Origin of the sequence: Micromonospora sp. NBRC 101691, assembly GCF_030269285.1 — a bacterium.
Taxonomy (GTDB): Bacteria; Actinomycetota; Actinomycetes; order Mycobacteriales; family Micromonosporaceae; genus Micromonospora; species Micromonospora echinospora.
Genome location: NZ_BSTB01000002.1, coordinates 115,005 through 171,961, shown reverse-complemented (window position 1 = coordinate 171,961; position 56,957 = coordinate 115,005). Strand labels below are relative to the sequence as shown.

At 73.2% G+C, this 56,957-nt stretch carries 50 protein-coding genes and 1 pseudogene (2 of these 51 cut by a window edge); 17 read left to right on the top strand and 34 right to left on the bottom strand.

Going from position 1 to position 56,957, the window contains the following annotated elements; all coding sequences use genetic code 11:
- Window positions 1–10, top strand: partial view of a DMT family transporter gene (locus tag QSK20_RS04795; RefSeq protein ID WP_285787329.1) — the final stretch only. 305 nt of this gene lie to the left of the window's left edge; 10 of the gene's 315 nt are visible here — the last part of the coding sequence; the start codon falls outside the window, past its left edge; the stop codon is at window positions 8–10.
- A 117-nt stretch (window positions 11–127) separates the two neighbouring features.
- Window positions 128–370, top strand: a complete 243-nt coding sequence (locus tag QSK20_RS04790; protein ID WP_285787328.1) for a hypothetical protein — start codon at window positions 128–130, stop codon at window positions 368–370.
- Between the two features lie 249 nt (window positions 371–619).
- Here the strand turns inward: QSK20_RS04790 and QSK20_RS32230 are convergent.
- A pseudogene (locus tag QSK20_RS32230) lies at window positions 620–4,567 on the bottom strand (DNA translocase FtsK 4TM domain-containing protein); the annotation flags it as partial.
- Between the two features lie 122 nt (window positions 4,568–4,689).
- Between QSK20_RS32230 and QSK20_RS04780 the strand changes: the two are divergent.
- The 3 genes from QSK20_RS04780 to QSK20_RS04770 all read left to right on the top strand — a co-directional run bounded on the left by QSK20_RS04780 (window position 4,690) and on the right by QSK20_RS04770 (window position 7,788).
- Window positions 4,690–5,160 carry a type III secretion system chaperone family protein gene (locus QSK20_RS04780; protein ID WP_285787326.1) on the top strand — a complete coding sequence of 157 codons (471 nt, stop codon included), beginning with the start codon at window positions 4,690–4,692 and terminating at the stop codon, window positions 5,158–5,160.
- Window positions 5,157–6,878: a type III secretion system chaperone family protein gene (locus tag QSK20_RS04775; RefSeq protein ID WP_352232274.1), complete on the top strand. Its 1,722-nt coding sequence runs from the start codon at window positions 5,157–5,159 to the stop codon at window positions 6,876–6,878. The genes QSK20_RS04780 and QSK20_RS04775 overlap by 4 nt, the downstream gene beginning before the upstream one ends.
- A 76-nt stretch (window positions 6,879–6,954) precedes the next feature.
- Window positions 6,955–7,788 carry an isocitrate lyase/PEP mutase family protein gene (locus QSK20_RS04770; protein ID WP_285787325.1) on the top strand — a complete coding sequence of 278 codons (834 nt, stop codon included), beginning with the start codon at window positions 6,955–6,957 and terminating at the stop codon, window positions 7,786–7,788.
- 47 nt (window positions 7,789–7,835) lie between these two features.
- Here the strand turns inward: QSK20_RS04770 and QSK20_RS04765 are convergent, their stop codons facing one another.
- The 5 genes from QSK20_RS04765 to QSK20_RS04745 all read right to left on the bottom strand — a co-directional run bounded on the left by QSK20_RS04765 (window position 7,836) and on the right by QSK20_RS04745 (window position 13,327).
- On the bottom strand, window positions 7,836–9,524 hold the full coding sequence (locus QSK20_RS04765; RefSeq protein ID WP_285787324.1) for a ribonuclease J: 1,689 nt from the start codon (window positions 9,522–9,524) through the stop codon (window positions 7,836–7,838).
- Window positions 9,525–9,579: 55 nt separating this feature from the next.
- On the bottom strand, window positions 9,580–10,503 hold the full coding sequence (gene dapA / locus QSK20_RS04760; protein ID WP_285787323.1) for a 4-hydroxy-tetrahydrodipicolinate synthase: 924 nt from the start codon (window positions 10,501–10,503) through the stop codon (window positions 9,580–9,582).
- Window positions 10,504–10,549: 46 nt separating this feature from the next.
- A complete protein-coding gene (thyX, locus tag QSK20_RS04755; RefSeq protein ID WP_285787660.1) occupies window positions 10,550–11,293 on the bottom strand; it encodes an FAD-dependent thymidylate synthase in 744 nt (247 codons plus the stop codon).
- A 209-nt stretch (window positions 11,294–11,502) separates the two neighbouring features.
- On the bottom strand, window positions 11,503–12,108 hold the full coding sequence (locus QSK20_RS04750) for a DUF2752 domain-containing protein (RefSeq protein ID WP_502888845.1): 606 nt from the start codon (window positions 12,106–12,108) through the stop codon (window positions 11,503–11,505).
- Window positions 12,098–13,327: a winged helix-turn-helix domain-containing protein gene (locus QSK20_RS04745; RefSeq protein WP_285787321.1), complete on the bottom strand. Its 1,230-nt coding sequence runs from the start codon at window positions 13,325–13,327 to the stop codon at window positions 12,098–12,100. Before QSK20_RS04745 ends, QSK20_RS04750 begins: the two co-directional genes overlap by 11 nt.
- A 116-nt stretch (window positions 13,328–13,443) precedes the next feature.
- Here QSK20_RS04745 and QSK20_RS04740 point away from each other — a divergent pair, with 116 nt between their 5' ends.
- Window positions 13,444–13,998, top strand: coding sequence for a GNAT family N-acetyltransferase (locus tag QSK20_RS04740; RefSeq protein WP_285787320.1), 555 nt, complete (start codon window positions 13,444–13,446; stop codon window positions 13,996–13,998).
- Here QSK20_RS04740 and QSK20_RS04735 read toward each other — a convergent pair.
- Window positions 13,894–15,189 carry a glycosyltransferase 87 family protein gene (locus QSK20_RS04735; protein ID WP_285787319.1) on the bottom strand — a complete coding sequence of 432 codons (1,296 nt, stop codon included), beginning with the start codon at window positions 15,187–15,189 and terminating at the stop codon, window positions 13,894–13,896. The two genes, QSK20_RS04740 and QSK20_RS04735, sit on opposite strands and share 105 nt — an antisense overlap.
- A gap of 35 nt (window positions 15,190–15,224) precedes the next feature.
- Here QSK20_RS04735 and QSK20_RS04730 point away from each other — a divergent pair, with 35 nt between their 5' ends.
- Both QSK20_RS04730 and QSK20_RS04725 read left to right on the top strand, forming a co-directional pair.
- Window positions 15,225–15,821, top strand: coding sequence for a GNAT family N-acetyltransferase (locus QSK20_RS04730; RefSeq protein WP_285787318.1), 597 nt, complete (start codon window positions 15,225–15,227; stop codon window positions 15,819–15,821).
- A gap of 117 nt (window positions 15,822–15,938) precedes the next feature.
- On the top strand, window positions 15,939–16,316 hold the full coding sequence (locus QSK20_RS04725; RefSeq protein WP_285787317.1) for a VOC family protein: 378 nt from the start codon (window positions 15,939–15,941) through the stop codon (window positions 16,314–16,316).
- Window positions 16,317–16,367: 51 nt separating this feature from the next.
- On the opposite strand, the gene QSK20_RS04720 is transcribed toward QSK20_RS04725, so the two are convergent.
- The 4 genes from QSK20_RS04720 to QSK20_RS04705 all read right to left on the bottom strand — a co-directional run bounded on the left by QSK20_RS04720 (window position 16,368) and on the right by QSK20_RS04705 (window position 20,818).
- Window positions 16,368–17,267: a carbohydrate ABC transporter permease gene (locus QSK20_RS04720; RefSeq protein WP_285787316.1), complete on the bottom strand. Its 900-nt coding sequence runs from the start codon at window positions 17,265–17,267 to the stop codon at window positions 16,368–16,370.
- Between the two features lies 1 nt (window position 17,268).
- Window positions 17,269–18,390 carry a carbohydrate ABC transporter permease gene (locus QSK20_RS04715; RefSeq protein ID WP_285787315.1) on the bottom strand — a complete coding sequence of 374 codons (1,122 nt, stop codon included), beginning with the start codon at window positions 18,388–18,390 and terminating at the stop codon, window positions 17,269–17,271.
- 170 nt (window positions 18,391–18,560) lie between these two features.
- Window positions 18,561–19,808, bottom strand: a complete 1,248-nt coding sequence (locus QSK20_RS04710) for a sugar ABC transporter substrate-binding protein (RefSeq protein ID WP_285787314.1) — start codon at window positions 19,806–19,808, stop codon at window positions 18,561–18,563.
- Window positions 19,809–19,834: 26 nt separating this feature from the next.
- Window positions 19,835–20,818 carry a LacI family DNA-binding transcriptional regulator gene (locus tag QSK20_RS04705; protein WP_285787313.1) on the bottom strand — a complete coding sequence of 328 codons (984 nt, stop codon included), beginning with the start codon at window positions 20,816–20,818 and terminating at the stop codon, window positions 19,835–19,837.
- 158 nt (window positions 20,819–20,976) lie between these two features.
- Between QSK20_RS04705 and QSK20_RS04700 the strand changes: the two genes are divergently transcribed.
- Window positions 20,977–23,091, top strand: coding sequence for an amylo-alpha-1,6-glucosidase (locus tag QSK20_RS04700; RefSeq protein ID WP_285787312.1), 2,115 nt, complete (start codon window positions 20,977–20,979; stop codon window positions 23,089–23,091).
- Window positions 23,092–23,215: 124 nt separating this feature from the next.
- On the opposite strand, the gene dapB is transcribed toward QSK20_RS04700, so the two are convergent.
- The 6 genes from dapB to truB form a co-directional block, all read right to left on the bottom strand.
- Window positions 23,216–23,980 carry a 4-hydroxy-tetrahydrodipicolinate reductase gene (gene dapB / locus QSK20_RS04695; protein WP_285787311.1) on the bottom strand — a complete coding sequence of 255 codons (765 nt, stop codon included), beginning with the start codon at window positions 23,978–23,980 and terminating at the stop codon, window positions 23,216–23,218.
- 84 nt (window positions 23,981–24,064) lie between these two features.
- Window positions 24,065–25,474, bottom strand: coding sequence for a M16 family metallopeptidase (locus QSK20_RS04690; protein ID WP_502888844.1), 1,410 nt, complete (start codon window positions 25,472–25,474; stop codon window positions 24,065–24,067).
- A 126-nt stretch (window positions 25,475–25,600) separates the two neighbouring features.
- A complete protein-coding gene (locus QSK20_RS04685; RefSeq protein ID WP_285787310.1) occupies window positions 25,601–27,964 on the bottom strand; it encodes a polyribonucleotide nucleotidyltransferase in 2,364 nt (787 codons plus the stop codon).
- Between the two features lie 231 nt (window positions 27,965–28,195).
- Window positions 28,196–28,465 carry a 30S ribosomal protein S15 gene (rpsO, locus tag QSK20_RS04680; protein WP_043962418.1) on the bottom strand — a complete coding sequence of 90 codons (270 nt, stop codon included), beginning with the start codon at window positions 28,463–28,465 and terminating at the stop codon, window positions 28,196–28,198.
- Between the two features lie 190 nt (window positions 28,466–28,655).
- The gene (locus QSK20_RS04675; protein ID WP_285787309.1) at window positions 28,656–29,585 is read right to left on the bottom strand and encodes a bifunctional riboflavin kinase/FAD synthetase; all 930 of its coding nucleotides are present in this window, start codon (window positions 29,583–29,585) and stop codon (window positions 28,656–28,658) included.
- Between the two features lie 72 nt (window positions 29,586–29,657).
- Entirely contained in the window at window positions 29,658–30,626 is a 969-nt protein-coding gene (gene truB / locus QSK20_RS04670; protein WP_502888843.1) for a tRNA pseudouridine(55) synthase TruB, read from the bottom strand.
- A gap of 117 nt (window positions 30,627–30,743) precedes the next feature.
- Between truB and QSK20_RS04665 the strand changes: the two genes are divergently transcribed.
- Window positions 30,744–31,076 (top strand): hypothetical protein, encoded by a 333-nt coding sequence (locus tag QSK20_RS04665; RefSeq protein ID WP_285787307.1) that lies wholly within the window; start codon window positions 30,744–30,746, stop codon window positions 31,074–31,076.
- Window positions 31,077–31,117: 41 nt separating this feature from the next.
- Here QSK20_RS04665 and QSK20_RS04660 read toward each other — a convergent pair whose 3' ends face one another.
- From QSK20_RS04660 to rimP, 10 genes are all read right to left on the bottom strand, one after another.
- A complete protein-coding gene (locus QSK20_RS04660) occupies window positions 31,118–32,449 on the bottom strand; it encodes an MATE family efflux transporter (RefSeq protein WP_502888857.1) in 1,332 nt (443 codons plus the stop codon).
- A 420-nt stretch (window positions 32,450–32,869) separates the two neighbouring features.
- The gene (locus tag QSK20_RS04655) at window positions 32,870–33,079 is read right to left on the bottom strand and encodes a DUF6186 family protein (RefSeq protein ID WP_172900360.1); all 210 of its coding nucleotides are present in this window, start codon (window positions 33,077–33,079) and stop codon (window positions 32,870–32,872) included.
- On the bottom strand, window positions 33,079–33,486 hold the full coding sequence (locus tag QSK20_RS04650) for a hypothetical protein (protein WP_088980145.1): 408 nt from the start codon (window positions 33,484–33,486) through the stop codon (window positions 33,079–33,081). The genes QSK20_RS04655 and QSK20_RS04650 overlap by 1 nt, the downstream gene beginning before the upstream one ends.
- A gap of 54 nt (window positions 33,487–33,540) precedes the next feature.
- Window positions 33,541–34,587 carry a DHH family phosphoesterase gene (locus tag QSK20_RS04645; RefSeq protein ID WP_285787658.1) on the bottom strand — a complete coding sequence of 349 codons (1,047 nt, stop codon included), beginning with the start codon at window positions 34,585–34,587 and terminating at the stop codon, window positions 33,541–33,543.
- Window positions 34,588–34,619: 32 nt separating this feature from the next.
- Window positions 34,620–35,108, bottom strand: coding sequence for a 30S ribosome-binding factor RbfA (gene rbfA / locus QSK20_RS04640; protein ID WP_285787305.1), 489 nt, complete (start codon window positions 35,106–35,108; stop codon window positions 34,620–34,622).
- Between the two features lie 148 nt (window positions 35,109–35,256).
- Window positions 35,257–35,550 carry a DUF503 domain-containing protein gene (locus QSK20_RS04635; protein ID WP_088980146.1) on the bottom strand — a complete coding sequence of 98 codons (294 nt, stop codon included), beginning with the start codon at window positions 35,548–35,550 and terminating at the stop codon, window positions 35,257–35,259.
- 88 nt (window positions 35,551–35,638) lie between these two features.
- Window positions 35,639–38,635 (bottom strand): translation initiation factor IF-2, encoded by a 2,997-nt coding sequence (gene infB, locus QSK20_RS04630; RefSeq protein ID WP_285787304.1) that lies wholly within the window; start codon window positions 38,633–38,635, stop codon window positions 35,639–35,641.
- Window positions 38,636–38,728: 93 nt separating this feature from the next.
- Window positions 38,729–39,061 carry a YlxR family protein gene (locus QSK20_RS04625; RefSeq protein WP_285787303.1) on the bottom strand — a complete coding sequence of 111 codons (333 nt, stop codon included), beginning with the start codon at window positions 39,059–39,061 and terminating at the stop codon, window positions 38,729–38,731.
- A 15-nt stretch (window positions 39,062–39,076) separates the two neighbouring features.
- Window positions 39,077–40,120, bottom strand: coding sequence for a transcription termination factor NusA (gene nusA, locus QSK20_RS04620; RefSeq protein WP_088980149.1), 1,044 nt, complete (start codon window positions 40,118–40,120; stop codon window positions 39,077–39,079).
- Window positions 40,117–40,776 (bottom strand): ribosome maturation factor RimP, encoded by a 660-nt coding sequence (rimP, locus tag QSK20_RS04615; protein ID WP_285787302.1) that lies wholly within the window; start codon window positions 40,774–40,776, stop codon window positions 40,117–40,119. The genes nusA and rimP overlap by 4 nt, the downstream gene beginning before the upstream one ends.
- Before the next feature lie 279 nt (window positions 40,777–41,055).
- On the opposite strand from rimP, the gene QSK20_RS04610 reads away from it, so the two are divergent.
- The 4 genes from QSK20_RS04610 to QSK20_RS04595 all read left to right on the top strand — a co-directional run bounded on the left by QSK20_RS04610 (window position 41,056) and on the right by QSK20_RS04595 (window position 43,257).
- Window positions 41,056–41,457, top strand: a complete 402-nt coding sequence (locus QSK20_RS04610; RefSeq protein ID WP_502888842.1) for a hypothetical protein — start codon at window positions 41,056–41,058, stop codon at window positions 41,455–41,457.
- On the top strand, window positions 41,454–41,882 hold the full coding sequence (locus tag QSK20_RS04605; protein ID WP_285787300.1) for a ferritin-like domain-containing protein: 429 nt from the start codon (window positions 41,454–41,456) through the stop codon (window positions 41,880–41,882). Before QSK20_RS04610 ends, QSK20_RS04605 begins: the two co-directional genes overlap by 4 nt.
- Before the next feature lie 124 nt (window positions 41,883–42,006).
- Complete coding sequence (locus tag QSK20_RS04600) at window positions 42,007–42,507, top strand: nitroreductase/quinone reductase family protein (RefSeq protein WP_285787299.1); 501 nt, start codon at window positions 42,007–42,009, stop codon at window positions 42,505–42,507.
- A gap of 42 nt (window positions 42,508–42,549) precedes the next feature.
- Window positions 42,550–43,257, top strand: coding sequence for a nucleotidyltransferase domain-containing protein (locus QSK20_RS04595; RefSeq protein ID WP_285787298.1), 708 nt, complete (start codon window positions 42,550–42,552; stop codon window positions 43,255–43,257).
- 31 nt (window positions 43,258–43,288) lie between these two features.
- Here the strand turns inward: QSK20_RS04595 and QSK20_RS04590 are convergent, their stop codons facing one another.
- Together QSK20_RS04590 and map are read right to left on the bottom strand one after the other, a co-directional pair.
- The gene (locus QSK20_RS04590) at window positions 43,289–44,005 is read right to left on the bottom strand and encodes a VIT1/CCC1 transporter family protein (protein ID WP_285787297.1); all 717 of its coding nucleotides are present in this window, start codon (window positions 44,003–44,005) and stop codon (window positions 43,289–43,291) included.
- Window positions 44,002–44,859 (bottom strand): type I methionyl aminopeptidase, encoded by an 858-nt coding sequence (map, locus tag QSK20_RS04585; RefSeq protein WP_285787296.1) that lies wholly within the window; start codon window positions 44,857–44,859, stop codon window positions 44,002–44,004. Before map ends, QSK20_RS04590 begins: the two co-directional genes overlap by 4 nt.
- Before the next feature lie 98 nt (window positions 44,860–44,957).
- Here map and QSK20_RS04580 point away from each other — a divergent pair, with 98 nt between their 5' ends.
- Entirely contained in the window at window positions 44,958–45,272 is a 315-nt protein-coding gene (locus tag QSK20_RS04580) for an STAS domain-containing protein (RefSeq protein ID WP_285787295.1), read from the top strand.
- 29 nt (window positions 45,273–45,301) lie between these two features.
- Here the strand turns inward: QSK20_RS04580 and QSK20_RS04575 are convergent, their stop codons facing one another.
- From QSK20_RS04575 to pcaF, 5 genes are all read right to left on the bottom strand, one after another.
- The gene (locus QSK20_RS04575) at window positions 45,302–48,967 is read right to left on the bottom strand and encodes a SpoIIE family protein phosphatase (RefSeq protein WP_285787294.1); all 3,666 of its coding nucleotides are present in this window, start codon (window positions 48,965–48,967) and stop codon (window positions 45,302–45,304) included.
- A 277-nt stretch (window positions 48,968–49,244) separates the two neighbouring features.
- A complete protein-coding gene (locus QSK20_RS04570; RefSeq protein WP_285787293.1) occupies window positions 49,245–49,796 on the bottom strand; it encodes a pyridoxamine 5'-phosphate oxidase family protein in 552 nt (183 codons plus the stop codon).
- Between the two features lie 394 nt (window positions 49,797–50,190).
- Entirely contained in the window at window positions 50,191–52,350 is a 2,160-nt protein-coding gene (locus tag QSK20_RS04565) for a putative bifunctional diguanylate cyclase/phosphodiesterase (protein ID WP_285787292.1), read from the bottom strand.
- A gap of 6 nt (window positions 52,351–52,356) precedes the next feature.
- Window positions 52,357–53,175: an SAM-dependent methyltransferase gene (locus tag QSK20_RS04560; RefSeq protein WP_285787291.1), complete on the bottom strand. Its 819-nt coding sequence runs from the start codon at window positions 53,173–53,175 to the stop codon at window positions 52,357–52,359.
- A gap of 96 nt (window positions 53,176–53,271) precedes the next feature.
- Window positions 53,272–54,477, bottom strand: coding sequence for a 3-oxoadipyl-CoA thiolase (pcaF, locus tag QSK20_RS04555; protein WP_285787290.1), 1,206 nt, complete (start codon window positions 54,475–54,477; stop codon window positions 53,272–53,274).
- A 262-nt stretch (window positions 54,478–54,739) separates the two neighbouring features.
- Between pcaF and QSK20_RS04550 the strand changes: the two genes are divergently transcribed.
- Window positions 54,740–55,363 (top strand): DUF998 domain-containing protein, encoded by a 624-nt coding sequence (locus QSK20_RS04550; RefSeq protein WP_285787289.1) that lies wholly within the window; start codon window positions 54,740–54,742, stop codon window positions 55,361–55,363.
- A 321-nt stretch (window positions 55,364–55,684) separates the two neighbouring features.
- Window positions 55,685–56,957 carry the 5' portion of a dicarboxylate/amino acid:cation symporter gene (locus tag QSK20_RS04545; RefSeq protein ID WP_285787657.1) on the top strand. The gene runs 50 nt beyond the window's last position, so only the first 1,273 of its 1,323 coding nucleotides appear in the window; its start codon is at window positions 55,685–55,687; the stop codon falls past the right edge of the window.

Below are 56,957 nucleotides of genomic sequence, written 5' to 3'. Positions count from 1 at the left end.
CTTCCACTAGGCCGGCGCGGGGTTCCCGGCGACGCGTCCGGTCGGGGAGCCGGCGGCCACGCGTAGCGGACCGGCCGGATGGGTAGAGACAGGTCGACAACGGAAGGTTTCGTACCCGGAGGACGACATGGCGAACATCCACACCACCGCCCGCCCGCGCAGCAACGCCGCCCGGATCTGCACGATCCTGGCCTTCGTCTTCGCCGTGCTCGCCGTCTTCCTCTCCCCGCTGCTGTTCGGGGTGGCGGGCCTGGTGCTCGGCATCGTCGGCGCGGTGCTCGGCGACAAGCCGCTCGGCTGGTACGCCGCCATCGCGAGCGTGGTCGGCGCGGTCGTCGGCGCGCTGCTCGTCGCCGCCCTGCTCAACTGAGCTTCCCGCGCACCCGTTCGGCCCCGAGGGCCCGCCGGTCTCCGGCGGGCCCTCGAACGTACCGACCCGGAACACCCGCGCCTGCCGGGCTGGGCTCGGGGGTGGGTGGGTGGGGCGGGCTGGGGCTCGGGTGGTTGCAGGGGACCCCTCCTCGGCAAAAAGCGGTAGGAAGGGTCCCCTGCAACCACCTGGGGCAAAGGAGTGCGGGGTCGCTGCGGGCAGGGCGAGGGGTCAGCTGTCGGCGGTCCGGAGGGCGGCGAGGGCCTCCTCCAGCTCGTCCGGCTTGACCAGCACGTCGCGGGCCTTGGAGCCCTCGGACGGGCCGACGATCCCCCGGGTCTCCATCAGGTCCATCAGCCGGCCCGCCTTGGCGAACCCGACCCGCAGCTTGCGCTGGAGCATCGAGGTGGACCCGAACTGCGAGGTGACCACCAGCTCGATCGCCTGCACCAGCAGGTCGAGGTCGTCGCCGATCTCCTCGTCGATCTTCTTCTTGCCGTCCTGCGCCGGGGTGAGCACGTCCGGACGGAACTCCGGCTCGCGCTGCTCCTTGCAGAACTTGACGACGTCGGTGATCTCCTGCTCGGTGACCCAGGCGCCCTGGATCCGGATCGGCTTCGACGCGCCCATCGGCAGGAAGAGGCCGTCGCCCCGGCCGAGCAGTTTCTCCGCCCCCGGCTGGTCGAGGATGACCCGCGAGTCGGCCAGCGACGAGGTGGCGAACGCCAGCCGGGACGGCACGTTCGCCTTGATCAGACCGGTGACCACGTCGACCGAGGGGCGCTGGGTGGCAAGCACCAGGTGGATGCCGGCGGCCCGGGCGAGCTGGGTGATCCGGACGACCGAGTCCTCCACGTCACGCGGTGCCACCATCATCAGGTCGGCCAACTCGTCGACGATCACCAGCAGGTACGGGTACGGCTTCATCTCCCGCTCGCTGCCCGGCGGGGCCTTGATCTCGCCGTTGCGCACCTTGCGGTTGAAGTCGTCGATGTGGCGGACCCCGTTGGCGGCGAGGTCGTCGTAGCGCATGTCCATCTCGCGGACCACCCACTCCAGCGAGTCGGCGGCCTTCTTCGCGTTGGTCACGATCGGCGTGACCAGGTGCGGGATGCCCTCGTAGCTGGTCATCTCGACCCGCTTCGGGTCGATCAGCAGCAGCCGGACCTCGTCCGGGGTGGCCCGGGTCAAAATGGAGACGAGCAGGGAGTTCAGCAGACTCGAGTTGTGCGTCGGGACGAGGGAGCGACCGGCGAGATACATATGGCTCGGACTGTCGACCTCGATGCACCGTACCGGTACCGATGGAACCGGTCGAACAGCGACGATGTAGCGACGCGCGGTGCTGGGACGATTCGCGGTGTTCTGACGGCTCAGCTTCCGGGACAGCCGGAAGACCTTGTCCCGAGGTGTGAAGTGGATCCGGTAGCAGACGGAGGATTCCGGGCTTCTCCCCGCTACCGCCTTCGTCGTCATCGTCGCCTGATAGCCGAGGCCGAGGACGAGTTCGAGGGCATCCCGGGCAAGCCGCTCGTTGGTGAGCGCGAGTTCCACACCACCCCGCTTCGAGACAGTGCCGTCAGTGTCCAGCAGACCGGCGAGCAGCGCCCGCCGTTGCGCCTCGGAGGCCCGTAGATAGGCGGGTGGGATGTGCTTCGCACCGATCTCGCGGAGGAGCGCCCGTACCGTCCGGTACGGCCTCCGGGGGCGGCTGGATGGCGCGTCCGGTGTCTCCCAGTCCGCTTGCCCTTCCTGCTTCCGCGCGAGGTAGACGGCAGTAATCGACACGCCGACGTGTCTGGCCGCTGCTGGCCCACTCATACCGCGATCGACGAGCCGCAACGCTTCGGCGATTCGCCGGCTCCTGTCCATCCGGTTGGAGAGGGTGTACTGGATCTTGCCACGGGCATGTTCGGTGACCTCGTAGCCGTCCAGGCGGATCTGCTCCAAGATCTCACGGTCGGCGCAGGTCAGTGTTGCGGAGCCGGTCGTCCCGTCACCCAACCAACAGCCAAGGGTGTACGGGGCGACGGGAAGCTCCTGCTCGGGACACTCCAGTGGGCCGGCGACGGCGACGGCGTGGTTCACCCACTCTCCGTTCGGTCCCACCCGGAGGGTTTCGGCGATCTCCTTCGTCGTCACCGTCGACTCGTCGTACGACTTCCTGGTCGCCGACCGGCCTGGATCGAGCACCCGCAGGGAGAGCGCCCGGTACACCGCGTGCCGGGAATAGGTGGGGACCCATCGGGTGATCAGGCGGCCGCCCCGCTCGTACGGCGCTCGACTGAGTACCTGCTCCTTGGGTACACCACGAAGAATCTGATAAAGGATGTTCTTGAACTGCTCGCCGAGATCCGTCAGTACCTCGCCGCTGGAGACCGGACGATCCGGCTCCGCCAGCACCTCGGCCGCGCGACGACTCACCAGGTCACGGTCCGGGGCCGCCCAGTAGGAGCCGTCCCTCCACTGGTGCCTGCGCTGGGTCCGTTCCGCCCGCGTCGTGGTGCGCCACTCGTGGTCGGCATCCGCCACGATGACGGTGCCGTCGGAGAACTCCACCTCGTAGCAGGGACGGTCGTGCATGACCGGCGTCGCGGCCAGCACCCGACACGGCTGACCGTGTTCGTCGAACACCTGGTCGCCAACCCGCAGCTCGCCCATGCTGGACCAGCCGTCACGGGTGGCGATCGGAGTGTCCAGGGCCAGCGCCTTCCCGGCGCCGGTGGCCCCGGCCACCAGGATGTGCGGCATCTTCGCCAGGTTGGCCACCACGTAGCCGCCCTCGATGTCCTTGCCGAGGGCGACCAGCATCGGGTGGAGGTCGCTGGTGGCCGTCCGGGAGCGCAGCACGTCACCGAGGGCCACGTTCTCCGGGTCGGTGTTCGGGATCTCCACGCCGACCGCGCTCTTGCCCGGGATCGGGCTGAGGATCCGCACGTCCGGGGACTTCACCGCGTAGGCGATGTTGCGGGAGAGCTGGGTGATCCGTTCGACCTTGACGCCGGGACCCAACTCGACCTCGTACCGGGTGACCGTCGGACCCCGGGTGAAGCCGGTGACCTCGGCGTCCACCCCGAACTGGTCGAACACCCCGGTGAGGGCGGCGATCACCTCGTCGTTGGCCTTGCTCCGGCTCTTCGGCGCGGCGCCGGTGTTGAGCAGGTTGGCCGGGGGCAGGGTGTAGTCGCCCGCCAGCCCGGTCAGCGCGAGCTGTTCGGCCCGGGTGGGCGGCGTCGAGTGCTCCGGCGGCTCGGACCTGCGCCGGGCGGCGGGCACCCGGGCCGGCGGCTTGCGGGGCAGCACCAGGGTCTCCTGGAGGTCGACGTCGTCGGCGTACGCGTCGTCGATCTCGGCCGGGTCGACCGGTTCCGGCGGCGGCGCGGCCTTACGGGCCGGACGGCGGCGGGCGGGCTTCTCGACCACCTCCACCGCCTCGACCTCCTCCCCGGCCGGGGCCGGCGGCACGCCGAGCACCCCACCGGTGAGCAGGCCGAGCCGCTCGGGGACCTTGTTGATCGGGGTCGCGGTGACCACCAGCAGGCCGAAGACCAGCAGCAGGATGAGCAGCGGTACGGCCACCCAGGCGGTGACCGCGCGTTCCAGCAGCCCGCCCACGCCCATGCCGACCAGCCCACCGGCGTAGTCGCGTTCGGCCTGGCGGGCCGGGTTCTGCCCGATGTGCAGCATCGCGGCGGTGGCGACGATCATGGAGCCCCAGCCGACCAGGCCGCGCCCCCGGTGCGCCGGGTCGGCGGGTTCGCGCATCATCCGCCACGCGCCGATGGTCAGCAGCACGGGCACGACGACGGAGATCGCGCCGAGGAAGAGTCGGACGCTGTCCGCCAGCCGGGCCCCGACCGGTCCCGCCCCGGAGAACCAGATCGCCACCGCGCTGAGGATCGCGAGTCCGAACAGGAGCAGGCCGGCGCCGTCGCGCCGGTGCTCCGGGCCCACCTCGCGGGCGGTGGCGGCCTGCCGTCCGGCGGCCCGGACCGTCCACCCGACACCGTGCGCCAGGCCCATCCAGGCGCTGGTGATCGCACGTCCCAGGTAGGCGGCCGGCGCGGGACGGGCCGCCGGACGGCGGCCCCGGGCGGGCGCGCGGGTCTTCTTCGCCGGCTGGCGGGCACGACTGTTCGTGGTACCGCGCGGCGACGCGCCGCGTCGCCGGCTCGCCTGAGAGGTACGGCCCGCCATAGAGTCACGGTAACGGCGCGACCCGGGGATTCGCCGCTTTTACCGTCGTGTCCGTGCGTCGCAGCGCACTTTCGGCACTCGGCCGTGATATTCGCCTCAGGAACCTCAGGGAGGGTGCCGGGATGGTGCCGCCGGAGCTCGGGGACGGTCCGTTGGCCGGACACCCACACACCCTGCGGCCGCTGACCGGGGAACTGGTGGCGGCGGTGCTGGCCACCCGGGGGTACGCCTGCCACCCGGACGCCGACGGCAACCTCGTCGGCCGCTGGGGGACGAGCCTGGTCTGGTTCCGTCGGCTCGGCGGGGCCGGTGAGGTGCTCCAGGTGCGGACGGTCGCCGCGCCGCTGTTCGGAATCGAGCACGTTCCGGCGCTGCGCGCCTTCTGCAACGACTGGAACCAGGGTCGGTACTGGCCGAAGGCGTTCGTCGAGGTCGACGACGACGGGCGGGCCCGGATCTGCGGCGAGGTCATCACCGACCTGGAACGGGGGGTCACCCCGCACCAGCTCGACCACCTCCTCGACCGGGGCATCTCCGCCGGCTGCCGACTGGCCGCCGCCGTGACCGAGCTGACCGACGGGGCCCGGGCGTGAACGGCGGCGCCTGGCGCGAGTCGCTCGACGCGGCCCGGGACCTGCCCGACGGGGAGGCGAAAGTCGCCGAGCTGGAACGGATCGCCGCACACGCCGACGCCGCCGGGGAGGTCCGCCTCGGCGTCGACGCCCGGCTCGCGCTCGTCGAGACGCACCGGTTCCGGGGTGAGCGGTGGCGGTCGGTCGAACCGCTGCACCGGTGTCTCGCCACCGTGGACCGGCATCCCGCCCTCTTCGGCGCGGAGGACACGGCGGCGCTGCTGCGCGGCCAGCACGCCGCCGTGGAGGCGCTGCCCGGCAGTCCCCGGATCGGGCTGGACCAGGCCCGCTTCCTGTTGGACGACCTCGACCGGAGGCTGGCCGGGGCGGAGCCCGGGACGGTGGCCGAGCTGCGCTGCCGGCTCGCCGACCACCTGGGGGACGAACCGGCCGCCCGGGCGTGGTTCGCCCGCTGGCGGGCCGCCGGGCCCGGTCACGGCTGCGTGGCCTGTGCGGCGGTACGCCAGGCCGGGCTGCTCACCGGCTGGGGTGAGTGGGCCGAGGCGGTACGGATGCTGGAACCGCTGACCACCGATCCCGGCGACTGCACGGACCAGCCGGAGGCCGCCCTGGCCGCCCTGCTCCTGCCGTACCTGCGGTCGGGGCGGTACGACGACGCGGGGCGGGCGCACGTGCGCGCGTACCGGCGGCACCGGCGGGAGTGGTCGGCCTTCGGTCACCTCCCCGCGCACCTGCTGTTCTGCGCGCTCGGCGGGCACCCGGCGCGCGGGCTGGAGATCCTCGTCGAGCAGTTGCCCCGGCTGGCCCGGCCCACGGACGAGAGGTCCGCGATGGAGTTCGCCGCGGCCGGGGCGCTGCTCTGTCGACTGGCCGGTGAGTCCGGTCTGGTCCGGGCGCCCGACCCGACCGGGCAGCCGGACGAGGCGGAGCCGGACGCCGGGCCACCCCGGTCCACCCGGCCGACGGGACACCCCGGCCCGGCGCGGCGGGGACACGAGTCGTGGCCGGTCGACGCGCTCGGGCTGGGGCACGCGACCCGGCTGGCCGAGGTGTTCGGGCTGGTCCGTTCGGCCGGGAGCGCCGGCGGGCGGGACGTCGCGGCGCTCGGCGCGGAACTGCTCGCCACCGCCACCGACCTCGCCGGGCGCTTCGACGCCCGCAACGGCACCGGCCACCAGTCCGGCCAGGTGGCGGCCCGGCTGGCCGAACGGCCCCGCGCCGGCGTCCCGGCCCCGCTCCCCGCCGAACCGGCACCGGACGACGCCGGGTCCGGGCCGGTCGACGCGGAGCCGGACGGGCCCGGGTCACCCGGCGAGCCGGTGCCGCTGACCGTCGCCATGGTCGTCGCCGCGCTGGAGCGGCGGGGCGACCGCTGCGCCGTCGACCCGGCGGGCACCGTGGTGGGGCGCTGGGGCGAGGCGATGATCAGGTTCGAGCGGGTCGGGTCACGGGCGGAGATCCTGCACACCCGGGTGGTGGCCACCCGTCGGCTGTCGGCCGGGCGGCGCGCCGAGGCGTACGAGTTCGTCAACGCCTGGAACCGGGACCGGCTACAGCCCAAGGCGTACGTGCACGAGGTGGAGAACGAACTGGTCCTGGCCGGGGACCTCACCACCGACCTGGCGCACGGGGTTGCTCCGGCGCAGGTGGAGGTGCTGGTCGACGCGGCGGTCACCACCGGTGTCGCGTACGCCGAGGCGGTCGCCGCCCTACCCTGACCGGGTTCGGCGACGGCGGCGCCATCATGTCCGAAATCCGCGCGCCTTCCCGAGCGCTACCTGATGGACTCGCCCGATGATCGAAGTTCTCCGGGAACGAGCCGCACTTCTGCACACCCTGCACCGCCCCGGCGAGCCGCTGGTGCTCGCCAACGCCTGGGACGTCGCGTCCGCCTGCATCGTCGTCGCCGCGGGGGCGACGGCGGTCGCCACCACCAGTGCCGGCGTGGCCTGGAGCCTCGGTGCCCCGGACGGCGACCGGCTCGACCGGGGCCGGGCGATCGACCTGGTCGCCCGGGTCGCCGCGGCCGTGACCGTGCCGGTGACCGCCGACATCGAGACCGGATTCGCCGACACTCCCGAGGGGGTGGCCGGAACGGTCCGGGAGGTGCTGGCCGCCGGGGCGGTCGGCGTCAACCTGGAGGACGGCGCGTCGGGCGGTCCGGGACTGCGGGACGTCGACGAGCAGTGCGCCCGGCTCCGGGCCGCCCGGCGGGCCGCCGAGGAGGTGGGGGTCGCGCTCGTCGTCAACGCCCGCGTCGACACCTACCTGCGACAGATCGGTGACCCGGCGGAGCGGCTCACCGCGACACTGCGCCGCGCCGAGGCGTTCCGGAAAGCGGGGGCGGACGTCATCTTCGTGCCCGGAGTGGTCGACGCGCCCACGATCACCGCGCTGGTGGCGGGGATCGACGCGCCGTTGAACGTGCTGGCCGGACCGACCGCGCCCCCGGTGCCCGAACTGGCCCGGCTCGGCGTGGCCCGGATCAGCCTGGGCCACTCGCTCGCCGCCGCCGCGTACGGGCTGGTCCGGCGGGCGACGGCGGAGGTGCTGGCGACCGGGACGTACACCTCGCTGGCCGGCGGGGTGCCGTACCCGGAGCTGAACACGCTGGTCGCCCACGGCTGAGCAGGAGTCCCGGGTGGTCCGGCAGGCCGCCGGACCACCCGGGCCGGTCAGACCTCGACCACGGTCGGGACGATCATCGGCCGCCGCCGGTAGGCGTCGTTGACCCACCGGCCGACCGTCCGCCGGACGATCTGCTGGAGCTGGTGCGGGTCGGTGATCCCGTCGGTGGCGGCCCGGTTGAGCACCTCGGTGACCAGCGGCACGACCGCGTTGAACGCCGCCGGGTCCTCGGAGAAGCCCTTGGCCGAGACGGTCGGCCCGCCGACCACCTTGCCGGTGACCGAGTCGACCACCACGGTGCAGGCGATGAAGCCACCGTCGCCGAGGATCCGCCGCTCGGTCAGCAGCGACTCGCCGACGTCCCCGACAGCCAACCCGTCGACGTAGACGTAGCGGCTGGTCACGTGCCCGACCAGGCTGGCCCGGCCGTCGACCAGGTCGACCACGTCGCCGTCCTCGCAGAGCACCACCCGGTCGGGGTCGACGCCGGACTCGATGCCCAGCCGGGCGTGCGCCCGCAGGTGCCGCCACTCGCCGTGCACCGGCATCAGGTTGCTGGGTCGGACGACGTTGAGCAGGTAGAGCAGCTCACCGGCGGGAGCGTGGCCGGAGACGTGCACCTTGGCGACGTCCTTGTGCACCACGACCGCACCGGCCCGGGCGAGTCGGTTGATCACCCGGTACACCGAGGTCTCGTTGCCGGGAACCAGGGAGCTGGCCAGCACGACGGTGTCGCCGGGGGCGATGGTGATGTGCCGGTGGTCGCCGCTGGCCATCCGGCCGAGCGCGCTCATCGGCTCGCCCTGCGAGCCGGTGGACATCAGCACGATCCGCTCCGGCGGCAGGCTGGTCGCCTCGTCCAGGCCGACCACCAGACCGGGCGGGATGTTGAGCAGGCCGAGGTCGCGGGCGATGCCCATGTTGCGGACCATGGAACGGCCGATCAGGGCGACCTTGCGGTCGTGCTCGGCGGCCGAGTCGAGCACCTGCTGCACGCGGTGCACGTGCGAGGCGAACGAGGCCACGATGATCCGGCCCTTCGCCTTGGCGAAGATCGAGTCGAGGACCGGGCCGATCTCCCGCTCCGGCGTGACGAAACCGGGGATCTCCGCGTTGGTGGAGTCGGAGAGGAGCAGGTCCACCCCCTCCGCGCCGAGCCGGGCGAAGCCGGCCAGGTCGGTGATCCGTCCGTCCAGCGGGAGCTGGTCCATCTTGAAGTCACCGGTGTGCAGGACCAGCCCCGCCGGGGTGCGGATGGCCACCGCGAGCGCGTCCGGGATGGAGTGGTTCACCGCGAAGAACTCGCACTCGAAGGGGCCGAGCCGTTCCCGGCCGCCCTCCCGCACGGTCAGGGTGTACGGCTCGATCCGGCGCTCGGCGAGCTTCGCCTCGACCAGGCTGAGGGTGAACTGCGAACCGACCAGCGGAATGTCCTGCTTGTGCGCGAGCAGGTACGGCACCGCGCCGATGTGGTCCTCATGCCCGTGGGTGAGCACGATCGCCTGGACGTCGTCGAGCCGGTCCAGGATGGGGGCGAAATCGGGGAGGATCAGGTCCACGCCGGGCTGCTCCACGTCGGGGAAGAGCACACCGCAGTCGACGACGAGCAGCTTGCCGTCGTACTCGAAAACGGTCATGTTCCGCCCGATGGCGCCGAGCCCGCCGAGCGGAATGATCCGCAGGCCACCCTCCGGAAGCGGCGGGGGAAGCTCCGCCTCGATGTGCGCCTCGGTCACGCGGCCACCTCATTCTGCGGGGCCGGCACCCGGCGCCCGCCGTGTCGTGTTGTCATCAGGGTAGGTCCAGGCCCGCCGCCGTGCAGTCGGCGCGGAGCTGGGCGATCTCGTCGTCGGTCGCGTCCACCAGCGGCGACCGGACCGGGCCGGCCGGCAGCCCGGACGCCCGCAGGCCCGCCTTCACCAGGATCGTGCCCTGGGTGCGGAAGATGCCGGTGAACAGCGGCAGCAGCCGCCGGTGCAGCGCCAGCGCGGCGGCGTCGTCGCCCGCGTCGTACCGCTCGATCAGCTGCTTGGTCAGCGCGCCGGTGAAGTGGGTGGAGGTGCCGACCAGGCCGACCCCGCCGATGGCCAGCGTCGGCAGGGTCATCGCGTCGTCACCGCTGTAGATCGCCAGGTCGGACCGGCTGGTCACCCAGCTCGTGGCGGTCAGGTCGCCCTTGGCGTCCTTGACGGCCACGATCCGGCCGTGCTCGGCGAGCCGCACCAGGGTGTCGGTGGCGATGGCCACCCCGGCCCGGTGCGGGATGTCGTAGAGCATCACCGGCAGGCCGGTGGCGTCCGCGACCGCGGTGAAGTGGCGCAGCACTCCGGCCTGCGGCGGCTTGCTGTAGTAGGGGGTCACCACGAGCAGCCCGTTGGCCCCGGCCTTCTCCGCCGCGGCGGCCAGCTCGATGGTGTGCCGGGTGTCGTTCGTGCCGACTCCGGCGACCACCTGGGCCCGGTCCCCGACCGCCTCGACCACGGCCCGGATCAGGCGTTCCTTCTCCGTGTCCGTGGTGGTCGGCGACTCGCCGGTGGTGCCGTTGACCACCAGCGCGTCGTTGCCCTCGGCGTCGACCAGGTGGGTCGCCAGCCGGGCGGCGCCGTCGAGATCGAGGGAGCCGTCGGCGGTGAACGGGGTCACCATGGCGGTGAGCAGTCGCCCGAAGGGACGCGACGGCGCCCGCTCGGAGGCGGCAGGGTGGTCGTGGGTCATGCTGACAACCTAGCAACCGACCCGGACGCCCCCGGCGGGGAAGGGCTCAGGAACGCTCGGCGTACGGACTCGCCGCGACCTCGGTGCCGTCGGGCAGGGTCGAGACGACGAAGTCGCCGAAGACGTTCGGCGCGACCCGCTGGAGCTGCCGCAGGCACTCCACGGCCAGCTCACGGATCTCCACGTCGGCGTGCTCGGTGGCCCGCATCGCGACGAAGTGCCGCCACGCCCGGTAGTTGCCGGACACCACGATCCGGGTCTCGGTGGCGTTCGGCAGCACCGCGCGGGCCGCCTGCCGCGCCTGCTTACGGCGCAGGGTCGGGTTGGGCTCGTCGGCGAAGCGCCGTTCGAGGCCCTCCAGCAGCTCGGTGTACGCCCGCACGCTCGCCTCGGCCGCCTCCACGAAGCGCTTGTGCAGCTCCGGGTCCTCGGCGATCACCCGGGGCTCGACCATCGCCGCGTCCCGCTCCGGCACGTACCGCTGGGAGAGCTGGGAGTAGGAGAAGTGACGGTGCCGGATCAGCTCGTGCGTGAACGAGCGGGAGACGCCACTGAAGTAGAAGCTGACCGAGCCGTGCTCCAGCACCGACAGGTGGCCGACCTCGAGGATGTGCGCCAGGTAGCCGGCGTTGGTGGCGGTCGCCGGGTTCGGCTTCTTCCAGCTCTGGTAGCAGGCCCGGCCGGCGAACTCGGCGAGCGCCTGTCCGCCGTCGGCGTCGGTCGACCACGGCACGTCGTCGGGAGCCTCGAAGTGGGTCCACGCGACGAGCTTGACCTGGGGTTGCACCATCTCCGGCATTCCTCGGACTGTAGCGGCCCCGCCCGGCTCCACCGACGCCGGCCCACCGGCCGTCACCTGCGGATTCACCGCCGACGCCGCCCGCCGCGCCCCACACGTGTTCCACGTCTCGCCGGTCACTCCGGCGGCCGGGGTCGCCGCCGCAGCGCTGTCGAGCTGCCCGCGCAGACGGTGCGCCGCAGGCCGCCGCGTCCGGGTGCTCAGACGTAGAGCGAGGTGAACGGGGCCCAGGGCAGGTTCCGGGCCACCGAGAAGAACAGCCAGGCCACCAGGAAGCCACCGATCATCTTCGGGCTGATCCGCAGCTGCGGCAGCTTCCAGCCGAACGCCTGCTTCGTCCCCCATGCGACGAAGAGGTAGGCCAGGAAGGGCAGCGCGAAGACGAAGAGGAAGTGGTGCCGGGCGGCGGCCGGCAGGTCGGCGTGGAGCACGTACCACAGGGCGCGGGTGCCGCCGCAGCCCGGACAGTCCAGTCCGGTGGTGAGCTTCAGCAGGCAGGTGGGCAGCGCGTCCGGCGCGGACCGGGTCGGGTCGCTGATCATGGCGTACGCCACGCCGAGGCCGACGCAGCCGAGGGCGGCCAACGGCACCGCCCAGCGGGGCGCGCGCTCGTAGAGACGGACCACGAAACGGGTGAACCGGTCCGGCTCGGCGACCTGGACCACGCCCGCCGGCCAGTTCGGATGCGGATGCGGGTGCCCGTGTGGCCCGTGCCCGTGTGGTCCGGGTGGTGGGGCGGCCGGTGGGCTCGGCGGGGCCGGCTGGGCGGCCGGTCCGTCAACGCTCGTCACGTGCTCACGGTACACCGGCCGTGCCGGCCAACGCGGCGGCGAGCGGCCCGGCCAGGTCCCCGGCGGCCGGTGGGGCGACCGCGTCGAGCCCGAGCCAGCCGGCCAACCGGTACAGCTCGGCGGCGAGGGCGAGCGCGGTCTCGCCGACGTCGACGCCGGGTTCGGCCCACGCCGCCGGCACCAGCAGCACCTTCGCCTTCCGGTCGGCCTTCAGGTCGACCCGGGCGGTGAACCGGTCCCCCTGGAGGAACGGCAGCACGTAGTAGCCGTACACCCGCTTCGGCGCGGGCACGTAGATCTCGATGCGGTAGGTGAAGTCGAACAGCCGCTCGGCGCGGGCCCGCTCCCAGACCACCGGGTCGAAGGGGCTGACCAGGGTGTTCGCCCGGATCCAGCGGGGCAGTCGGGCCTCGGCGTGCAGGTACGCCGGCTGCCGCCAGCCCTGGACGGTGACCGGGGCTAACTCCCCCGCCTCGACCAGCTCGGCGAGCGCCCGCCGGGTCGCGGTCGCCGAGAGGCGGAAGTAGTCGCGCAGCTCCGGCTCGGCGGCCACGCCCAGGCAACGGGCCGCGACCGCGACCAGGGTGCGACACGCGTCCGCGTCGTTGGGGGTCGGCGCGGCGAGCACCTCGGCCGGGAGCACCCGCTCCGGCAGGTCGTACCGGCGGGCGAAGCCGGTCGTCCGGTCGGCGGCGGTGACCTCGCCGGCCCAGAAGAGGTACTCCAGGGCCTGCTTCACCACCGACCAGTTCCACCCCCAGTTGCCGGTCTCCCGGGGTGCGTCGTGCTCGACCTCGGCGGCGGTGAGCGGCCCCCGGGCGGCGACCTCGTCCCGGACCCAGGCGACCAGTTCGGGCTGCTCGCGGACGATCCGCCGCATGCCGCCCCAGGCCTTCTCCCGGGCCAGCGCCATCCGCCAGCGCAACGCCGGGTGCAGGGTCACCGGCACCAGGGACGCCTCGTGGCCCCAGTACTCGAAGAGATCCCGGGGCGGGCGGTAGGCGGCCCGGTCGAGCAGCTCGGTCGGGTAGGGCCCGAGCCGGCTGTAGAGGGGCAGGTAGTGCGCCCGTTGCAGCACGTTCACCGAGTCCATCTGGATCAGCCCGACCCGGTCGAGCACCCGACGCAGGTGCCGGCGGGTGGGCATGCCGGCGGGCGCCGGGTCGGCGAAGCCCTGGGCGGCCAGCGCCACCCGCCGGGCCTGGGCGAGCGAGAGCGATTCCGGTGCGGTCATCGCCGGGCACCCTAGCCGAGCGGTACGACACGACTCCGGCAGCACGGTCGACTCCGGGCGGCACGACACGGGGCAAAGCGCTGGACCCCGGGGCCGTGGCGGCATAGAACGGTCAGATGCTCACCATCCGCCGGGAGGAGCCCGACGACGCCGAGACGGTCGCCCGGGTGCACGTACGGGGCTGGCAGGCCGGCTACGCCGGGATCATGCCGGCGGAGGTGCTCGGCCGGCTCAACGTCGCCGCCTGGGCACAGCGGCGGCGGGACATGGCCACCGCCGACCCGGAGAACCCGTTCACCACGCTGCTCGCCGAGTCCGGCGGGCGGGTGACCGGGTTCGCCACCTTCGGTCCGTACCGGATCAACCAGAGCCGGGCGGAGCTGGATCCGACCTGCGGCGAGGTGGTCGGGCTCTACGTCGACCCGACCAGCTGGGGCGACGGGACGGCGGTCGCGCTGCTGGCGGCGGCGCGGTCCGGGCTCGCCGAGCGCGGATGGACGGCGTACCGGGTCTGGGTGCTCGCCGACAACGCGCGGGCCCGCCGGTTCTACGCGCGGGCCGGGCTGTCACCGGACGGCGAGGAGTCGACCTATCCGGTACCGCTGTCCGGTGGACGCGCCCCGCTCGCCCTCGCGGAGCTGCGGTACACCGGCCGTGTCCACGACGACTGAGCCCGGCGGGCCAGCTGCCGGGCCCGGCGCGGACCGGCGGATCGGCAGGGCCACCAGGAGCGCGAGGCTGATCCAGACGTAGAAGTTGCTGAACACGAAGCCGTCCACGCCGCCGAAGCCGCGTTCCCAGTGCCAGACCAGCCGGCTGATCAGCACGAGGTACGCGACGGCGGCGAAGGCGAGCAGGGCACGACGGCGGCGACCACCGGCCGGCGCGGCCATCGCGTTGTCGACCAGCAGGATCAGCGCCGGGATCAGCCAGACCAGGTGGTGCACCCAGGTCACCGGGCTGACCAGGCACATCACCACACCGGTCAGGGCGAACCCGGTCGCCTCGTCGCCGACGGACACCGCCGCCCGGCTCCGGCGGGCCCAGACCAGGACGGTTACCGCGACCAGCAGCAACCAGAGCGGGGTGCTGGGGTGCCCCGGGTCGAGCCGGGCCACCACGCCCTGCAACGACTGGTTGGAGATGAACGCCAGCTCGCCCACCCGGTCGGTGTTCCAGAACGCCTGGGTCCAGTACTCGCGGGAGGCGTCCGGGAAGAGCGCGGCGGCCAGCACGGTCGTTCCGCCCGCGACGGCCGTGGCGGTGGCCGCCGCCCGCCAGCGCCCGGTGACCAGCAGGTAGACCAGGTAGATGCCGGGGGTCAGCTTGATCGCGGTGGCCAGGCCGATCCCCACCCCGAGCCAGCGGCTGCCGCGCGGGGCGAGCCAGAGCAGGTCCACCGCGACCAGGAAGAGCAGCAGCATGTTGACCTGGCCGAAGTTGACCGTCTCGCGCATCGGCTCGTAGGCGGCGGCCAGGCAGAGCGCCACGGCCAGGGTGAACCAGCGGGTCCACCCGGCCCGGACCGCGACCGGGTCGAGCAGCCACCAGATCACCACGGTGCTGGCCAGCACGCTCAACGCCACGCTGACCAGGATCGCCACGTTCCAGGAGAGGTACGCCATCGGCAGCATGACCAGCGCGGCGAACGGAGGGTACGTGAAGCCGTACTTGCTGCGCGGCTTGAGGTAGTCGTAGACCTCCCCGCCGTCGTGCACCCAGTACGACAGCGCGCCGTGGTAGACCTCCAGGTCGAAGAAGCCGTGTCGTTCGGCGGCCACGGAGAGGAACCACGCCACCACCACGGCGAGCACGACGACGAAGCCGACCTGCCCGACCGTCCGTCTGGCACCCTGGGGCACCGTCGCCTCCCTCGCCCTGCGTAGGCTTGCGTCCCATGGCTCTGGGGTACGTCCGCCCGGCGCGTCCCGAGGACGCCGCCGAGATCGCACGCATCCAGCTCGCGACCTGGCGGGTCGCCTACCGGAGGATCCTGCCACGGCACGTGTTGGACAACCTGGACGAGGCGTACCTCGCCCGACGGTGGACCGCCGCGGTGCAGGAGCCGCCATCGGCCGCCCACCGGGTGCTGGTCGCCGTCGAGCAGGCCGAATCATCGTATCTGGTGGGCTTCGCCGCCTCCGGTCCGGCCGACGCGGAGGCGCTCGCCCCCGAGGAGCCCGCCGAGTCGCTCGGTCCGGACGTCGCGGCCGTGACCGACCTGCTGGTCGAGCCGCGCTGGGGACGGCGCGGGCACGGCAGCCGGCTGCTGGCGGCGACGGTCGACCTCTGGCGTACCGACGGGTTCACCCGGGCCGTCGCCTGGGCGTTCGACGGCGACGAGGCGACCCGGAAGTTCCTCACCGGCACCGGCTGGGAGCCCGACGGCGCAGGCCGTGCCCTGGACGTCGACGACATGCTCGTTCCCCAGTTGCGCCTGCACGTCGCGGTGCCGACGGAGCCGGTTCCGCAGGAGCCGGTCCCGCAGGATTGACGGCGCACCGCGCCGGGTACGCCGGCTCACCATGTGCCCGGCCCGCGTGCGACTCCCGGACGTCCCCGCGTCGTTGACCGCAGGTACGGCGCGACCACGGCTGGAACGGAGACGACCATGTTCAGGGACACCCCGGCGTTCAGCGGCTTCTCGGTGGACGACACCGACCGCGCCCGCGAGTTCTACGAGCACACCCTCGGCCTGCGGGTGTCGCAGACCGGGGGCGCGGGCGGGCTGCTGACGCTGCATCTCGCCGGGGACCGGGACGTCCTGGTCTATCCCAAGGCGGACCACACCCCGGCCGCCTTCACCGTGCTCAACTTCCCGGTCGCCGACGTCGACCGAACGGTCGAGGAGCTGACCGCGAAGGGCGTGGAGTTCGCCCGCTACCCGGGGTTCCCGCAGGACGACAAGGGGATCATGCGCGGCAACGGTCCCACCATCGCCTGGTTCACCGACCCGGCCGGCAACATCATGTCCGTCATCGCGCAGTAGCCCGTCCGGTGGTGGCTCCCGGCCGTCCGGGCCGGGAGCCACCGGCGGTGCTCAGCCCTTGTCCGCGCCGTCGTTGGCGTCCCGGACGAAGTAACGCTGGAAGATCACGAAGACGATCGCCACCGGGATGGTGGCCAGCAGCGCCGCGCCCAGTTTGAGCGGGTACTGGGTGCCCGAACCGAGCGAGCCGCTGACCAGGTCGGCCAGTCCCCGGGGCAGGGTGAACAGGTCCGGGTCCTGCACGGCGACCAGGCTGTGCGGGAACTCGTTCCAGGAGCCCTGGAAGGAGAGGATGGTCAGCGTGATCAGGGCCGGTCTCGCCATCGGCAGCACCACCGACCAGAAGGTCCGGAACGGGCCGGCCCCGTCGATGCGGGCCGCCTCCTCCACGCTGACCGGGATCGACTCGAAGAACTGCTTCATGATGAAGACCCCGGCCGCGTCGGCGAGCAGCGGCACCACCAGCGCGGCGTAGCTGTCGTACATGCCGAGCTGGTTGAGCACCAGGAACTTCGGGATCAGCAGCACCACGCCGGGCACCGCCATCACCGCGACGACCGCCGCGAACAGCCCGGCCCGCCCCCGGAACCGCAACCGGGCCAGGGCGTACCCGGCGAGCGAGTCGAAGAACACCCGACCGGCGGTGACCAGCACGGTGACCAGCACCGAGTTGCCCATCCAGAGCGGGAAGGCGGTCCCCTCGAAGATCCGCGCGAACCCGTCCAGCGCGACCGGGTCGGGCACCGGGGAGAGCGGGTTGGCCGCCGCGTCCGGCTCGGTCTTGAACGAGTTGGCGATCTGGATCACGAACGGGTAGAGGAACACCAGCCCGAAGAAGACCAGGGTGGCGTACCCGAGGAAGGTCGTCGCCAGGGCCCGCGCGCCGTCGGGGCGGCGGTCCCGGCCGGCGGAGGTCGGCGGAGCGCCCGCCGGTGGAGTCACCACGGCCATGTCAGGACCTCCCCGGTACGCGCCGACGCCGCCACGACCGCCGCCCGGTGCGGTCGCGGTCCCGCATCAGCCAACGCTGTCCGAGGGTCAGCACGATGATGATCAGGAACAGGACGAACGAGATGGCCGCGCCGGAGCCGTACTCGAAGTCCCGGAACGCGGTCCGGTACGACAGGTAGGCCGGGGTGAGCGTGGTCTTGGCCGGGTCGCCCTGGCTCATCACGTACACCTGGTCGAAGACCTGCCAGGTGCCGATCAGGCCGAGGGTGACCACCAGGAACGTGGTCGGCCTGAGCAGCGGCAGGGTGACGTACCGGAACCGCTGCCAGCGGCTCGCCCCGTCCAGGGTGCTCGCCTCGTCCAGGGTCACCGGCACGTTCTGCAACGCGGCGAGGTACATCAGCATGAACGTCCCGGAGGTGGTCCAGACCACCAACGTGATGATCGAGACCATCGCCACGCTGGGGCCGGAGAGCCAGTCCCACCAGGTCAGGCCGAACGGGCCGCCGTCGGTGAGGGCGGCCGGCGGCTGGTCGACACCGACCGCGCCGAGCAGGACGTGCAGCACTCCCCGGGCGTCGGCGAACCACTGCGGCCCGTCGATGCCGAACGCGCCGAGCAGCGCGTTGACCGCGCCCGAGTTGGCGAACAGGAAGAGGAAGACCACGCTGATCGCCACCGAACTGGTGACCGAGGGGAAGTAGAACGCCGAGCGGAAGAACGTCTTGCCCCGCAGCATCCGGTTGTTGACGACCAGGGCGAGGCCGAGCGCCAGCGCGGTCTGCGCCGGCACCACGATCGCCACGTAGTAGAGGTTGTTCCGGATGCTGGTCATGAAGTCCCGGCGGGCGAGCCCCTCCTCGGTGAACAGCCGGGTGTAGTTGTCGGTCCCCACGAAGGGCACCCCGGAGGTGAACGGGCTGCCCTGGCCGTTCCAGCCGGTCAGGCTCACCCAGAACGCCATCAGGATCGGCAGCAGCAGGAACAGCCCGAGAATCGCCACCACGGGGGCCACGAAGAGCCAGCCCGCCAGGTTCTCGTTGCCGCGTACGCCGCCACGCCGCCGGCTGCCGGACGGCGCGGCCGACGGGGTGGCCGACACGGCCGACGCGTCGATCGCCATCTCCCCTCCCTCCCAGGCGGTGGTTGCGGTAGTGCGGTACGTGCCGCCGCGGTGCGGCGGGCGTGGTGCGGTGCGGTGCGGTGCGGTGCCCGCGGTGGTGCGGGTTGTGGTGGTAGCAGGGGTCCCCTGCTCATCAAAATGCGGTAACAGGGGACCCCTGCTACCCCGCGTCAGCTGCCGCCGAGCGCCGACTTGGCGTTCTGGTCGAAGCGGGCGAGGACCGCCTTCGGGTCGCCCGTGGCGAGGGTGTTCAGCCCGGTGTCCAGGTCCTTCAGGACGCTGTCCATCTTGGGGGCGTTCACCGGCCCCTGGGCGTACTCGGCGCCGTCGATGAACGGCTTGTCGGCCGGGAACTGCTGGGTGTACTGGTCACGGACCGACTGCCGGGACGGCATCACGCCGAACGCCGTGGCGAAGGTCATCTGCTGCTCGCCGGTGGTCATCGCCTCGACGAACTTGATCGCCTGCTCCTTGTGCGCGCTCTTGGCGGCGATGCCCCAGCAGTTGGTGAAGGAGAGGGTGCCCTGGCCCTTCGGCCCGGCCGGCAGCGGCACGACCTTGTACTTGACGTTCGGGAAGTCGTTCTGGAGAGCCCCCTTGATCCAGTTGCCCTCGATGGTCATCACCGCCTTGCCCTTGCCGAACGCCTCGCCGCCCCAGCCGGCGTCGAGCTGCTTCGGGTAACGGGCCAGCCCCTCGGTGAGCAGCGTCTTCACGTAGGTGAGGGCCTGCACGTTCTCCGGGGTGTCCCCGGTGGCCTGCTTGCCGTCCGCGCTGGTCAGCCAGCCGCCGGACTGGACCATGAACGCGCCGATGCGGTCCCGGGTGTCGGCGACCACCAGCGGCACCTGCCCGGCCGCCTTGAGCTTGCGGGCGGTGGCGGTGAGCTGGTCCCAGGTGGTCGGGACGTCGGCGTCGGTGAGGCCGGCCTTCGTCCAGAGGTCGGTGTTGATCTGGAGGGCGAGGGTGGAGAAGTCCTTCGGCACGCAGTAGAACTTGCCGTCGTAGGTGAACGTCTGCCGCAGGCTCTCGTAGAAGTCGTCCGGCTTGCTGATCTTGTCGCCGTACGGTTCGAGCGCGCCGACGCTGGCGTAGTCGGCGAAGCGACTGGCGTCGACGTAGAAGACGTCCGGCGGGTTGCCCCCCGCGAGGGCCTGCCCGAGCTGCTGGGTGAGGTCCTGGGCCGGGGTGACCGTGGCGGTGTTGCCGGACGCGTCAGCCCACTTCGCTGCGGCCTCCTGCACCGCCTTGGTCTCCGCCTCGCCGGAGGATCCGATCAGGATCTCCAGCTTCGCCGGCCCGCTGGACTGGGTCTCGTCGCCGGAGTCGTCGAAGCCGCTGCCGCAGGCGGCCGAGCCGATCAGGGCGACGGCGGCGAGGCCGGCCACCGCCGCGCGGCGGATCGTTCGAGGGGCCATCTCACTCTCCTGGTGGGGGAAGGGGTTCACGCGCTCTGCCGGAGCACCAGACGGGGCTTCAGCAGAACCTGGGGGTGGGTCTGTCGGGGGGTGTCGTCGAGCCGGCCGGTCAGCAGTTCCACGCACCGGACCGCGGCTTGGCGCAGGGGCTGGCAGACGCTGGTCAACCCGACCGCCGCGGCGACCGGGGTGTCGTCGAAGCCGATCACCGGGACGGCGGGGTCGGCGGCGCGGACGGCCTGGAGGGCACCGAGGGCCAGCGAGTCGCTGGCGCAGAGCAGGGCGGTCGGCGGCCGGGGCGCGTCGAGCAGGTCGCGGGCGGCCCGCTCGCCTTCGGGGATGCCGTCCTCGGTCCGCCGGTCCAGGTCGGTCGGGTCGACTCCGGCCGCGCGCAGGGTGTGCTCCCAGCCGAGCCGCCGGTCGTCGCCGACGCCGGAGCCGACCGGCCAGCCGACGAAACCGATCCGCCGGTGGCCGAGCGCCAGCAGCCGACGGGTGGCCTGGGCGGTGCCGTCCGCGCCGTCCACGTCGACCCACGGGTGGACGGTCGGGTCGTCCCAGGGGCGTCCGAAGGTCACGAAGGGCACGCCCCGGGCGGTGAGCCAGGCGGTCCGTGGGTCGCGCCGCTTGGTGCCGGTGAGCACGAAGGCGTCGAGGTCGTACGCGCCGAGCAGGTCGTCGTACTCCCCGATCTCCTGCTCGTCGTCGGTGGCGGTGTAGAGCATCACCCGGTAGCCGGCGGTGCCGGCGGTCTCGGAGAGGCCGTGCAGGAAGCGGTCGAGCACGGAGCCGTTGATGCCGTCCCGGGTGGGTTCGATGCGCACGGCGATCAGCCGGGACCGGCCGGTACGCATCTGCCGGGCGGCCTGGTTGGTCCGGTACCCGAGGGCGTCGATCGCCTCCCGCACCCGCTGCCGGGTCTCCTCACGCACGACGTGCGGGGAGTTGAGCACGTTGGAAACGGTCTGGCGGCTGACCCCGGCCTGCCGGGCCACCGTCGCGATAGTCACCTTTTGTGCCACAAAATCCCTCCCGCCATCTTGAACGTTCCAATCTGGATAAGGCAGGATTGGATCGTTCAAGTTTCTGGAATGTTTCGCACTCTGGCACCCCATGGAACGATCTGTCAAGAGATCCACGTTCCCGCCGACGACCCTGGAGTTCCCCCGTGACCGAACGCCTGCAACCCCTGCTGCACGAGCTGGTCGGAGTCGTCCTCGCACCCACCAGCGCGCTCGGTGACCCGGCCGGGCAGATCCGGCCGGTCGGTGTGCAGGGCGTCTTCCACGCCGACGCCCGGGTGCTCTCCCGGGCCGAACTGCGCGTCGACGACCGGGAGCCGGAAGGGCTGACCTCCGGCCCGGACGGCCCGCACGCGGCCCGCTTCGTCAGCGTCGCCCGCTGGCTCGGCGACCCGCACCCCGATCCCACCGTCCGCATCGACCGGTCACGGCGGGTCACCCCGGACGGCCTGGTCGAGGAGCTGCACGTGGTCTCCACCGCGTCGGTGCCGGTCCGGGCCACGGTCACCGTCGACCTGGACTGCGACCTGGCCCCGATCGAGGTGGTGAAGTCCGGTGACAGCCGGCCGGCGCTGCCGGCCCACCCCGGGTCGGCCGGCGGGTTCGGCTGGACCGCGGGTGGCATCACCGTCACGGTCCACGGCGAGGGCGCGACCGCGCACGTCGACGGCGCGCACGCCGCGCTCCGGCTCGCCTGGCCGGTCGAGCTGCCCGCCGGTGGCGGCGACACCGTGCTGCGCTGGCGGCTGACCGTCACCGACCCCCGCGCCGTCGTGGTGGCTCCGGTGGACGGCCCCGACTGGGCCCACCCCGAGGTACGCGCCGACGACCGTCGTCTGGTCCGCCTCCTCGACCGGTCCCTGGCCGACCTGCGCGCGCTGCGCCTGGCCGAGCCGGCCCACCCGGAGGACGTCTTCCTCGGCGCGGGCGTGCCCTGGTTCCTCACCCTGTTCGGCCGGGACAGCCTCTGGGCGGCCCGGATGATGCTCCCGCTCGGCACCGGGCTGGCCGCCAGCACGCTGCGGGTGCTCGCCCGCCGCCAGGGCACCCGGGTCGACCCGGCCACCGGCGAGGCGCCCGGCAAGATCCTGCACGAGCTGCGCCGCCACGAGTTCGCCCTCTCCGACGCGGGGCTGCGGCTGCCGCCGGCCTACTACGGCACGGTCGACGCCACCCTGCTCTGGGTCAACCTGCTGCACGACGCCTGGCGCTGGGGGCTGCCCGCCGCGCAGGTCGAGCCGCTGCTGCCGCACCTGGAGGCCGCGCTGGGCTGGCTCGGCACGCACGCCGACGCCGACGGCGACGGGCTGGTCGAGTACGTCGACACCACCGGCCACGGCCTGGCCAACCAGGGCTGGAAGGACTCCGGTGACGCGGTCCGGTTCGCCGACGGCAGCATCGCACAGGCCCCGATCGTGCTGGCCGAGGTGCAGGGGTACGCGTACGAGGCCGCGGTGAACGGGGCGGCCCTGCTCGACGCGTTCGACCGCCCCGGCGGGGACTCCTGGCGCGAGTACGCCCAGCGGCTCGCCGAGCGGTTCCGCGCCACGTTCTGGGTGGACGGCCGGAACGGCCCGCAGCCCGCCCTCGCCCTGGACCGGGACAAGCGGCCGGTCGACTCGCTGACCAGCAACATCGGTCACCTGCTCGGCACCGGCCTGCTCGACGACGACGAGTCCGCCCAGGTCGCGAAGCTGCTCACCAGCGAGTCGCTGACCGGAGGGTTCGGACTGCGCACCATGTCCCGGGCCGACGGCGGGTTCAGCCCGCTGTCGTACCACTGCGGTTCGATCTGGACCCACGACACCGCGATCGTGCTCAGCGGGCTGGCCCGGTCGGGGTTCGACGACGCGGCGCGCACCCTCGCCGAGGGACTGCTCCGCGCCGCCGAGGCGTTCGACTACCGGCTACCGGAGCTGTACGGTGGCGACGACCGGGACCTGCTGGGGCGGCCGGTGCCGTATCCGGCGGCGTGCCGCCCGCAGGCGTGGTCGGCGGCGAGCGCGGTGCTGCTGCTCCAGGCCGCCGTCGGTCTCTACCCGGACGTCCCCCGGGGGCTGGTGGCGCTCCGTCCGCTCGCCGGCGCCGAACTGGGCGCCGTCGCGGCGCGCGGGCTCCGGATCGCCGGCACCCCCGTCGACGTGACCGTCACCGGCTACGGCGAGGTCAGCCTGACCAACGCCCCCGCCGGCCTGGCTCCGGGGCACCTGCCCACCGCTCCCGCCCCGCGCACCGCCCGGGAGTCCCTCCCCTTCCGGTGACCGCCGGGCCGGCGGCGACGTGGACCACCACGGGACCGTGACGTCGGCGGCTACCACGGGACCATGACGTCGGCGGCGACGTGGACCACCACGGTCGCCGCCGACGTCGGACCACGCGGTCAGATCAGAGCAGCGGGTCGAGGCCCACGGTGAGGCCGGGGCGACGCCGAACCTCGCGGACGGCGAGCAGCACACCGGGCATGAAGGAGGCCCGGTCGTAGGAGTCGTGCCGGATGGTCAGCGTCTCCCCGGTGGTGCCGAAGAGCACCTCCTGGTGCGCGACCAGGCCGGTGGCCCGGACCGCGTGGACGCGTACCCCGTCGATGTCGGCGCCGCGCGCGCCCGGCACCTCGCTCGCGGTGGCGTCCGGCGACGGACCCAGGCCGGCGTCCGCGCGGGCCTGGGCGACCAGCCGCGCGGTGTGCGTGGCGGTGCCGCTCGGCGCGTCCAGCTTGCGTGGGTGGTGCTGCTCGATGATCTCCACCGACTCGAAGTGCCGGGCGGCGCGGGCGGCGAACTGCATCATCAGCACCGCGCCGATACCGAAGTTGGGGGCGATCAGCACGCCCACCCCGGGCTTGCCGTCCAGCCAGCCGCGCACCTGGTCCAGCCGCTGCTCGGTGAAACCGGTGGTGCCCACCACCGCGCTGATCCCCCGGTCGATCGACCAGCGCAGGTTCTCCATCACCACGTCGGGCGTGGTGAAGTCGACGACCACCTGAGCGTCGGCGGCCGCGGAGAGCCCGTCGCCCTGGTCGATCGTCGCCACCAGGTCGAGGTCGCCGGCCGCGTCGACCGCCTTGCACACCTCGATGCCCATCCGGCCCCGGGCACCCAGCACGCCGACCCGGACCGGCTCGTCGCGTCGCTTCTCCTGCTCGTCAGTCACGCGGCACAACCTATCCCAAGCCGGGCATGGTCCCGCCTCCGGAACCGCTGACCGTCCACCCTGCGGACGACGCCCCTGCCACGACTACGCCCCGGCGAAGTCGCCCCGCTCGAACGGGCCCACCACGGCCAGCGACATGGGCCGGCTCAACAGCTCGGCGGCGAGGCTGTTGACCTCGTCGACGGTGACCGCGTCCACCCGGGACAACAGCTCGTCGACGGGCACCAGGTCGCCGTAGAGCAGCTCGCCCTTGGCCAGCCGGCTCATCCGGGAACCGGTGTCCTCCAGGCCGAGCACGAACGAGCCCTTGGACATGCCCTTGCCCCGGGCCACCTCGGCCTCGGTCAGTCCGTCCGTGGCCACCCGGCGAAGTTCGGCGCGGGTCAGCTCCAGCACCTCGTCCAGCTTTCCGGGCGCGCAGCCGGCGTAGACCGCGAACAGGCCGGCGTCGGCGTACTGGCTGGCGTAGGAGTAGACCGAGTACGCCAGCCCGCGCTGCTCCCGGATCTCCTGGAACAGCCGGCTGGACATGCCGCCGCCGAGCACGTTGTTCAGCACGCCGAGGGCGAACCGCCGCTCGTCCAGCCGGTCGATGCCGGGGCAGCCGAGGATCACGTGCGCCTGCTCGGTCTCCTTCGGCTCGACCAGGGTGGTGGCCGGCTTCGTCCGTACCGCCGGGGTGTTCGGGCGGTACGCCGCCGGGGCCGCCGGGGCGGTGTCCAGCGGGGTGCCCGCCAGCGCCTGCCGGACCAGCTTCACCACGGTGGCGTGGTCGAGGTTGCCGGCGGCGGCGATCACGATCTGCGGGGCGACGTACCGCTTCCGGTAGAAGCCCTGGATCTGCCGCCGGGTCATCGGGGTGACCGTCTCCTCGGTGCCGGAGATCAGCCGGCCCAACGGGTGGTCGCCGTAGACCGCGCGGGCGAAGAGGTCGTGCACCTCGTCGCCGGGCTCGTCGTCGTGCATGGCGATCTCTTCGAGGATCACCCCGCGTTCGGTCTCGACGTCCGCCGGCTTTAGCAGCGAGTCGGCGACCAGGTCGCACATCACGTCGATGGCCAGCGGCAGGTCCTCGTCGAGCACCCGCGCGTAGTAGCACGTGTACTCCTTGGTGGTGAAGGCGTTCGTCTCACCACCCACCGCCTCGATCTCGGCGGAGATGTCCAGCGCGGTCCGCTTGTTCGTGCCCTTGAAGAGCAGGTGCTCCAGGAAGTGCGCGGCACCGGACTGCGGGCCGGTCTCGTCCCGGGAGCCGACCGCCACCCAGATGCCGAACGAGACGCTGCGCATCGCCGGGATCGCCTCGGTCAGCACCCGTAGGCCGCTGGGGAGCACGGTACGCCGCACCGTCCCGCCCAACGGGTCGTCGCTCAGCGTCCGGGTCACCGCCCGGGCCGACGCGGACCGGCCGGACGGGGCGGCTCCGGCGGCGCGGGCGCGGTGACCCGCACCCCACCGACCCGGGACGAACGGTGCGTGGTCAGCCCGACTCACAGGTACCTGACTCCTAGGGACGTAAGGGGTGGTGATCCGCCCTCCGACGGGACCAGCCCGGCTCGGCGAGCCGGGCTGGTCCCTCGGATCGGACGTTCGTGCCGTCGCGTGACGGCACGGAACGGGTCAGCTGTGCCGGGTCCGGCGACGCGGGCGGTCGCCGCCCTCGCCACCCTCACCGCGACGCGGGCGGTCGCCGCCCTCGCCGCCGCCCTCGCCCCGGCTCGCGCCACGGTCACCGCGCGGTCCCCGGTCGCTGCGCTCCCGGGCCGGCGGACGCTCGCCGCCCTCGGCCGGAGCGGGCGCCTCGGCGCCCTCGGGGCGGACCTTGTCCAGGTAGATCTTGCCGCGGGCGTCGATGTCCGCGATCTCCACCTCGACCTTGTCGCCGACGTTGAGGAAGTCCTCGACCTTCTCCACCCGCTTGCCGTCGCCGACCTTGGAGATGTGCAGCAGGCCGTCCCGGCCGGGCAGCAGCGACACGAACGCGCCGAACGCGGCGGTCTTGACCACCGTGCCGAGGAACTTGTCGCCGACCTTCGGCAGGGTCGGGTTGGCGATCGCGTTGATCCGCTCCACCGCGGCCTCGGCCGACGGGCCGTTGGTCGCGCCGACGTAGATGGTGCCGTCGTCCTCGATGGAGATCTCGGCGCCGGTCTCGTCCTGGATGGCGTTGATGGTCTGCCCCTTCGGGCCGATCACCATGCCGATCTTGTCGACCGGGATCTTGACGGTGGTGACCCGCGGCGCGTAGTCCGACATCGAGGCCGGGGCCTCGATCGCCGCCTGCATCACGTCGAGGATGGTCTGCCGGGCCTCGTGCGCCTGCTGGAGCGCGGCGGCCAGCACGTCCGACGGGATGCCGTCGAGCTTGGTGTCGAGCTGGAGCGCGGTGACGAAGTCCCGGGTACCGGCGACCTTGAAGTCCATGTCGCCGAAGGCGTCCTCGGCACCGAGGATGTCGGTGAGCGTGACGTACTCGGTCTTGCCGTCCACCTCGTCGGAGATGAGCCCCATGGCGATGCCGGCGACCGGGGCCTTCAGCGGCACACCGGCCGAGAGCAGGCCCAGGGTGGAGGCGCAGACCGACCCCATCGAGGTCGAGCCGTTCGAGCCGAGCGCCTCGGAGACCTGCCGGATGGCGTACGGGAACTCCTCGCGCGACGGCAGCACCGGGATCAGCGCCCGCTCGGCGAGCGCGCCGTGGCCGATCTCGCGCCGCTTCGGCGAGCCGACCCGACCGGTCTCACCGGTGGAGTACGGCGGGAAGTTGTAGTTGTGCATGTAGCGCTTGCGGGTCTCCGGAGCGAGGGTGTCCAGCATCTGCTCCATGCGCAGCATGTTCAGCGTGGTGACGCCGAGGATCTGCGTCTCGCCCCGCTCGAAGAGCGCCGAGCCGTGCACCCGGGGCAGCACCCCGACCTCGGCGGTCAGCGGGCGGATGTCGCGCGGGCCCCGGCCGTCCATCCGGACCTGCTCACGGAGCACCCGGTTGCGGACCTCGGACTTGCTCAGCGACCGGAACGCGGCGCTGAGCTCCTTCTCCCGGCCCTCGAAGCGCGGGCCGAGCTCCTCGACGACCTTCGCCTTGACCCGGTCCAGGGCCTCCTCGCGGTCGGCCTTGCCGGCGATCTTGAGGGCCTCGGCCACCTCGGCGCGCCCCAGGTCGGCCACCGCGCCGAAGACGTCCTCCTGGTAGTCCAGGAAGACCGGGAACTCGGCGACCGGCTTGGCGGCCACCTCGGCCAGTTCGCTCTGCGCCCGGCACAGCTCACGGATGGCCGGCTTGGACGCCTCCAGGCCGCTGGCGACGACCTCCTCGGTCGGGGCGGGCGCCCCGCCGGCGACCAGCGCCACGGTGTGCTCGGTGGCCTCGGCCTCGACCATCATGATCGCGACGTCGCCGTCGGCCAGCGCCCGGCCGGCGACCACCATGTCGAAGGTGGCCCGGGCCAGTTCGTCGCGGGTCGGGAAGGCGACCCACTGACCGTCGACGTGCGCCATCCGGGTCGCCCCGATCGGGCCGGAGAACGGCAGGCCGGAGAGCTTGGTCGACATCGAGGCGGCGTTGATCGCCACCACGTCGTACGGGTGCTGCGGGTCGAGCGCGAGGATGGTCTCGACGACCTGGACCTCGTTGCGCAGACCCTTGACGAACGACGGGCGCAGCGGCCGGTCGATCAGCCGGCAGGTGAGGATCGCGTCCTCGCTGGGGCGGCCCTCGCGGCGGAAGAACGAGCCGGGGATCCGGCCCGCCGCGTACATCCGCTCCTCGACGTCGACGGTCAGCGGGAAAAAGTCGAACTGCTCCTTCGGCTGCTTGCTGGCCGTGGTGGCGGAGAGGACGACCGTCTCGCCGAGCTGGGCGACGACGGAGCCGGCGGCCTGCCGGGCCAGCCGGCCGGTGGAGAAGGTGACCTCGCGGGTGCCGAAGGCACCGTTGTCGATCACGGCGGTACGGGATTCGGTGCCGAGTCGGTTCTCGGTCATGGGTGGGTCAAACTCCTCACGTCGGGGGCCCACGACGCTCGGGAGCTGCTCAGACGGCCGGTCTTCGATCGAAGCGCCCGGGGGCCGGCGGATTCTCGCCGGGGATCCCGGGGGCCACTACCGGAGACCGGTACGCTGACCGGCTCCCGTCTCGGGTGGTCGCGCGGCCCTGGTTCTTCGGGTGGTGACGCCGATCGGGGGAGTGACCTGGTCGGTCACTCCCCCGTCACGTCACCGGCGCAGGCCGAGCCGCTCGATGAGCGACCGGTAGCGGTTGATGTCCTTCTTCTGGACGTAGTTGAGCAGCCGACGGCGACGGCCGACCAGCAGCAGCAGCCCACGACGGCTGTGGTGGTCGTGCTTGTGCACCTTCAGGTGCTCGGTGAGCTCGGCGATCCGCTTGGTGAGCACTGCGACCTGCACCTCCGGGGAACCGGTGTCCCCCTCGGCGGTCGCGTACTCCGCGCGGATCTTGGCCTTGGCTTCCTGGTCGAGCGCCATTTTCTCCCTGTTTCGGTGGGTTGTTCGTCAGGCTCCGCCCGTCCCGTCCGGGAAGGGAAACGGAGGCGAACCTCGCACCCGCGGCGTCGAGCAGGCGCGCGAGGCCCCACGTCGTTGAACGACGTCTCCGCCAGACTACCAGCATCCGGGGAAAGCGCCCGTCGAAGGGCCGCCGGGCGCGCCCGGGCGGTCAGCCCAGCGCGGCCCGGGTACGGGACACGTCCTCGTTCATCTGCGCGATCAGCGGCTCGATCGTGTCGTACCGGCGCTGCTCGCGCAGGTGCGCCACGAAGTCCAGGGCGAGCCGCTCCCCGTAGAGGTCCCCGGTGAAGTCCAGCGCGTACGCCTCGACCCGGCGCTCCCGGCCGGAGAAGGTCGGGTTGGTGCCGATGGAGACCGCTGCCGCGAGCGGCTCCGCGCCGCCCCGCCGCACCAGCCGGGCGGCGTAGATGCCGTCGGCGGGCACCGCCGCGTACCGGTGGCAGAGCAGGTTGGCGGTGGGGAAGCCCAGCTCCCGGCCGCGCTGGTCGCCCCGGACCACCACCCCCTCCAGGCGGTGCGGACGGCCCAGCGCCGTCGCGGCGGCGGCGACGTCCCCGGCGTCCACGCAGGCCCGGATGTACGTCGAGGAGAAGACCGTGCCGGCCGAGGCGACCAGGGGGGCGCCCTCGACACCGAAGCCGAAGGTCCGGCCGAGCCGCTCCAGCAGCGCCACGTCACCGGCCGCCCGGTGGCCGAAGCGGAAGTTCTCGCCGACCACCACCAGCGCGGCGTGCAGGTTCTCGACGAGGATGTCGTGCACGAACTCCTCGGCCGGCAGCCGGGAGAACTCGGGTGTGAAGGGCACCACGCAGAGCACGTCCACCCCGAGCGACTCGACCAGCTCGGCCTTGCGCCCCGCCTCGGTGAGCACCGCCGGATGGGAGCCGGGGCGGACCACCTCGGCCGGGTGCGGGTCGAAGGTCACCACCACCGACCGGACGCCCAGCTCCCGGGCCCGGGCCACGGCGTGGCCGATGGTGGCCTGGTGACCCCGGTGCACCCCGTCGAAGACACCGATGGTCACCACCGACCGGCCCCAGCCACCGGGCACCGCGTCGTACCCCCGCCAGCGCTGCATCTCTCTCCTCCCTGGCCGCACCGCCGCCCTGCGGTGCGGTGGTCGCCGAACGATCCCGTGCGGTCTCCGGCGTCAGGCCGGGGCGAGCACGATCTCCGCGCGGGCCCGACCCTCCCGCTCGCTGACGATAGCGAGCAGGTTCCCGGCGGGGCCGAAGACCGCGTAGGGGCCGACGATGCCGGCCGGGGCCAGCGGACCGCCGTGGGAGAGCACCCGGGCCTCGTCACCGTTGGCGTCCCGGCGCGGGAAGAACCGGTCGGCCGCCGCCGCGAGCGGCAGCGAGACCACGTCGGGGGACCGCTGCTCCAGCTCCGGCAGGGTCGCCGCCTCGGCCAGGGTGAATCCGCCGACGGCGGTCCGGCGCAGCGCGGTGAGGTGTCCGCCGACACCCAGCGCGACACCGGCGTCCCGGGCGATGGCCCGGATGTACGTCCCGGAGGAGCAGGTCACGTCCACGTCCACGTCGACCAGGTCCGGCGTGTCCCGGCGGACGGCGAGCACGGCAAGCCGGGAGACGGTGACCCGGCGGGCGGCCAGCGCCACCGTCTCCCCGTCGCGGACCCGCTTGTACGCCCGCTGACCGTCCACCTTGATCGCGCTGACCGCGCTCGGCACCTGGTCGATCTCGCCGGTGAGGGCGGCCAGGGCGGTACGGACCGCCTCGTCGGTCACCCCGGCGGCCGAGGTGGTGGCGGTGACCTCCCCCTCGGCGTCGTCGGTGACCGTGGTCTGTCCGAGCCGGATGGTGGCGGTGTAGCTCTTCTCCGCGCCGATCACGTACGTGAGCAGCCGGGTGGCCCGGTTGACCCCGATGACCAGTACTCCGGTGGCCATCGGATCGAGCGTGCCGCCGTGCCCCACCCGGCGGGTGCGGGCCAGTCGCCGGATCCGTGCCACCACGTCGTGCGACGTCATGCCACCGGGCTTGTCGACCACGATCAGACCGTCTGCGCTCACGTCGGCCAAGCCTGCCAGACCGCCCGGGGCCGGTCCGCGCCGGACCGCCCGTCCGGGCCCGGGGCGACGCGTAACACGCGCCATTCGGCAGAACGGTCGGCCGAGGCCGAAAAGAGACAGCAGGCGACGCGGTCCGGTGCCATCATCAGGCGCCCGGCCCGCGGTTACGGGGAGCGACCCGACCGGCCATGGAGGAGATCGATGTCCACCGTCCACGACAGGAACGCCAGCGATCCGGGCCAGGCCCGGCGGTCGGCCCGGTCACGGCCACCCGGTCAGCCGTCGCTGCTGCCCGACTGGATGCGCGACCCGCCACCGCCCCGGGTCACCCTCGGCGACCGGGTCGCCGCCGGGCTGCTGCGGCTGCCGGGGGCGCCCCGGGCCAGGCGGACCTGGTGGGCGTGGCAGGACCGGCGACGACTGTACGAGCGCTTCCCGAACACGTTCAAGATCGTGGCGTTCTTCGCCTCCTGGGCGATCGCCCTGGCCCTGGTGCTCACCGCGTGGGGCTTGTTCGCACTGGCAATGGGCTGACGGCAGACCCGCCCGGCCACGCCACCCGGCGGCCGGGCCGGTCAGTGGACGCCGGCGACCACCCAGCGTCCGGAGCGCAGCCGTAGCGCCAGAGCGACCAGGCGGATCACGACGAAGAGGGTCAGCCCCGCCCAGATCCCGCCGAGGCCCAGGTCGAACGCGTAGGTGAGCCAGATCGCCGGCAGGAACCCGCCGAGACCGGCGGCCACGGCGAGATTGCGCAGGTAGCGGACGTCGCCCGCGCCGATCAGCACCCCGTCGAGGGCGAACACCACGCCACCGAGCGGCTGGATCAGCACGAACCACGGCCAGATCGCCGCCGCCTGCTCGCGTACCTGGGGATCGGAGCTGAACAGCGCGGGAACCAGGTTGGCGCCGACGGCCACGAGCAGGGCGAACACCAGCCCGCAGACGCCGCCGAGCAGGGCGACCCGGCGGGCCAGCGCGCGGGCACCGGCCTCGTCCCCCGCCCCGAGCGCCGCCCCGACCAACGCCTGGGCGGCGATGGCGAGCGCGTCGAGCAGCAGCACGGTGAAGAACCAGAGTTGCACGACGATCTGGTGCGCGCCGACCGCGGCGGCCCCGAACCGCGCGGCGACGGCCGTCGCGGAGAGGAAGCTGGCCTGGAAGGCGACCCCCCGGACGAGCAGGTCCCGGCTGACCGCCAACTGGTGACGGATGACCTGCGGCCGGGGACGCAGCGACACCCGCTCGGCGACCAGCGCCGCGACGAACAGGGCACCGCAGAGGGTCTGCGCGACGACGTTGGCGACCGCCGAGCCGACCAGCCCCATCCCGACCGGATAGACCAGCAGCGGGCAGAGCAGCGCGGAGAGCAGGTTGGGGCCGAGCACGTACCACAGCGGACGCCGGGTGTCCTGGATGCCGCGTAGCCAGCCGTTGCCGGCGGCGGCCAGGAGAAGGCCCGGCGCGCCGAGGGCCGCGACCCGCAGCCACTGCGCGGCCGCGTCGGCCACCTCGCCGGTCGACCCGGCCAGGGTACGCGCCAGCGGTCCGGCCAGGACCTGCATACCGAGCGCGACGATCAACCCACCGGCAAGGGCGAGCCAGGACGACTGCACGCCCTCGGCCACCGCGGCGGCCCGGTCACCCGCCCCGAATCGGCGGGCCGACCGGCCGGTGGTGCCGTAGGCCAGGACGCTGCCGAGCCAGGCGATCAGCGTGAGCACCGTCCCGCCGACCGCGACGGCGGCCAACGGCACCCGACCGAGGTGGCCGACCACGGCCGTGTCGACCAGGACGTAGAGCGGTTCGGCGGCGAGGACGACCAGCGCCGGCAGGGCCAGCCCGGCGATCCGCCGCGCCGACGCCACCGGTGCCGAGGGCACGGCGGAGGCGGTCACGGGCCCGATCCTGGCACGTCCCGCGTAATGATTACAACCCCGCGTGCCCCTTACCGCCCCGTCCCGGACGGGGCGGGTGGATCACTGACGGGTGTCCATCGAGGTCTGGAGGGCGCGACGGGCCTGCTCGCGAGCCTCGTCGACGGTCTCGGGCTGGGGCTTGGTCGGCATGGCGGTTCCCTTCCAGGGCAGGCACGCGTCGACGACGCGGCGCACGTGGGTGTTCCCTGCTGCACGCCCCGCCAGCGGCCGGGGGTGACCGGCTCGGCTGGCCCGGGCAGCGTGGACCCGGGTCGGTTCGACCCTGGAGGGAGGCGGTGTCCGGTGGGAACCACCACCAGCGGGCGACGCCAGCAGAACGCGCCGGCCCTCACCCAAGTTATCGTTAAGTTCCACATGTTGCCCGTGCTTCCCACCACGTGGGCACGATCAGCGGGCGAAGAAGTGCCAGCCGATCCACCACCAGAAGCCGAACAGGCCGATCCGCCCGACCGGCACCGAGCCGACCTCGTACTGCATCACGTACGCGCAGACGTCGCCGAACGACGGCACCCGGGAACCCTCCCGGCGGGCCGCCCACTCGACGACGGCGAACAGCACCAGCGAGACCAGGAAGCCGCCGATGGCCAGGGTCCGCATCATCGCCGCACCAACCCCCAGAACGCCGCCAGCCAGGCGAACCAGGCCGCCGACCGGACCAACGAGTCCTCCAGCAGGGGGTCGGCCAGACGGGAGAAGGTGGGGAAGTCGTCCCCGGCCGCCATGACGAAGGTGGCCCCCTCGAACACCCCGAAGACCACCACCGGCAGCACCCACCAGATCGCGCCGGAGCGCAACCGCTCCGGCGCGGGACGGCGCGGCACCCGGTGGCTCAGCCCGAGCCAGACCAGCACCCCGCCGGTGCCGATGGTGTAGAGGTTCGCCGACGTCGAGAAGGAGGGCAGTTGACCTCCCACCAGGGACAGGCAGGCCAGAACGGGCACGACGACCACCGGACGGTCCCAGACCCGGGGCGCCTCGGCGGCGATCTCGTGGGGCTGTTCCATGCCGCGATTGTCTCCCTCCGTCACGGAGCGCGGAAAGGCCGACACTCCTCGCGGTCAGTCCCGCTCCTTCGCCTGCGTCAACGCCGAGTCCAGTTCGGCCCGGATCCGGGCCACCACCTCCTGCGCCGTACCCTGCCCGGTGAACCCGGCCGCGAAGCGGTGCCCGCCGCCGCCCAGGGTCACCGCGACCCGGCTGACGTCCACCGCGCCCTTGCTGCGCAGGGAAACCGCCCAACCGTCCTCGGCGATCTGCTTGAGCACGCCGCTGACGTCCGCCTCGGCGGTGCACCGCACCGAGTCGATCAACGGCTCCAGGACGTACGGTCGCTGGTCGTGCCGCTCCAGGTCGGCCAGGGTGGCGTAGGTCCAGACGAAACCGTGGCCGCCGGCCGCCGACGGTTCCAGCCGGGTCCGGCCGAGCACGTCGCCGTAGAGACGGACCGCGCCGAAGGGGCGGGTGTCGAAGATCCGACGGGAGATCTCCCCCGGCCGGATGCCGGTGGCGAGCAGCCGGGCCGCCATCCGGTGCACGTCCGGCGTGGTGGCGTCGAAGCGGAACGAGCCGGTGTCGGTGGCCAGCGCGACGTACAGGCACTCGGCGATCTCGGCGTCGAGCCGCACGTCGAGACGGGTCAGCAGCTCCTCGGCGACCACCGAGGTCGCCGCTGCCCCCGCATCGACCAGGTGAACGTCACCGAAACCGGTGTTCGAGGCGTGGTGGTCGAGAACCACCGCCGGGGCCGCGACGGCCAGCCGGTCGACCAGGTCGCCCAGGCGAGACTCGCTGGCCGCGTCGAAGCAGAGGACCAGATCCGGGTCGGGGTACGCCTCGGCGGCCGGCACCAGCAGGTCGAGGCCGGGCAGGTCCCGGAAGGGCTCGGGCACCTCCGGCGGGCCGGGGAAGGTCGCCTGCACCCCGCGCAGTCCGAGCCGGCGCAGTCCCAGGCCGAAGCCGAGCATGCTGCCCAGCGCGTCCCCGTCGGGGTTGACGTGGCAGATCAGCAGTACCCGGGAGTCCGGGGTGAGCCGCCGTACCGCGGTGACGGCGGCGGCCCAGTCGGCGTCGGCCGGTCCGGACGGCGCCGACGGCTCCTCGACCAGTAGATCGCCGGTCGAGGAGCCCGGATCGTCGGTCACCGCCGGTCCCGGGCGGCCGACGACACGTCGTCGGACTCGTCGGACCCGTCGTTCTCCTCGTCGGACTCGTCGTCGACCCGGTACGGCTGGGCCTCCCCGGCGTACGCCGCCCCGGCGGCGATGCGCTGCACCTCGGCGTCGGCGCTGCGGGCCTGGGCGAGCAGGTCGTCGATGTGCTTGACGTGGTCCTGGACGTTGTCCAGGACGAAGGTCAGGGTCGGCGAGTGCCGCAGCCCGAGCGCCTTGCCGACCGTGCTGCGCAGCATGCCCTTGGCGCTCTCCAACGCCGCGGCGGTGCCGGCCTGCTCGGCGGCGTCCCCGAGCACGGTGTAGAAGACCGTGGCGTCACGCAGGTCGGCGGTGATCCGGGCGTCGGTGATGGTGATCATGCCGAGGCGGGGATCCTTGATCTGGCTCCGCACCACCGACGCGACCAGTTCACGCACCCGTTCGGCGTGCCGGCGTACCTTGGCCGGATCCGTCATCTCCGCCACCTCCACGGCATCGACGTCCCGGTCCGGACCGGGGCGCGGACGCCGCCGGTGACCGGACCGGCCAACAGTTCGAACACTACCCGCGCGACCATACGCGTCACGCCCGAGCACCGGCGGCCCCGGCCGCCGGTGTCCGCCGTCAGTCGTCCGCGCCGTGCAGGCGTCGACGGACCGACAGCAGTTCCACCTCCGGGCGGCCCGCCACCAGGCGCTCGCACGAGTCGAGCACCTCGCGGACGTGGGCCGCCTCCGCGGCCACCACGGCCACGGCTATCTCCGCCCGACCGTGCAGGTCGAGCGCTCCCACCTCGGCGGCCGAGACCTCGAAGCGGCGCAGCGCCGCCACGATCGGCCGTACGTATGATCTCTTGCTCTTGAGCGACCGGGAATCACCCGGCAGCAGCAGGTCGAAGACCGCGGTTCCGGTGAACATCGCCTCGGACGATACCCGCCCACCGGCCCCCATGATCAAGGGGTTTACGCCGGTCCGGCGTAAACCCCTTGATCAGGTGTCCCGAGCGTCAGCTACGGGCCTTCTCGCGCATCTCGAAGGTCTCGATGATGTCGCCGACCTGGACGTTGTTGTAACCACCCAGGGTCAGACCACACTCGAAGCCCTCGCGCACCTCGGTCGCGTCGTCCTTGAACCGCTTGAGCGAGCTGATCGTGAGGTTGTCCGCCACGACCGCGCCGTCGCGCAGCAGCCGAGCCTTGGCGTTCCGCCGCATGATGCCCGACCGGACGATGCAACCGGAGATGTTGCCGACCTTGGACGAACGGAACACGTCGCGGATCTCCGCGGTGCCCAGCTCGACCTCCTCGTACTCCGGCTTGAGCAGGCCCTTGAGCGCTGCCTCGATCTCCTCGATGGCCTGGTAGATGACGGTGTAGTACCGGATCTCCACGCCCTCGCGGTCGGCCATCTCGCGGACCTTGTTGGCGGCCCGCACGTTGAAGCCGATGATCGTGACCGCCTCGGACGAGGCGCTCGCGAGCATGACGTCGCTCTCGGTGATCGCGCCCACGCCCCGGTGGATGATCCGAAGCTGGACCTCCTCCGGGATGTCGAGGTTGAACAGCGCGTCCTCGAGCGCCTCCACGGAACCGGAGACGTCGCCCTTGAGCACCAGGTTGAGCGAGGTCTTCTCGCCCTCCTTGAGCTGCTCCATGAGCGTCTCGAGGGTGGCCCGGCCACGGGAGTTGGCGAAGGACGCCGCCCGCCGCCGTGCCTGCCGCTGCTCGGCGATCTGCCGCACCGTGCGGTCGTCCTCGGCGGCCAGGAAGGTGTCACCCGCACCCGGCACCGCGGTCAGACCGAGCACCAGGACCGGACGTGCCGGACCGGCCTCGACGACCTGGTTGCCGTTCTCGTCGAGCATCGCCCGGACCCGGCCGTGCGCCCCACCGGCGACGATCGAGTCGCCCGCCCGCAGGGTGCCCTTCTGCACCAGCACGGTCGCCACCGCACCACGGCCCTTGTCGAGGTGCGCCTCGATCGCCACACCCTGCGCCGGCCCGTCGATCGGCGCGGTCAGCGACAGCGACGCGTCGGCGGTCAGCAGGACGGCCTCGAGCAGGTCCTCGATGCCGATGCCGGGCTTGGCCGCCACGTTGACGAACATCGTGTCGCCGCCGTACTCCTCGGCGACCAGGCCGTACTCGGTCAGCTGCTGGCGGACCTTGTCCGGGTTGGCCTCCGGCTTGTCGACCTTGTTGACCGCGACCACGATCGGCACGTCCGCCGCCTTGGCGTGGTTGAGCGCCTCGATCGTCTGCGGCATCACGCCGTCGTCGGCCGCGACCACCAGGATCACGATGTCGGTGACCTGGGCACCACGGGCACGCATGGCGGTGAACGCCTCGTGACCCGGGGTGTCGATGAAGGTGATCGCCCGGTCCTCGCCCTCGTGCGGGACGTGGACCTGGTAGGCACCGATGTGCTGGGTGATGCCACCCGCCTCGCCGGCCACGACGTTCGCCTTGCGGATCGCGTCGAGCAGCTTGGTCTTACCGTGGTCGACGTGACCCATGACGGTCACCACCGGCGGACGGCTAACCAGGCGGTCCTCCGCCACCTCGGCGTCGAGGTCGATGTTGAACTGCGCGAGCAGCTCGCGGTCCTCGTCCTCCGGGCTGACGATCTGGACGTTGAAGCCCAGGTGCTCACCCAGCAGCAGCAGGGTGTCGTCGGAGCAGGACTGGGTCGCGGTGACCATCTCGCCCAGGTTGAACATCTCCTGGACCAGCGAACCCGGGTTGGCGTTGATCTTGTCGGCGAAGTCCGACAGCGAGGCGCCACGGGAGAGCCGGACGACCTGACCCTGACCCCGGGGCGCGCCCGAGCTCATGGTCGGAGCCGACAGGTTGTCGAACTCCTGTCTGCGCTGCTTCTTGGACTTGCGGCCACGGGTCGGCCGGCCACCCGGACGCCCGAAGGCACCCGCGGCACCGCCGCCACGGCCGCGACCGCCGCCACCGGGACGACCGCCGCCACCGGCCGGCCCACCGGGCCGGAACCCGCCGCCGGCACCGGCGCCGGCACCGCCGCCGCCACCCGGACCGCCACGGAAGCCACCGCCACCGCCGCCACCGGGACCGCCGCGGAAGCCACCGCCACCGCCGCCACCACCGGGGCCACCGCGGAAGCCACCGCCACCGCCGCCACCGGGACGACCCGCGCCGCCACCGGGACGACCCGCGCCGGGACCACCCGGACGACCGGGACGCTGGCTCGGCATGGAGGCCGGGCTGGGCCGGGGCGGCATGGAGGCCGGACTCGGCCGCGGCGGCATCGAGGCCGGGCTGGGCCGGGGCCCACCGGCGCTGGACGCCGGCGGACGCGGCTGGCCGCCGCCCTGGATACCGAACGGGTTGTTGCCCGCGCCACGGGCCGGCGGACGACCGCCGGGGCCGGGACGACCCGGAGCCGGCGTGCCGGTACGACCGGCGGCCGGCGAACCCGGGCGGGGCGGAATCGCACCCGGACCCGGCCGCGGGCCGGGGCGGTTGGTGCCGTCCGTCGGGGGCTCCCGGCGGACGTTGTCACGCTGCTGCTGCCGGGCGGCCTGCGCGGCCTTGACCGCGGCCTCCTGGTCAGCCTTCAGCTGGGCCGCGCGCGCCTCGGCGGCGGCGACCTCGATGTCGTGGGCACTCGCCGGCTTGGCGACCGGAGTCGCCGAGGGCGGCGGGCCGGGGACCGGTCCCTTCGGCTTCGGACCGGGCACCGCCGGCCGCCGGGGCGGCATCGGCTTGGCCGAGATCCGGGGCTCGCCGGGGATCGGCGGCGGGGTCGGGGTGGGCCTCGGGGCCGGGCTCGGGGTGGCCGCCGCCGGAGCGGACGGCGCCGAGCTCTCGGCCGACGCGACGAATGCGCCCCGCAGACGTCGGGCGACAGGCGCCTCGACGGTGCTGGACGCGGACTTCACGAACTCGCCCATTTCCTTCAGCTTGGCGAGAACTGTCTTACTCTCGACCCCGAGCTCCTTAGCCAGCTCGTGTACGCGGGCCTTACCTGCCACTGCACTCCTCACTCCGAGGTCGTGCGGGCAGCACCCGCAGCGACCTCACTCCTGCACTTGAAGCCTGGTCATTTCAGGGACTTCATCGTGTGCTCATGTCGGTCGTCCTACCTTGCTAGCGACTCCCGTCCGGTCGGGCTGACCGGACGTGGAGCTTGGCGCATCGACGTACTTCGCCAGTTCGCCATGATCGGGAACCCCGGCGACACGCAACGCCCGCCCGAAGGCGCGGCGTCGCACCGCCTGCGCGAAGCAGGCCGGATCCGGGTGCAGGTTCGCCCCTCGACCCGGCAGCCCGCGGGCCGGGTCGGGTCGGAGGCTGTGACCAGCCTCGTCGCCAACCGCGACGATCCGCAGGAGTTCGCTGGCCGGCGCCCGTTTCCGGCAACCCACACAGGTGCGTTCCGGCTGCGCGCGTCGTACCACTGAGAAAGTCTACCCCTAGCTACTCGAGATCGCTCCGCCCGGCTCCGGGACGTGATCAGCACCGCGCCGCCCGGCCGGGGCCGACTGCTCGGCGTCCGACCGGATGTCGATCCGCCAACCGGTCAGACGGGCAGCAAGCCGGGCGTTCTGCCCTTCCCGGCCGATCGCCAGGGAGAGCTGGAAGTCGGGCACGGTGACCCGGGCCGTCCGGGTGGCCAGGTCGACCACCTCGACCCGGAGCGCCTTGGCCGGCGACAGCGCGTTGCCCACGAAGGTCGCCGGATCGTCCGACCAGTCGATGATGTCGATCTTCTCGCCGTGCAGTTCGCTCATCACGGCGCGGACCCGCTGCCCCATCGGTCCGATGCAGGCGCCCTTGGCGTTGACCCCGGGCGTGGTGGAACGGACCGCGATCTTCGTACGGTGACCCGCCTCACGCGCGATGGCGCTGATCTCGACGGTGCCGTCGGCGATCTCCGGCACCTCCAGGGCGAAGAGTTTCTTCACCAGCGCCGGGTGGGAGCGGGACAGGGTGATCTGCGGGCCCCGCATGCCCTTGGCCACGTGCACCACCACGCAGCGGATCCGCTCGCCGTGCCGGGGGTGCTCACCGGGCACCTGCTCGGACTGGGGCAGAACGCCCTCCAGCTTGCCCAGGTCGACGCTGATGATGCCCTTCTCGGCGCGGGCCTCGTGCGCCTGGACCACACCGGTGACCAGGTCACCGTCACGTCCCACGTACTCGCCGAAGTGCACCTCGTCGGTGGCCTCCCGCAGCCGCTGGAGGATCACCTGCTTGGCGGTCATCGCGGCGATCCGACCGAAGTCGTGCGGAGTGTCGTCGACCTCCCGGACCACGGTGCCGTCGGGGTCCAGCTCCTGGGCGTACACCAGGGCCTGGCCGGTCTTGCGGTCGATCTCCACCCGGGCGTGCGACTGGGCGCCCTCGGTGTGCCGGTACGCGGTCAGCAGCGCGGTCTCGATCGCCGCGAGGATCGTGTCGAACGGGATCTCCCGCTCGCGCTCCAGTGCGCGCAGCGCCGCGAGGTCGATGTTCACCTCTCCTCGTCCTCCACATCATCTTCGTCGTCGATGTCGTCGCCGGCCTCGTCGGTGGCGTCGAACTCTTCCGCCTCGTCGATCTCGTCGAGGCGGTTGAACTCGACCTGCACCCGCCCGGGGCCGAGTTCGGCATAGGTCCACTCCGCGCGCTCGCCGTCCACGTCGAGCACCACCCGCTCGCCGTCCGCCTCGAGCACCCGTCCGGTGACCTGGCGGTCCCCGGGCTGCCCGGCGCGCTGTTCCGGCACGGCGGCCCGGGCCGTCACCCGCACCAGCCGGCCGACGTTGCGGCGCCAGTGGCGGGGCAGGGTGAGCGGGCGGTCCACGCCCGGGGAACTCACCTCGAGCTGGTACTCCCCCGCGACGATGTCGCCGCTCGCCTCCTCCGCCGCGTCCAGCGCCGAGGAGACCGCCCGGGAGACGTCGGCCACCGCGTCCAGGCTGACGCCCCGGTCACCGTCGACGATCACCCGGACCACGTGCCGGCGTCCGGCCCGCGAGACGGAAAGATCCTCCAGGTCGTACCCGGCGGCGACCACCACCGGTTCGATCACGGCCCGCAGCCGGGACCGGCGGGCGGCGAGATCCCCGCGCGGCGCACCGGTGGGACGGGGTCTCCCCGTCGGCCTGGTGGCACGGCCACGCTGCGTCATCTCGCGCACCCCTCTCGACTCGACGGCGCCCGGCCGGGCAGCCACGGCGACACGCCACCGGCGCGGTTCGCCACCGGTGGCTGCGCAGAGCGTAACGCGCCGTCGGCCGGACCGGCCGGGCGGCGCACCGACGCCGTTGCCCGCGAACGGTAGCGGATGGTGTTGACTTGTCCGGTGGGGATTCGCAGAGCAACACAGCGCGACGGAACGGCCGGACATTCCCGGCGAAAGGTACTGCGTACCGGTGCCCTCCTGGTCCTCGGCGGAGCCACCGTCCCGGTGGCTGGCTGCGGACTCCTCGACCGGAACGACCCTCCGCCACCACCCGACCCGCTCCGGCCCCTGGTCGACGGCGCGCTCGCCCTGGCGGCCCGGTACCGGGCCGCGATCGGCGCCGATCCGGCGCTCACCGCGCGACTCACCCCGATCGCCGACGCGCACCAGGCGCACGCCGTCGAGCTGGCCGCGGCGATCGGTGTGGTCCTCCCCTCGCCCAGCCCGGTCGCGTCGACCGCCGCGCCCGACGGGGACGCCGCCACCGTCCTCGCCGAGTTGCGCGCGGCCGAGGAGCGCGGACGCGCGGAGGCGGCGACGTTCTGCGCGCAGGCCCCGGCCGACCGGGCCGCCCTGGTCGGGTCGATCGCGGCGGCACGCGCCACGCACGCGGAGGTGCTGCGGTGACCGCCGAGGAGGCGCTCGGCGCCGCGCTGACCGCCGAGTACGCGGCGATCTTCGCGTACGGGCCGATCGGGGTACGACTCACCGACGCCGCCCGGCGGGCCGCCCGGGAGGCGGAGTCCGCGCACCGGCGTCGCCGCGACGACCTGGTGCTGCGGCTGAGCACCGGCACCGGTGCCGTCCCGGCCGACCGGGCCGGCTACGCGCTGCCCTACCCGGTCACCGACGCCGCGAGCGCACTGCGACTGGCGGTCGAGGTGGAGGAACGCACCGCCGGGTACTGGCGGGCGGCGCTGGCGGCCACCACCGACGCGGAACGCACCCTGGCCCTGGCGGCGCTGACCGACTGCGCGCTCCGGGCGACCCGCTGGCGGCGCACCGCCGGCATCTCGCCGGCGACCGTCCCGTTCCCCGGCCGCCCCGCCTGACCCGGCGGTCCCGCTGGCCCCGGTCGCCCCGGTAGGACCCGGTCGTCTCCGCCGACCCGGCCGGCCCGGCCGGCGTCGGGTGTCCCTGCTGACACCGGCGACGCCGGCCGGCAGACTGGGCGGCGTGTCCGTACTGGGAACCCTCGCCCGTCGTCTCGGGCACCGACGCTGGTTCGCCGCGGCCGGTCGCCTGCTCGTCCCCGCCGACCGGCTGGTCGGACGGCTCACCCGGGGCCGGGTGGTCGCCCTCGGGCTGATCCCGTCCCTGGTCATCACCACCACCGGCCGTCGCTCCGGCCGGCCGCGCAGCAACCCGTTGCTGTACGTGCCGGACGGGGACGGGTACGTGGTGGTCGGGTCGAACTGGGGACAGCCGAGTCAACCGGCCTGGGCGTTGAACCTGCTCGCCGAGCCGTCCGCCGAGGTGACCCTCGCCGGACGCCGGAACCCGGTGCGGGCCGAGCTGGCCACCGGCACCGAACGGGAGCGGCTCTGGCGGCTCCTGGAGACCGAGTGGCCGGCCTACCGCACGTACGCGCAGCGGGCCGGCGACCGGGAGATCCGTGTCTTCCGGCTCGTCCCCACGGGCGCGGCGGGAACCGGCGGGGTCACCCCCGCCGACTAGGGTGGGCCGGGACCGCGACGCACGCAGTGAGGTGATGGGCGGGTGGACCCGTACGACGACCCCCGGTGGCGGGTGGCGGAACGGGTGGCCGCGGCGCTGACCCGCCGGTTCCCCGCCGACGTGCTCGCCGTGGCGGTGCACGGCCCGCTCGCGCACGCCGACGACGACGGTGGCGGGACGGGCGAGGTGGGCCTGCTGGTGGCGACCTACCGGCCCGACTCCGGACCCCGGTCGACCAGCCGTCGGGTCGACGGGGTGCTGGTGGAGCTGACCGTCACCGGGTCGGCGGAGTACGTGCGCGAGGCGCGGACCCTGTCGCCCCGGTGGCCGCTGACCGCCGACCGGTACGTCACCACCCGGCCGTTGCACGACCCGACCGGCTGGCTGCCCAAGCTCCGCGACGAGCACCTGGGCCGGCTGGCCCGGGCCCGGCCGGCCGAGTTCAGCGCCGCCGCCCGGCAGGCGTGGTACAAGGGTTCGGCGGCGCACGCCCGGGCCGCCCGGCTGGCCGAGTGGTACGAGACCGACCAGGCGCTGCTCATGCTCGCTGAGGCGCGGCTCGCCGCGGCCACCGTGTCCGGGCTGCTCAGCCGGACGTACTTCCGGGACGCGGGGGACGCGGTACGACGTACCGGCCTCGCCGGGGCGGACATGACCGAGGTCGGCGCGGTGCTGCGGCGGCAGGCCGGCGAGCTGACCGCCCGGGGACGGCCGGTGGACGGGACCGTGGACGACCTGCTCGACGGCTGACCGGGGAGTTGACGACGTCGTGGGCGGAGGGTCAGCCGATTCCGCCCTGTACGCCGATCAGCGACCCGATCAGGTACGTCGCGACGGCCGCCGCCGCGCCGAGGAGGAGCTGCCGCAGCCCGCTGGTCCACCAGGGCCGGTCGGTGAACCGGGCGACGACGGCCCCGGCGACGAAGAGCCCCGCCCCGCCCACCGCGAGGGCCAGCCAGAGACTGGTGAAACCGACCAGGTAGGTCAGGAGCGGGACCAGCGCGCCGACCGAGAAGAAGACGAACGACGAGAACGCCGCCGTCCACGGGCTGGGCTGGTCGTCCGGGTCGACGCCCAACTCCTCCCGGACGTGCACCCGCAGCGCCTCCTCCGGGTTTCGGCGGATCGCCTCGGCGACCTCCCGTGCCAGGTCGTACGGGAGCCCCCGGGCCGCCCACGCGTCGGCCAGCTCCTGGGCCTCCGCCTCGGGGTGCCGTTCCAGCTCCCGGCGTTCCTTGGCGACCTCGGCGGCGACCTGCTCGTTGGCGGAGCGGACGCTGGTGTACTCGCCGAGCCCCATGGAGATCGCCCCGGCGACCAGCCCGGCGGTGCCGGTGAGCACGACGGCCCGGGGCGAGACGCCGCCACCGCCCACGCCCGCGATCAGGGCGATGTTGGTGACCAGGCCGTCCATCGCGCCGAAGACCGCCGGACGCAGCCAGCCGCCGGAGACGTCCGCGTGGTGCCCCTCCCGCAGGGCCGCCGGTGTGTCGGTCACGGCAGGGTGAGGATCTCGTGCCCGGTCTCGGTGACCACGACGGTGTGCTCGAACTGGGCGGTCCACCTGCGGTCCTTGGTGACCACGGTCCAGCCGTCGTCCCACATGTCGTACAGGTGCGTGCCGAGGGTGATCATCGGCTCGATGGTGAAGGTCATCCCGGGCTCCATCACGTCGGTGGGGCGCGGGCTGTCGTAGTGCGGCACGTACAGGCCGCTGTGGAAGGCCTCCCCGATGCCGTGCCCGGTGAAGTCACGGACGACGCCGTAGCCGAAACGCTTGGCGTACGACTCGATGACGCGGCCGATGACGTTGATCTGACGGCCGGGCGCGACCGCGCGGATGCCGCGCATCATCGCCTCGTGGGTCCGCTCGACCAGCAGCCGGGCCTCCTCGCCGACCTCGCCGACGCCGAAGGTGGCGTTGGTGTCCCCGTGCACCCCGCCGATGTACGCGGTGACGTCGACGTTGACGATGTCGCCGTCGTGCAGCACCGTCGAGTCCGGGATCCCGTGGCAGATCACCTCGTTGAGGCTGGTGCAGCAGGACTTGGGGAAGCCCCGGTAGCCCAGGGTGGACGGGTAGGCGTCCTGGTCGACCAGGAACTCGTGGACCACCCGGTCGATCTCGTCGGTGGTCACGCCGGGCTTGCAGTGCTCACCGGCGAGCTGCACCGCCTGCGCGGCGATCCGTCCGGCGACACGCATCCGCTCGACTATCTCCGGGGTCTGCACGTGCGAGCCGCGCCACTCCTGGGGGCGCTTCTTGCCCACGTACTCGGGTCGGCGGATGTGCGACGGCACCGGTCGCCACGGAGAGAGCGTGCCTGGGGTCAACGGCGCACGGACGGTCATCCCGCAAGCCTATCGCCGCCTCACCGGGAGCCGACACGCAGCGGGCCGTGCCCCGGGCGGCTGTTGCCCGCACCCGGGCGCTGTGCCATCGTGTCACCGTGGATCAAGGGGGAAGCACTCCCGTCTTCGCTGCCACCGCGCAGGTCGACGGTGATCACCTCCGGGTCGTCGTCACCGGTGAGGTCGACATGGCGACGGCCGACACCATGCTCCAGACCGCGCTGCGGGAGCCGGCCCGACGGTTGACCCTGGACCTGCGGGCGGTCACCTTCTTCGACTCCGCCGCCATCTACGCCGTGGTCCAGCTCGCCAGACGGTTCCCCGGCACGCTGGCCGTGCTGCCGTCCCGCCAGGTGCGCCGGGTGCTCGAGATATCCGGCCTCGCCGGCCAGGACTGGTTCGACCGGAGCTGACCGGCCCGCACACCGCCCCGGCCGCCGGGTCAGTCCGCCAGCCGCCGGCGCAGGATCACCTCCGTGCCGCTCTCGGTACGGTTCACCGAGAGGTCCCCGAGCGCGCGGATCAGGGAGAGCCCACGCCCCCGGAAGGCCGACCCGGACGACTGCCGCCACTGACCTCTGTCCCGGACGGTGACGCTGACCGTCCGGTCCTCGATGGTCACCTCCACGTCGATCACCGACTCGATCGGCGCCACCGGATGCTCCATCGCGTTCGCCGCCGCCTCGGAGACCGCCACGGTCAGGTCGAACAGGTCCGTCTCGCCGACGTCGTGGGCGACGAGGAAGTCCTCCACCCGCTTACGCAGCACGCTCAACCGGGCCGGGTCGGCGGGCAGCCGCATGGCGAAGCGGTCCTGCTCCGCCACCTCCAGGGCGAGCACCGCCACGTCGTCGCGGCGGGGACTCTCGACGACCCGCTCGACGACCGAGTCCACCAGGTCGGCGACGTGCCCGCCGAAGCCCGCCACGTCCGACCTGAGCTGCGCCAACCCGACGTCGATACCGAGGTGCCGGTCCTCGATCAGGCCGTCGGTGTAGAGCAGGAGCCGGCACCCCGCGTCCAACGTCCCCGTCTCCGTCCGGTACGACGTGTCGGGGATGGCGCCGACCGGCGGGCCCAGGGCGCGGTCGTGCAGGAACGCCACGTCGCCTCCTCGGATCAGGAGCGGGGACGGATGGCCTGCGCTGGCGTACCGCAACCGCCCGGTTCGGGGATTGAAACAGAGACAGACGACAGTCGCGAACGAGCGCCGCTCGACGGAGCCGACCAACCGGTTGAGCCGGGTCAGCGACTCGCCCGGGTCGAAGCCCTCCAGCACGTACGCGCGCAACGCGTTGCGGAGCTGCCCCATGGCCGCGGCGGCCTGCACGCCCTTGCCCACCACGTCCCCGATGACCAGCACCAGTTCGCCGTCGACCTCGATCACGTCGTACCAGTCGCCGCCGACCTCGACGTCACCGCTGCCGGGCAGGTAACGGCTGGCCACCACCGCGCCGGGCAGTTGCGGCAGGGTGCGGGGCAGCAGGCTGTGCTGGAGGGTGGTGGCGATCCGGTGCTCCGCCTCGTACAGCTTGGCGTTCTCCAGCCGTACGCCGATCAGCCGGGCCAGTTCGGTGAGCGCGGCCTGGTCGGCGTCGGCACCGGTCCCGTGCCGACGCCAGATCCGCAGCTCGCCGAGGGGTTCGCCGGTGGTGCCGGCCAACGGCAGGACGACCGACGGGTCACCGGAGGAGTCGCCGCCCCCGTCCGCCTCGTACCGGGCGTCGGCGGTGGTGACCACGGCCCGCGCCGCGTCGACCAGGGAGAGCGCGTGCCCGGCGGCGACGGCGACCACCTCGGCGGTGGTGCGGGCGGTGTTGATCGCCACCGCCGCGTCGGCCAGGGCCCGCAGTCGTTGGATGGTCTGCCCACGCAACTGCCCGAGCTCGACGTTCGCCCGGACCCGGGCGATCAGCTCCTGCCCGGAGAAGGGCTTGGTCAGGTAGTCGTCGGCGCCGACGGAGAGCCCGGCCACCGCCTCGGCCGAGCCGGCCCGGGCGGAGAGCAGCACGATCGGCACGTGCCGGGTACGCGGATTCCCCCGCAGCGCGGTGACCAGGCCGAACCCGTCCAGCCCCGGCATCATCACGTCGGTCAGCACCAGGTCGAACCGGGTGGTCTCGACCGCCTCCAGGGCGGCGACGCCGTCCGCGACCGCCACGACCTCCCAGGACGGGGCGAGCAGCCGGGTGACGTGTTCCCGCAGGTCGGCGTTGTCGTCGACGACCAGGATCCGGCCCGCCCGCGGCCCGCCCCGGCCGGTCCCGCCGGACGGGGGCGGCTCGGCGGCCCAGTAGGCGACCTCGGAGACGTACGACCGGGCGCGTGTGGACTCGGGAAGCGGGGACGGGCCGGCGACGACCCGGTCGGCCGGCAGGTGCGCGGAACCGAACGGCAGGGTGACGGTGAAGGTGCTTCCCGCACCCGCCCGGCTGGTCACGCCCACCTCGCCGCCGTGCATCCCCACCAGCTCACGAACCAGGGCCAGACCGATCCCCGTCCCCTCGTGGCTGCGGGAGCGCGCCCCGGACACCCGGTGGAACCGCTCGAAGACGTGCGGCAGCTCGTCGCCGGGAATGCCGACTCCGGTGTCGGTCACCTCCAGGCGCGCCCCGCCCGACACCGCCCGGACGCGGACCCGGATCTCCCCGTCGAAGGTGAACTTCACCGCGTTGGAGACCAGGTTGAACACGACCTTCTCCCACATGTCCCGGTCGACGAAGACCGGCGCGGGCAGCGGCGGGCAGTCCACGGTCAGCCGCAACCCGGCCCGCTCGACGGCGGAGCGGAAGGTGCTGGTCAGCCGGGCCGTGTGGTCGGCCAGGTCGGTGGGACGGTAGTCGGCGCCGAGCCGGCCGGACTCCAGCCGGGAGAAGTCCAGGACGGTGTTGACCAGCTTGAGCAGGCGCAGCGCGTTGCGGTGCATCACGGTGAGCCGCTCGGTGTGGCCGACCGGCAGGTCCGGGTCGGCGAGCATGTCCTCCAGCGGCCCGAGCACCAGGGTCAGCGGGGTACGGAACTCGTGGCTGACGTTGGCGAAGAAGGTCGTCTTCGCCCGGTCCAGCGCGGCCAGCTCGGCGGCGCGGGCCCGCTCCTGCTCGTACGCCCGCTGCCGGGCCACCGCCCGGGACACCTGCGCCGCGACGAGATCGAGGAAGGTGCGGTACTCGGCGGTCAGCGGGACCCGCTCGGCGACGCCGAGGACGAGTGCCCCGACGGTCTCGTTGGCCGCGAGAACCGGAAGCGCCAACGCTCGCGTGGCCGTGCCGGCCGGCGCCGGGTCGACCAGGTCGGCGACGTCGACCGGCCGGGCGTCGGCACCGGCGAGCACCCGCCGGACCGCCTCCGGCAGCGCCTGGGCGGGCACCAGCCGGTCGGGGTCGACGCCGCTGCACCCGGCCAGGGTGACCCCGGCGGTGGCATCGGTCAGGTAGAGCAGACCCAGCGGGACGTCCGCGTGGTGTGCGTCGAGCACCGCGGCCGTGGCCCGCCCCAGGTCGACCCCGTCCTCGACGTCGGTGAGGCGGGAGCCGAGGTCGGCCAGGGCACGCAGGCGGCGCTCCCCGAGCACCCGGCCGGTGGTCTCGTTGACGATGCAGTACACCCCGCCGATCGAGCCGTCGTCGACCCAGACCGGGTCGTAGGAGACGTCGAAGAAGACCTCTTCCAGGAAGCCGTGCCGGCGCAGCAGGAAGAGTCGGTCCTCGGCCCGGTACGACTCGCCGGTACGGCGGACGCCGTCCAGCAGCGGTCCGAGGTCGGGCCAGGTCTCGGACCAGTGCACCCGGGCCGGTTGGCCGAGGGCGTACGGGTGCTTGGTGCCGATGGTCGGCAGGTAGGCGTCGTTGTAGAAGGCCCGCTGGTCGTCGCCCCAGAACATCACGATCTGGGCCTTGGAGGTGAGCATCATGGCGACCGCGTCGACCAGCGCCGGGGGCCACTGCTCCGGGGGGCCGACCGGGTTGTCGGTCCAGTCGAGATCGCGGATCCGGGCGCCCATCTCACCGCCGGCCGCGACGGCAGCCGTCAACTGTGGGGGTAGTCCTCCCCCACCGGTGCTGCCCGTCGATGGGCCGCGCTCGTCCACGCCCCCCTGGGCCGAGCCCATGCTGCCTCCCGCTCCGGCCGCGTCCGGCGCGCCCCTGAACCATCGCCCGCCCGTGCCCCGGCTTGTACCCAAGCGGAACAGCAACGTAACGCATACCGTCCGCGCGACGCTGGTTACCCGGACCTCGTCCGGAGGCCGGTCGAGGGCCCGGCCTCCGCCCGCTGCCCGGCACGCCGGTCGATCACCGGATCGTGGGCCGGCACGGCGGGTGCGACGGGGGCTCGTCGGCCCGCCCTCCCACGGTGGGCGACGGCCGGAAGGGCGGGGGGGGGGACGGTCAGAACACCGGCAGGCCGTCGATGCTCGCGGCGTTCTTCGTCGCCCGGTACACCACCAGGTCCTCGGTCGTCCGGCGGGAGTGGTTGGTGAGCAGCATGTCCCGGTCGCCCTGGTACTCCATCACCGGCACGGAGAAGCCGCAGGAGTCGGAGACCCGGTGGACCTCGACGGTGACGACCGCCCGGACGGCGTGCAGGTCGGGCGGGTCGGGGAAGTCGGCGAGCCGGGTGGCGAAGTCGGACGTGTCCACCGCGACGGTGTCGCCCCGCCCGTGCAGCCGTACGACCTTGGGCGGGCCGGCGAAGGCGCAGAACATCAGCGTGATCCGGCCGTTGTCCCGCAGGTGGGCGATGGTCTCCGCGCCGCTGCCGTGGTAGTCGAGGTAGGCCACCCGGTGCGGGCCGAGGACCACGAAGGTGCCCCGCATGCCCTTCGGCGACACGTTGACGTGCCCGTCCACCGAGGTGGGGGCGGTCGCCACGAAGAAGACCGGCTGCGCCTCGATGAACGCGCGCAGCCGTCCGTCGATCTCGGGGTACACCTTGCCCATGTCGTCCATCGTCCCACCGGCGCGTCGTCCCCGACGCCCCGGACCCGCCGGGCGGGACCCGGGCCCGCCGCCGCCAAAATGCCTTGCCGGCCCATTGACACGAAGCGCATCCTTGACCTCGTGACCAGGCCCGATCCCGGGCCACCGCCGGGCACTCGGAACCCCGGCACCGCGGCGGCGCGGGGCGTCGGTCACCTCTCTCTCACCGGTACGGCGATCCGCCGTACCCGACAACCGCCCCGCGCCGCCGCACCCGGGGACGGTCCGCCGGCCGGTGTGCCTCCGCGCCGCCGGCGCCCGCCTCCGTCATGGGGACGAGGTCGACGTGCCCGGACCGGCCGGGGCGGGTCGGCTCCTCGCCGACCGCGCCGCCGCACCGTCGGTGTGGACCACGTCACCGGTCGCCGCGCAGCCGGGCGGTGATCTCGTCGGCTGGCACGGGTGCGCCGAAGAACCTCCCCTGCCCGGTGTCGCAGCGCAGCGCGCGGAGCCGTTCGGCCTGCACCGCCGTCTCCACCGCCTCGGCGGTCACCCAGAGCTCCACCGCGTGCGCCAGCCGCACCAACGCGTCGACGATCCGCTCGTCCCGGTGCCCGGCCGGTGAGTCCGGTCCGTCGGCCCGGATCCCCTCCACGAACGGCCCGGCCAGCTTCAGCGAGTGGATCGGCAGTTTCCGCAGGTACGCCAGATTCGAGTACCCGGTGCCGAAGTCGTCGATGGCGAGTCGCACACCGAGGTCGGCGAGGCGGTGCAGGGACCGCAGCGGTTCCCCCGCCGTGCCCATCACCGCGCTCTCGGTCAGCTCCAGCTGGAGCAGGTCGGCGGGGAGGCCGCTGGTGGCGAGCGCCTCCGCGACGGTGGCCACGATCTCCGGATCCTCCGCCTGCCGGGCGGCGAGATTGACACTGACCACCAGTCGGGCCTCGGGATACCCGGTCAGCCAGGCGTGGGCGTCCCGGCAGGACCGGCCGAGCACCCAGCGGCCGAGCTGCACGATCAGACCGGTCTCCTCGGCCAGGCCGATGAACGCGTCCGGCCCGAGCAGGCCCAGTTCCGGGTGCTGCCAGCGGACGAGCGCCTCGACGGCGACCATGGTCGAGTCGAGCAGCGAGACGATCGGTTGGTAGTGGACCACGAACTCGCCCCGCTCCAGCGCCGCCGGAAGGCTCGCGACCAGCGCGGATCGCGCGATGTCGCGCGCGCCACGCTCCGGGTCGTAGACCGCCCACCGGCCCCGGCCCTCCGCCTTGGCCCAGTAGAGCGTGGTGTCGGCGGCCTTCATCAGCTCCGACACGCTGGTCTCGCCGACCGCGCAGTCGACGATGCCGATGCTCGCCGAGACGGCGAGCTGCTGCCCGGCGACGTGCACCGGGGCGGCCACCGCCGTCAGGGCGGTCTCCGCGACGCCGACCGCGCGGTCGGCGTCGCCGCCGTCGACCAGGATGACGAACTCGTCCCCGCCCATCCGGGCGACCAGGTGCCCGTGTTCGGCGACGCAGTTCGCCAGCCGCTGGGCGATCACCACCAGCAGCCGGTCGCCGAGGTCGTGCCCGAGGCTGTCGTTGATCGCCTTGAAGCCGTCCAGGTCGAGGAAGCAGATCCCCACCCGGTGCTCCGGGGCGGCCTGGGCGAACAGGCCGCCGAGGGTCTCGAAGAACAGCGTCCGGTTGGGCAGGCCGGTCAGCGGGTCGTGCAGCGCCTGGAAGCGGAGCCGCTGCTGGAGTTCGTGCCGGTCGGTGATGTCCTCGATCATCGCCACGGTGAACCTCGGCCGACCGTCGTCGTGCCGGATCAGGGACACGGCCAGGTCGGTCCAGACGACGCTGCCGTCCTTGCGGTGGTAGCGCTTCTCCACCCGGACCGCGTCGTGCCGGCCGGTGACCAGGTCCTGGTACAGCTCCCACATCCCGGCCGCGTCGTCGGTGTGGAACAACGCGGCCACGTTGGTCTCCCGTAGCTCCGCCGGGGTGTAGCCGAGCATGTCCGCGAAGGACTGGTTGACGTCGATGATCTGGCCGTCGGTGCCGGCGATGCCGATCCCGATCGCCGCGCCGGTGAAGACCGCCCGGAACCGGGCCTCGCTGTCGCGGAGCGCCTGCTCCACGTCGTCCCGGGCCTGCCACGCGGACCGGGCGATCCGTTCCTGCTGGGTGAAGGTCCGGTCGCGCAGCGCCCCGGCGAACCCGGCGGCGAGCGCGCCCTGCAGCGCGGCGACCCGGTCGACGGCGTCCGGGACGTCCCGCTGCTCGGGCAGAACCTCGGCGAGGAACCGGGCGCCGAGCGCGTGCACCGACCAGTCGAGCACCCGGGGTTCGGTCAGATGCGCCTCGACCAGCGACCGCCCGACGTCCCGGGCCGGTTGCGGCGTGAAGACGTCGGCCCGGGCCGCCTGGGCCAGCCGTACCGTGTGCAGCAGCAACAGTCGCTCGGTCTCGTCCGCGCTCAGCGGCACGAACCCCAGCCGCCGCACCGACCGGGCCCAGTCGGCGGCGTACCGCCGGGCTCCGGCGTGGCGCAGCCCCTCCTCGTCCGGTCCCCCGGTGGAGCCGCTCACCGTCGCCTAGCCGGCGGTACGGTCGTTCCGGGCGACCGCGCCGAACGCGCCGAACCGCTCCGGGCGCCCGTCCACGTCCGACGGCGAGTCGGGCCGCCACAGCGGCATGTGCACCACCCCGGGGTCGAGGATCGTCCAGTCACCGAAGAACGCGGCGACCTCGACCCGCGACCGCAGGGTGATCTCCGTGTCGGTGCGCGACGAGAGCCGCTGCGCGTCCAGCATCTCCGGCGGCTGGTCCTCGAAGGTGGAGTGCGAGACGACCAGGAAGCTGCCGGGCGCGGCGGCGGCCCGCAGGGTGGCCAGGAGCTCGGCCGGGCGGTCCGCGTCCGGGACGAAGTGCACCACCCCGGCCAGGAGGATGCCCACCGGACGGTCGAGGTCGACCAGACCGGAGGCGCGGGCCTCGGCGAGGATCCGCTCCGGTTCGCGCAGGTCGGCGTGGAGCACCCCGGCCCGCTCGTTGCCGGCGAGCAGTTCCCGGCTGTGTGCCACCGCCACCGGGTCGATGTCCACGTAGAGCACCCGGGCCGCCGGGTTCGCGGCCTGGGCGACCTCGTGCACGTTGCCCACGGTCGGGATGCCGGAGCCGATGTCCAGGAACTGGTCGATGCCGGCGTCGAGCAGCACCCGCACCGCCCGACGCAGGAACTCCCGTCCGGCCCGCATGGTGGCGGGCAGGTTCGGGGTCATGGCCGCGATCTGCTCGGCGAGCTGCCGGTCGACCTCGAAGTTGTGGGCGCCGCCGAGGAAGTAGTCGTACACCCGGGCCGCGCTCGGGCGGCTCAGGTCGATCCCGGCGGGCGTTCCGTCCGGCTGCTGCATCGTCCACCCCAGTCCGTGGCCGTGGGTCGCCGGCGAACCACCGTCCACGACTCGGGTGGCCACCGACAGACCCGCAGGTCGTGTGGTGTGCCCACTCTAGGCCGCTGACTCCAGGATCAGCGAGATCCCCTGACCGACCCCGACGCACATGGTGGCCAGCGCACGCCGGGCACCCCGGTGCCGCAGCTCCAGCGCGGCGGTCAGCGCGAGCCGGGCCCCGCTGGCGCCCAGCGGGTGACCGAGCGCGATCGCCCCGCCGTTCGGGTTGACGTGGTCGGCGTCGGTGGGCAGGCCCAGCTCGCGCAGGACCGCGACGGACTGCGCGGCGAACGCCTCGTTCAGCTCGACGACGTCCACGTCGGTCAGCCGGAGGCCGAGCCGGTCGAGCAGCCGGTGGGTGGCCGGCACCGGTCCGATGCCCATGGTCCGGGGCGGCACTCCGGCCGCCGCGGCGCCGACGACGCGGGCCAGCGGGGTCAGTCCGTACCGGGCGACGGCCGCCTCACCGGCCACCAGCAGCGCCACCGCGCCGTCGTTGACCCCGGAGGAGTTCCCGGCGGTCACCGTGCCCCCCTCCCGGAACGGGGTGGGCAGGGCGGCCAGCTTCTCCAGGGACGTCTCCCGGGGGTGCTCGTCGGTGTCGACCAGCCGGGTGCCCCGACGTCCCTCCGGGACGGTCACCGGCACGATCTCCTCGGCGAGCCGCCCGTTCGCCTGGGCCTTCGCGGCGCGCTGCTGGGAGCGGAACGCGAAGGCGTCCTGCTCGGCCCGCTCGACGCCGAACTCGGCGGCCACGTTCTCCGCCGTCTCCGGCATCGAGTCGATGCCCCACTGCTTCTCCATCAGCGGGTTGACCAGCCGCCACCCGATCGTGGTGTCGTACACCTCGGCGGCGCGGGAGTACGGGGTGGTCGCCTTCGGCATGACGAACGGCGCCCGGCTCATGCTCTCCACCCCGCCGGCGACCACCAGTTCGGCCTCACCGGCGACCACCGCGCGGGCGGCGGTGGCGAGCGCGTCGAGACCCGAGCCGCAGAGCCGGTTCACGGTGCTGCCGGGAACGGTCTCCGGCAGACCGCCGAGGAGCGCCGCCATCCGGGCCACGTTCCGGTTGTCCTCCCCGGCCTGGTTGGCGCAGCCGAGGACGACGTCGTCCACCCGCTCCCAGTCCACCGTCCGATGGCGGGCGACCAGCTCGCGGATCACGTGCGCGGCGAGGTCGTCGGGGCGGACCCCGGCGAGGGCGCCGGCGTACCGGCCGATCGGGGTGCGGACTCCGGCCACCAGGTATGCCACGCTCATCGCTGCTGTCCTTCGGGGGTGGGAAGGGGCGGGGGCGGTGCCGAACGGGTCACGGCGGCACCCGGCCAGGATATCGGCCACCGGAACCGGTGCCGGAGACCGCCGGAGCGGTGAGCGGGACCGGAGACCGCCGGAGCGGTGAGCGGGACCGACTGCCGGGACGGACTAGATTGGCCGGCATGGGCCGCACCGAGACCACCGCCGGGGACGTACCCGCGCCGCCCGGCCCCCGGACCCTCCGCCCTGCCGCACCCGACCGGGCGTGACCGAACTCACCCGCCGGGGCGCGGCGGCCGGCGCGGCCGCCGGTGTGCTCGGCGGCGCGGTCGCGGTCGTGGTCGCCGTGGTCGCCGGCCCCGGTCCGGGTCTCACCGGGTACGTCAGCGAGGCGGGCGTCACCGACAGCGGGTACGCCCCGACGTACCGGGCCGGCGTGTTCGCCCTCGCCGCCGGTCTGCTGCTGCTTGCCGTGGCGCTGCCGGCGGCGGCCCGGCCAGCCGCCGCGCTGCTGGTCGCCGGAAGCGCCTGCACCCTGCTCTCCGGAGCCGTGACGTGCAGCGACGGCTGCCCGCTGCCCCCGTTCGAACGGGCCACCACGGCCGACCTGGTGCACGGCGGAGCGAGTATCGCCGCAGTGGCCGCAGTGGTCTTCGCGATGGTGGCGGTCGCCCTGTGCTCCGCCGCCGGCCTGCGGGTACGCCGGGTGGCCGCCGTCGGCGCGCTGGTCGCGCTGCCGCTGGCCGCCGCCGTGGGGCTGGCGATGCTGTTCGTGGGGCGGAGTGCGCTGGTCGGCATGCTGGAGCGGCTGCTGCTGGCGGAGACCGTCGGCTGGGGGCTGGCCACCGCCGTCCTGCTCAGCCTGCCCGGCCGCCCGACCGGCCGGTAGCCGCCGGGCGGTAGCCGTGGCGCGGCAGCCGCCGGGCGGTAGCAGGGGTCCCCTGTTACCGCTTTTTGCCGAGGAGGGGTCCCCTGCACACACCCCGGGCCCGGGCGGCACACCAGGTGTGTAAGGAGCCTCACCGAGACAGCTCCTTTCGGCGCGGTGACAGCCGGCGTATCGTCACCAGGCGATGACCAACGTCTGGCACCTCACCGTCCGCCTGTACGTCGACCTTCGACGGCAGGCCAGCGGTGTCTGTCCGGCGCGACTGCTCCCCTAGACGCCGTCGCCCTTTCCAGACCCCTTGGACGTCCTGTGCCTACCTTCCTGCGCAAATTCCCCTTCTCGCTCCAGATCCTGCTCGGCCTCGTCGTCGGCGTACTGCTCGGCTTCGTGGCCCGCGCCAACGACCTCAGCTGGTTGACCAGCACCCTCGACACCGTCGGCGGCCTCTTCGTCCAGTTGCTCAAGCTGGCCGTACCGCCGCTGGTCTTCACCGCCATCGTGGTCAGCGTGGTGAGCCTGCGCGGCGTCGCCAACGCCGCCCGGCTGGCGCTGCGGACCCTGCTCTGGTTCGGCGTCACCGCCCTGGTCGCGGTCGGCGTCGGCATCGGCCTCGGCCTCCTCACCAACCCCGGCCGGGGCGTCACCCTGGACACCGCCGGGGCGACCGCCCCGGAGCGGACCGGTTCCTGGACCGACTTCCTCACCGGGATCGTCCCGACCAACCCGGTCGGCGCGTTCGTCGAGGGCAACGTTCTCCAGATCGTCTTCCTCGCCCTGGTCGTCGGGGCGGCGGCGATGCTGGTCGGCCCGCCCGCCGAGCCGTTCGTGGCGGTCAACCGGGCGCTGCTGGAGATCGTGCAGAAGGCCCTCTGGTGGGTGATCCGGCTCGCCCCGCTCGGCACCCTCGGTCTGATCGGCAACGCGGTCGCCTCGTACGGCTGGGATCTGCTCGCCCCGCTCGCCCGCTTCACCACCGCCGTCTACGTCGGCTCCGCGATCGTCCTGTTCGTGGTGTACCCGCTGGTGCTGGTCGCCGCCGGCCGGCTCAACCCGCTGCGCTTCTACGCCGGCGCCTGGCCGGCCGTGCAACTCGCCTTCGTCTCCCGGTCCTCGGTCGGCACGATGCCGGTGACCCAGCGTTCCGTCGAACGCCTCGGGGTGCCCCGCGAGTACGCGTCCTTCGCCGTACCGTTCGGCGCGACCACCAAGATGGACGGTTGCGCGGCGATCTACCCGGCGCTGGCCGCGATCTTCGTGGCCCAGGTCTTCGGCGTGGACCTCTCCGTCACCGACTACCTGCTGATCGCCTTCGTCTCGGTGGTCGGCTCGGCGGCGACCGCCGGCCTGACCGGCGCGATCGTGATGCTGACCCTGACCCTGAGCACGCTCGGCCTGCCGCTGGCCGGGGTGGGTCTGCTGCTCGCCATCGACCCGATCCTGGACATGATCCGCACCGCCACCAACGTGGCCGGGCAGGCGCTGGTGCCGACGGTCGTCGCCGCCCGGGAGGGCATCCTCGACCGGGAGGCGTACGACTCCGCCGGGCGCCGGCACGCCGGTCGTCGGGACGCCACCGACCCCGGCCACCCCACCC

What these genes read in the sequence shown, in the direction of transcription:
- QSK20_RS04790 (WP_285787328.1), top strand. Translation starts at nt 128, where the DNA reads ATGGCGAACATCCACACCACCGCCCGCCCGCGCAGCAACGCCGCCCGG.
- QSK20_RS04780 (WP_285787326.1), top strand. Translation starts at nt 4,690, where the DNA reads ATGGTGCCGCCGGAGCTCGGGGACGGTCCGTTGGCCGGACACCCACAC.
- QSK20_RS04770 (WP_285787325.1), top strand. Translation starts at nt 6,955, where the DNA reads ATGATCGAAGTTCTCCGGGAACGAGCCGCACTTCTGCACACCCTGCAC.
- dapA (WP_285787323.1), bottom strand. Translation starts at nt 10,503, where the DNA reads ATGACCCACGACCACCCTGCCGCCTCCGAGCGGGCGCCGTCGCGTCCC.
- thyX (WP_285787660.1), bottom strand. Translation starts at nt 11,293, where the DNA reads ATGGTGCAACCCCAGGTCAAGCTCGTCGCGTGGACCCACTTCGAGGCT.
- QSK20_RS04745 (WP_285787321.1), bottom strand. Translation starts at nt 13,327, where the DNA reads ATGACCGCACCGGAATCGCTCTCGCTCGCCCAGGCCCGGCGGGTGGCG.
- QSK20_RS04740 (WP_285787320.1), top strand. Translation starts at nt 13,444, where the DNA reads ATGCTCACCATCCGCCGGGAGGAGCCCGACGACGCCGAGACGGTCGCC.
- QSK20_RS04730 (WP_285787318.1), top strand. Translation starts at nt 15,225, where the DNA reads ATGGCTCTGGGGTACGTCCGCCCGGCGCGTCCCGAGGACGCCGCCGAG.
- QSK20_RS04725 (WP_285787317.1), top strand. Translation starts at nt 15,939, where the DNA reads ATGTTCAGGGACACCCCGGCGTTCAGCGGCTTCTCGGTGGACGACACC.
- QSK20_RS04720 (WP_285787316.1), bottom strand. Translation starts at nt 17,267, where the DNA reads ATGGCCGTGGTGACTCCACCGGCGGGCGCTCCGCCGACCTCCGCCGGC.
- QSK20_RS04715 (WP_285787315.1), bottom strand. Translation starts at nt 18,390, where the DNA reads ATGGCGATCGACGCGTCGGCCGTGTCGGCCACCCCGTCGGCCGCGCCG.
- QSK20_RS04710 (WP_285787314.1), bottom strand. Translation starts at nt 19,808, where the DNA reads ATGGCCCCTCGAACGATCCGCCGCGCGGCGGTGGCCGGCCTCGCCGCC.
- QSK20_RS04685 (WP_285787310.1), bottom strand. Translation starts at nt 27,964, where the DNA reads ATGACCGAGAACCGACTCGGCACCGAATCCCGTACCGCCGTGATCGAC.
- rpsO (WP_043962418.1), bottom strand. Translation starts at nt 28,465, where the DNA reads ATGGCGCTCGACCAGGAAGCCAAGGCCAAGATCCGCGCGGAGTACGCG.
- QSK20_RS04675 (WP_285787309.1), bottom strand. Translation starts at nt 29,585, where the DNA reads ATGCAGCGCTGGCGGGGGTACGACGCGGTGCCCGGTGGCTGGGGCCGG.
- truB (WP_502888843.1), bottom strand. Translation starts at nt 30,626, where the DNA reads ATGGCGCGTGTTACGCGTCGCCCCGGGCCCGGACGGGCGGTCCGGCGC.
- QSK20_RS04665 (WP_285787307.1), top strand. Translation starts at nt 30,744, where the DNA reads ATGTCCACCGTCCACGACAGGAACGCCAGCGATCCGGGCCAGGCCCGG.
- QSK20_RS04655 (WP_172900360.1), bottom strand. Translation starts at nt 33,079, where the DNA reads ATGCGGACCCTGGCCATCGGCGGCTTCCTGGTCTCGCTGGTGCTGTTC.
- QSK20_RS04650 (WP_088980145.1), bottom strand. Translation starts at nt 33,486, where the DNA reads ATGGAACAGCCCCACGAGATCGCCGCCGAGGCGCCCCGGGTCTGGGAC.
- rbfA (WP_285787305.1), bottom strand. Translation starts at nt 35,108, where the DNA reads ATGACGGATCCGGCCAAGGTACGCCGGCACGCCGAACGGGTGCGTGAA.
- QSK20_RS04635 (WP_088980146.1), bottom strand. Translation starts at nt 35,550, where the DNA reads ATGTTCACCGGAACCGCGGTCTTCGACCTGCTGCTGCCGGGTGATTCC.
- rimP (WP_285787302.1), bottom strand. Translation starts at nt 40,776, where the DNA reads ATGACGCAGCGTGGCCGTGCCACCAGGCCGACGGGGAGACCCCGTCCC.
- map (WP_285787296.1), bottom strand. Translation starts at nt 44,859, where the DNA reads ATGACCGTCCGTGCGCCGTTGACCCCAGGCACGCTCTCTCCGTGGCGA.
- QSK20_RS04575 (WP_285787294.1), bottom strand. Translation starts at nt 48,967, where the DNA reads ATGGGCTCGGCCCAGGGGGGCGTGGACGAGCGCGGCCCATCGACGGGC.
- QSK20_RS04570 (WP_285787293.1), bottom strand. Translation starts at nt 49,796, where the DNA reads ATGGGCAAGGTGTACCCCGAGATCGACGGACGGCTGCGCGCGTTCATC.
- QSK20_RS04560 (WP_285787291.1), bottom strand. Translation starts at nt 53,175, where the DNA reads ATGCAGCAGCCGGACGGAACGCCCGCCGGGATCGACCTGAGCCGCCCG.
- pcaF (WP_285787290.1), bottom strand. Translation starts at nt 54,477, where the DNA reads ATGAGCGTGGCATACCTGGTGGCCGGAGTCCGCACCCCGATCGGCCGG.